The sequence below is a fragment of the Mesorhizobium hawassense genome (assembly GCF_003289945.1).
GTDB lineage: Bacteria > Pseudomonadota > Alphaproteobacteria > Rhizobiales > Rhizobiaceae > Mesorhizobium > Mesorhizobium hawassense.
This window is the reverse complement of sequence record NZ_QMBP01000009.1, coordinates 284,407-341,004: the sequence shown is the minus strand read 5'-3', so window position 1 is coordinate 341,004 and position 56,598 is coordinate 284,407. Positions and strand designations below refer to the sequence as shown.

The 56,598-nt window shown below is 63.9% G+C and carries 54 protein-coding genes (1 of these 54 only partly in view); 33 read left to right on the top strand and 21 right to left on the bottom strand.

Annotated elements, in window-relative coordinates; all coding sequences use genetic code 11:
* The 3 genes from DPM33_RS20385 to DPM33_RS20375 form a co-directional block, all read right to left on the bottom strand.
* Positions 1-219, bottom strand: a 219-nt coding sequence (locus tag DPM33_RS20385) for a helix-turn-helix domain-containing protein (protein WP_146770247.1), incomplete at its 3' end; no start/stop codon positions are given.
* A gap of 59 nt (positions 220-278) precedes the next feature.
* The gene (locus DPM33_RS20380; RefSeq protein WP_112099215.1) at positions 279-620 is read right to left on the bottom strand and encodes a methyltransferase family protein; all 342 of its coding nucleotides are present in this window, start codon (positions 618-620) and stop codon (positions 279-281) included.
* On the bottom strand, positions 617-1,621 hold the full coding sequence (locus DPM33_RS20375; protein WP_112099214.1) for an acetyltransferase domain-containing protein: 1,005 nt from the start codon (positions 1,619-1,621) through the stop codon (positions 617-619). The genes DPM33_RS20380 and DPM33_RS20375 overlap by 4 nt, the downstream gene beginning before the upstream one ends.
* Before the next feature lie 228 nt (positions 1,622-1,849).
* Between DPM33_RS20375 and DPM33_RS20370 the strand changes: the two genes are divergently transcribed.
* Positions 1,850-3,049, top strand: coding sequence for an MFS transporter (locus DPM33_RS20370; RefSeq protein WP_112099213.1), 1,200 nt, complete (start codon positions 1,850-1,852; stop codon positions 3,047-3,049).
* Here the strand turns inward: DPM33_RS20370 and DPM33_RS20365 are convergent.
* Positions 3,028-4,203 (bottom strand): aromatic ring-hydroxylating oxygenase subunit alpha, encoded by a 1,176-nt coding sequence (locus DPM33_RS20365; RefSeq protein WP_112099212.1) that lies wholly within the window; start codon positions 4,201-4,203, stop codon positions 3,028-3,030. The genes DPM33_RS20370 and DPM33_RS20365 overlap by 22 nt on opposite strands.
* Before the next feature lie 119 nt (positions 4,204-4,322).
* On the opposite strand from DPM33_RS20365, the gene DPM33_RS20360 reads away from it, so the two are divergent.
* The 3 genes from DPM33_RS20360 to cobO all read left to right on the top strand — a co-directional run bounded on the left by DPM33_RS20360 (position 4,323) and on the right by cobO (position 6,289).
* Positions 4,323-4,994 (top strand): gamma-glutamylcyclotransferase, encoded by a 672-nt coding sequence (locus DPM33_RS20360; protein WP_245442271.1) that lies wholly within the window; start codon positions 4,323-4,325, stop codon positions 4,992-4,994.
* Between the two features lie 133 nt (positions 4,995-5,127).
* Positions 5,128-5,673 (top strand): bifunctional adenosylcobinamide kinase/adenosylcobinamide-phosphate guanylyltransferase, encoded by a 546-nt coding sequence (gene cobU / locus DPM33_RS20355; RefSeq protein WP_112099211.1) that lies wholly within the window; start codon positions 5,128-5,130, stop codon positions 5,671-5,673.
* A 1-nt stretch (position 5,674) separates the two neighbouring features.
* Positions 5,675-6,289 carry a cob(I)yrinic acid a,c-diamide adenosyltransferase gene (cobO, locus tag DPM33_RS20350; RefSeq protein WP_112099210.1) on the top strand — a complete coding sequence of 205 codons (615 nt, stop codon included), beginning with the start codon at positions 5,675-5,677 and terminating at the stop codon, positions 6,287-6,289.
* A gap of 6 nt (positions 6,290-6,295) precedes the next feature.
* On the opposite strand, the gene cbiB is transcribed toward cobO, so the two are convergent.
* Positions 6,296-7,285: an adenosylcobinamide-phosphate synthase CbiB gene (gene cbiB, locus DPM33_RS20345; RefSeq protein ID WP_112099209.1), complete on the bottom strand. Its 990-nt coding sequence runs from the start codon at positions 7,283-7,285 to the stop codon at positions 6,296-6,298.
* Here cbiB and cobD point away from each other — a divergent pair.
* Both cobD and DPM33_RS20335 read left to right on the top strand, forming a co-directional pair.
* Positions 7,284-8,339, top strand: coding sequence for a threonine-phosphate decarboxylase CobD (gene cobD / locus DPM33_RS20340; protein ID WP_112099208.1), 1,056 nt, complete (start codon positions 7,284-7,286; stop codon positions 8,337-8,339). The genes cbiB and cobD overlap by 2 nt on opposite strands.
* On the top strand, positions 8,336-8,845 hold the full coding sequence (locus DPM33_RS20335; RefSeq protein ID WP_112099207.1) for a tyrosine phosphatase family protein: 510 nt from the start codon (positions 8,336-8,338) through the stop codon (positions 8,843-8,845). Before cobD ends, DPM33_RS20335 begins: the two co-directional genes overlap by 4 nt.
* 15 nt (positions 8,846-8,860) lie before the next feature.
* Here DPM33_RS20335 and DPM33_RS20330 read toward each other — a convergent pair whose 3' ends face one another.
* Both DPM33_RS20330 and DPM33_RS20325 read right to left on the bottom strand, forming a co-directional pair.
* On the bottom strand, positions 8,861-9,658 hold the full coding sequence (locus DPM33_RS20330) for a creatininase family protein (RefSeq protein WP_112099206.1): 798 nt from the start codon (positions 9,656-9,658) through the stop codon (positions 8,861-8,863).
* 66 nt (positions 9,659-9,724) lie between these two features.
* Positions 9,725-10,108 (bottom strand): RidA family protein, encoded by a 384-nt coding sequence (locus tag DPM33_RS20325; RefSeq protein WP_112099205.1) that lies wholly within the window; start codon positions 10,106-10,108, stop codon positions 9,725-9,727.
* Positions 10,109-10,362: 254 nt separating this feature from the next.
* On the opposite strand from DPM33_RS20325, the gene DPM33_RS20320 reads away from it, so the two are divergent.
* The 9 genes from DPM33_RS20320 to DPM33_RS20280 all read left to right on the top strand — a co-directional run bounded on the left by DPM33_RS20320 (position 10,363) and on the right by DPM33_RS20280 (position 17,553).
* A complete protein-coding gene (locus DPM33_RS20320; protein ID WP_112099243.1) occupies positions 10,363-11,367 on the top strand; it encodes an ABC transporter substrate-binding protein in 1,005 nt (334 codons plus the stop codon).
* Between the two features lie 15 nt (positions 11,368-11,382).
* Positions 11,383-12,207, top strand: coding sequence for an ABC transporter ATP-binding protein (locus DPM33_RS20315; protein WP_112099204.1), 825 nt, complete (start codon positions 11,383-11,385; stop codon positions 12,205-12,207).
* Entirely contained in the window at positions 12,194-13,045 is an 852-nt protein-coding gene (locus DPM33_RS20310; RefSeq protein ID WP_112099203.1) for an ABC transporter permease, read from the top strand. The genes DPM33_RS20315 and DPM33_RS20310 overlap by 14 nt, the downstream gene beginning before the upstream one ends.
* Before the next feature lie 42 nt (positions 13,046-13,087).
* Positions 13,088-14,389, top strand: coding sequence for a cytosine deaminase (locus DPM33_RS20305; RefSeq protein ID WP_112099202.1), 1,302 nt, complete (start codon positions 13,088-13,090; stop codon positions 14,387-14,389).
* The gene (locus tag DPM33_RS20300) at positions 14,389-15,786 is read left to right on the top strand and encodes an FAD-binding oxidoreductase (RefSeq protein WP_112099201.1); all 1,398 of its coding nucleotides are present in this window, start codon (positions 14,389-14,391) and stop codon (positions 15,784-15,786) included. Before DPM33_RS20305 ends, DPM33_RS20300 begins: the two co-directional genes overlap by 1 nt.
* The gene (locus DPM33_RS20295; protein WP_167449148.1) at positions 15,786-16,367 is read left to right on the top strand and encodes an NAD(P)H-dependent oxidoreductase; all 582 of its coding nucleotides are present in this window, start codon (positions 15,786-15,788) and stop codon (positions 16,365-16,367) included. Before DPM33_RS20300 ends, DPM33_RS20295 begins: the two co-directional genes overlap by 1 nt.
* Complete coding sequence (locus DPM33_RS20290) at positions 16,367-16,954, top strand: NAD(P)H-dependent oxidoreductase (protein WP_112099199.1); 588 nt, start codon at positions 16,367-16,369, stop codon at positions 16,952-16,954. The genes DPM33_RS20295 and DPM33_RS20290 overlap by 1 nt, the downstream gene beginning before the upstream one ends.
* Before the next feature lie 78 nt (positions 16,955-17,032).
* The gene (locus DPM33_RS20285; RefSeq protein WP_112099198.1) at positions 17,033-17,266 is read left to right on the top strand and encodes a hypothetical protein; all 234 of its coding nucleotides are present in this window, start codon (positions 17,033-17,035) and stop codon (positions 17,264-17,266) included.
* Positions 17,263-17,553: a type II toxin-antitoxin system RelE/ParE family toxin gene (locus tag DPM33_RS20280; RefSeq protein ID WP_095815491.1), complete on the top strand. Its 291-nt coding sequence runs from the start codon at positions 17,263-17,265 to the stop codon at positions 17,551-17,553. Before DPM33_RS20285 ends, DPM33_RS20280 begins: the two co-directional genes overlap by 4 nt.
* 57 nt (positions 17,554-17,610) lie before the next feature.
* Here the strand turns inward: DPM33_RS20280 and DPM33_RS20275 are convergent, their stop codons facing one another.
* The 5 genes from DPM33_RS20275 to DPM33_RS20255 all read right to left on the bottom strand — a co-directional run bounded on the left by DPM33_RS20275 (position 17,611) and on the right by DPM33_RS20255 (position 25,241).
* Positions 17,611-20,073, bottom strand: coding sequence for a GcvT family protein (locus DPM33_RS20275; protein WP_167449147.1), 2,463 nt, complete (start codon positions 20,071-20,073; stop codon positions 17,611-17,613).
* Positions 20,070-21,251: a pyridoxal phosphate-dependent aminotransferase gene (locus DPM33_RS20270; RefSeq protein ID WP_112099197.1), complete on the bottom strand. Its 1,182-nt coding sequence runs from the start codon at positions 21,249-21,251 to the stop codon at positions 20,070-20,072. Before DPM33_RS20270 ends, DPM33_RS20275 begins: the two co-directional genes overlap by 4 nt.
* Positions 21,251-22,150: a homocysteine S-methyltransferase family protein gene (locus DPM33_RS20265; RefSeq protein ID WP_112099196.1), complete on the bottom strand. Its 900-nt coding sequence runs from the start codon at positions 22,148-22,150 to the stop codon at positions 21,251-21,253. Before DPM33_RS20265 ends, DPM33_RS20270 begins: the two co-directional genes overlap by 1 nt.
* The gene (locus DPM33_RS20260) at positions 22,147-24,600 is read right to left on the bottom strand and encodes a GcvT family protein (protein WP_112099195.1); all 2,454 of its coding nucleotides are present in this window, start codon (positions 24,598-24,600) and stop codon (positions 22,147-22,149) included. Before DPM33_RS20260 ends, DPM33_RS20265 begins: the two co-directional genes overlap by 4 nt.
* A 98-nt stretch (positions 24,601-24,698) precedes the next feature.
* The gene (locus DPM33_RS20255) at positions 24,699-25,241 is read right to left on the bottom strand and encodes a helix-turn-helix domain-containing protein (protein WP_167449153.1); all 543 of its coding nucleotides are present in this window, start codon (positions 25,239-25,241) and stop codon (positions 24,699-24,701) included.
* 280 nt (positions 25,242-25,521) lie between these two features.
* Between DPM33_RS20255 and DPM33_RS20250 the strand changes: the two genes are divergently transcribed.
* Entirely contained in the window at positions 25,522-26,226 is a 705-nt protein-coding gene (locus DPM33_RS20250; protein WP_112099193.1) for a nitroreductase, read from the top strand.
* Between the two features lie 25 nt (positions 26,227-26,251).
* Here the strand turns inward: DPM33_RS20250 and DPM33_RS20245 are convergent, their stop codons facing one another.
* From DPM33_RS20245 to DPM33_RS20225, 5 genes are all read right to left on the bottom strand, one after another.
* On the bottom strand, positions 26,252-27,694 hold the full coding sequence (locus DPM33_RS20245) for an MFS transporter (RefSeq protein ID WP_112099192.1): 1,443 nt from the start codon (positions 27,692-27,694) through the stop codon (positions 26,252-26,254).
* Positions 27,695-27,984: 290 nt separating this feature from the next.
* Positions 27,985-28,572: a sarcosine oxidase subunit gamma family protein gene (locus DPM33_RS20240; RefSeq protein WP_167449152.1), complete on the bottom strand. Its 588-nt coding sequence runs from the start codon at positions 28,570-28,572 to the stop codon at positions 27,985-27,987.
* Positions 28,573-28,579: 7 nt separating this feature from the next.
* Entirely contained in the window at positions 28,580-31,573 is a 2,994-nt protein-coding gene (locus DPM33_RS20235; RefSeq protein ID WP_112099190.1) for a sarcosine oxidase subunit alpha, read from the bottom strand.
* Positions 31,570-31,848, bottom strand: coding sequence for a sarcosine oxidase subunit delta (locus DPM33_RS20230; protein WP_112099189.1), 279 nt, complete (start codon positions 31,846-31,848; stop codon positions 31,570-31,572). The genes DPM33_RS20235 and DPM33_RS20230 overlap by 4 nt, the downstream gene beginning before the upstream one ends.
* 71 nt (positions 31,849-31,919) lie before the next feature.
* A complete protein-coding gene (locus DPM33_RS20225) occupies positions 31,920-33,179 on the bottom strand; it encodes a sarcosine oxidase subunit beta (RefSeq protein ID WP_112099188.1) in 1,260 nt (419 codons plus the stop codon).
* 194 nt (positions 33,180-33,373) lie between these two features.
* On the opposite strand from DPM33_RS20225, the gene DPM33_RS20220 reads away from it, so the two are divergent.
* The 16 genes from DPM33_RS20220 to DPM33_RS20140 all read left to right on the top strand — a co-directional run bounded on the left by DPM33_RS20220 (position 33,374) and on the right by DPM33_RS20140 (position 52,873).
* Positions 33,374-35,863, top strand: coding sequence for a mechanosensitive ion channel family protein (locus tag DPM33_RS20220; protein ID WP_112099187.1), 2,490 nt, complete (start codon positions 33,374-33,376; stop codon positions 35,861-35,863).
* A gap of 358 nt (positions 35,864-36,221) precedes the next feature.
* Positions 36,222-36,485, top strand: coding sequence for a hypothetical protein (locus tag DPM33_RS20215; RefSeq protein ID WP_112099186.1), 264 nt, complete (start codon positions 36,222-36,224; stop codon positions 36,483-36,485).
* 261 nt (positions 36,486-36,746) lie between these two features.
* Positions 36,747-38,180 (top strand): UbiA family prenyltransferase, encoded by a 1,434-nt coding sequence (locus DPM33_RS20210; RefSeq protein WP_112099185.1) that lies wholly within the window; start codon positions 36,747-36,749, stop codon positions 38,178-38,180.
* A complete protein-coding gene (locus DPM33_RS20205; protein ID WP_112099184.1) occupies positions 38,180-39,532 on the top strand; it encodes an FAD-binding oxidoreductase in 1,353 nt (450 codons plus the stop codon). The genes DPM33_RS20210 and DPM33_RS20205 overlap by 1 nt, the downstream gene beginning before the upstream one ends.
* Before the next feature lie 122 nt (positions 39,533-39,654).
* Complete coding sequence (locus DPM33_RS20200; RefSeq protein WP_112099183.1) at positions 39,655-40,089, top strand: EamA family transporter; 435 nt, start codon at positions 39,655-39,657, stop codon at positions 40,087-40,089.
* Positions 40,086-41,093, top strand: a complete 1,008-nt coding sequence (locus DPM33_RS20195; RefSeq protein ID WP_112099182.1) for an NAD-dependent epimerase/dehydratase family protein — start codon at positions 40,086-40,088, stop codon at positions 41,091-41,093. The genes DPM33_RS20200 and DPM33_RS20195 overlap by 4 nt, the downstream gene beginning before the upstream one ends.
* Before the next feature lie 24 nt (positions 41,094-41,117).
* Positions 41,118-42,593, top strand: a complete 1,476-nt coding sequence (locus DPM33_RS20190) for an aspartate aminotransferase family protein (protein WP_112099181.1) — start codon at positions 41,118-41,120, stop codon at positions 42,591-42,593.
* Between the two features lie 12 nt (positions 42,594-42,605).
* The gene (locus tag DPM33_RS20185; protein WP_112099180.1) at positions 42,606-43,838 is read left to right on the top strand and encodes a hypothetical protein; all 1,233 of its coding nucleotides are present in this window, start codon (positions 42,606-42,608) and stop codon (positions 43,836-43,838) included.
* Positions 43,835-44,587, top strand: a complete 753-nt coding sequence (locus tag DPM33_RS20180; RefSeq protein ID WP_112099179.1) for an FkbM family methyltransferase — start codon at positions 43,835-43,837, stop codon at positions 44,585-44,587. The genes DPM33_RS20185 and DPM33_RS20180 overlap by 4 nt, the downstream gene beginning before the upstream one ends.
* A gap of 135 nt (positions 44,588-44,722) precedes the next feature.
* Positions 44,723-47,284, top strand: coding sequence for a GcvT family protein (locus DPM33_RS20175; protein ID WP_112099178.1), 2,562 nt, complete (start codon positions 44,723-44,725; stop codon positions 47,282-47,284).
* Positions 47,285-47,391: 107 nt separating this feature from the next.
* The gene (locus tag DPM33_RS20165) at positions 47,392-48,210 is read left to right on the top strand and encodes a site-2 protease family protein (protein WP_146770293.1); all 819 of its coding nucleotides are present in this window, start codon (positions 47,392-47,394) and stop codon (positions 48,208-48,210) included.
* Between the two features lie 98 nt (positions 48,211-48,308).
* The gene (locus tag DPM33_RS20160) at positions 48,309-49,250 is read left to right on the top strand and encodes a phosphoribosylaminoimidazolesuccinocarboxamide synthase (RefSeq protein WP_112099175.1); all 942 of its coding nucleotides are present in this window, start codon (positions 48,309-48,311) and stop codon (positions 49,248-49,250) included.
* 76 nt (positions 49,251-49,326) lie between these two features.
* Positions 49,327-50,169, top strand: a complete 843-nt coding sequence (locus DPM33_RS20155) for a DUF1194 domain-containing protein (protein ID WP_112099174.1) — start codon at positions 49,327-49,329, stop codon at positions 50,167-50,169.
* A 127-nt stretch (positions 50,170-50,296) separates the two neighbouring features.
* Entirely contained in the window at positions 50,297-51,247 is a 951-nt protein-coding gene (locus DPM33_RS20150) for an ABC transporter substrate-binding protein (RefSeq protein WP_112099173.1), read from the top strand.
* A gap of 64 nt (positions 51,248-51,311) precedes the next feature.
* Entirely contained in the window at positions 51,312-52,085 is a 774-nt protein-coding gene (locus DPM33_RS20145; RefSeq protein WP_112099241.1) for an ABC transporter permease, read from the top strand.
* Positions 52,082-52,873 carry an ABC transporter ATP-binding protein gene (locus tag DPM33_RS20140; RefSeq protein ID WP_112099172.1) on the top strand — a complete coding sequence of 264 codons (792 nt, stop codon included), beginning with the start codon at positions 52,082-52,084 and terminating at the stop codon, positions 52,871-52,873. The genes DPM33_RS20145 and DPM33_RS20140 overlap by 4 nt, the downstream gene beginning before the upstream one ends.
* A gap of 22 nt (positions 52,874-52,895) precedes the next feature.
* Here DPM33_RS20140 and DPM33_RS20135 read toward each other — a convergent pair whose 3' ends face one another.
* From DPM33_RS20135 to DPM33_RS20125, 3 genes are all read right to left on the bottom strand, one after another.
* A complete protein-coding gene (locus DPM33_RS20135) occupies positions 52,896-53,834 on the bottom strand; it encodes a GlxA family transcriptional regulator (protein ID WP_425373546.1) in 939 nt (312 codons plus the stop codon).
* 305 nt (positions 53,835-54,139) lie between these two features.
* Positions 54,140-54,274 carry a hypothetical protein gene (locus tag DPM33_RS37460; protein WP_112099240.1) on the bottom strand — a complete coding sequence of 45 codons (135 nt, stop codon included), beginning with the start codon at positions 54,272-54,274 and terminating at the stop codon, positions 54,140-54,142.
* 351 nt (positions 54,275-54,625) lie between these two features.
* Positions 54,626-54,811 (bottom strand): hypothetical protein, encoded by a 186-nt coding sequence (locus tag DPM33_RS20125; protein ID WP_112099170.1) that lies wholly within the window; start codon positions 54,809-54,811, stop codon positions 54,626-54,628.
* Between the two features lie 220 nt (positions 54,812-55,031).
* On the opposite strand from DPM33_RS20125, the gene DPM33_RS20120 reads away from it, so the two are divergent.
* Positions 55,032-55,931, top strand: a complete 900-nt coding sequence (locus tag DPM33_RS20120) for a LysR substrate-binding domain-containing protein (protein ID WP_040981895.1) — start codon at positions 55,032-55,034, stop codon at positions 55,929-55,931.
* A gap of 1 nt (position 55,932) precedes the next feature.
* Here the strand turns inward: DPM33_RS20120 and DPM33_RS20115 are convergent, their stop codons facing one another.
* Positions 55,933-56,598, bottom strand: the 3' portion of a protein-coding gene (locus DPM33_RS20115; protein WP_112099169.1) for an alpha/beta hydrolase. 297 nt of this gene lie beyond the right edge of the window; the window shows 666 of its 963 coding nt (coding positions 298-963); its start codon lies beyond the right edge, outside the window; it ends in the stop codon at positions 55,933-55,935.

The window sequence follows — 56,598 nt, the reverse complement described above, 5'->3', positions numbered from 1 at the left end:
CAGGTCCGCTGCCGTTGCCCGGCCGTGGTCAAGCGGCGCCCGCGGCCGGTCGTGCAGACCCTGCGGGCCGAACTCGCGATAGCGTTCCAGCCATTTGTAGCCGGTCTTGCGCGAGATCTCGAAGGCCGCGCACAACTGCGTCATCGTCTCCTCGCCAGATAGGCATTCCACAACAAAACGAAGCCGCTCATCCATGAGCCCTGTCTCTCGCCAAACCATCGCCGGTCCTCCCGGCGGGCGAGAAAACTGTCACCCATCTAATCGGTCCATTCTGTTACCTATCTATCCGGTTCGGACACGCCGATCAACAGCAGTGTGTTGGCGAGATACATCGGGTTGCGGGTGATGCCGAAGGGGCCTGACGTCACCAGATGATCGGGCTCGGCGTTGGGATCGAGCGTCGTCCTGGCCTTGAACATGGCACGGATCGCCGTGATCCAGAGCATGGCGACCCCGAACAGCGCCACCCAACCGACACCGAACATCAAATCGCCGAAGATGTCGCCGATCCACGGCAGCGGGTAGAGCAGGCCGAGGGCGATGCCGAGCGCGATCGCCGCGACATAGATCACCGGCGGCCAGGGGATGATCCCATGCCTCGGCTTTGCGATGCCCGTCATTGCTGCTGCCCTCCCTCCGTCTCGTCCTCGGTCGCGGCGGTGCAGGTGCCGGCCAAATCCTCGAGATGCGATTTCCAGGTGCTGGACTGGTCGTTGCCGTAGAGCTTGTCGAGAGACCCTTCGCCTTTCAGCGTGTCCAGCATGCAGCCACAATAGCTGGAACAGAACTTGCTGTCCCGCTGCTGTTCGCACTGCGCCTGGCAGGCCGGCAGGAAGGCGGCTTCCCTGTCCTGAGGGGCGGCGGGCATGACCTGCGAGAACAGCCACACCGAGCCGAACAGAAGCGGCTGGTGGATGAGGTAGAAGGCGAGGCTGTGGCGGCCGATGAAGGTCAGCGGGTTCGACCAGCGGCCGGGTATCCACGCTCTCAGCCGGGCAAGCAGGCCTGACGCCGAAGCAAGTTTGACCGCCGCGATCCCGAGCAGAACAGGGCCGAACCAGGGGAAGAGCGGCACATAGTCGTTGGAGCGCGGGTTGGCGGCGGAAAGGCCGACCCACCACAGCGCCGGATGCTCGAAGAACTCCGACCGAAGATAGTAGGGTGCTGCAATGACGGCCGCGGCGACGATTGCCGTTAGCAGTACCGGCAGCCTGAGAAAGGCAAGGCCGAGCAGGCTGGCCAGCGCGATCTCGTGCAGGATGCCGAAGAAGATGAAACCGTCCGGGGTGACGAAATAGGTGACGGCGGAAATGGCTGCCGCCGCCACCGCAACCATGGCAAAGCGCTTCCAGAAGCCCGGCCAGCGGATTTTCCTGCCATGGGCGAGGAACAGGCTGACGCCGACCAGGAACAGGAAGGTCGAGGCGATGCAGCGCGCATAGAATTTCCACCAGCCGAAGGCGGTGAGGCCGGGCGCGGTATAGCCGAAGTTTTCGAGGTCCCAGGTGAAATGGTAACTCGCCATCGCGATCAGCGCGATGCCGCGCAGGATGTCGATGGCCTGGATGCGGCCGAGTTTTGGCACGTCCTGAACGGGTTCGCCGGTCGTTTGAAAGCTCATCGTCACGCAATCCGATTCAGTCGTGCCCAACGACTATCACGGTTCAAGCGGACGACAGAAGCGCGCGGCCATCAATGCGTTTCATAGCAGACATGAAATTCCGCCTTAGGCCAGCGGCGGAAAGCCTTTGACAGGCTTCGCTTTTCGGCCTTTCAGAGTCGGTTTCCTGCTACTGGCCGCAGGCTGGTCCGGCCAGATTCAAGAAACGATTCACGCCCCGGAGGGCCGATGTCCACCCATGTGCGCCATCCGATCTGGCTTCCGGCCCTGCGGCCGGCGGACGCGCGCACCTTCGCCTCGCTTTACGCGGTGGAATCCTTCGCCCGCGCCACGATCTCCAGCGTGATCCCGATCCAGGCTTACGAGATCCTGCACAATGAGCGGATCGTCTCGATCCTCTACACCATCGTGTCCCTGATGGGTCTTTCGGTCACGCTGTTCATGCCGATGCTCATCCGTCGCTTCGCGCGGCGCTGGGTCTACACGGCCGGTTGCGTGCTGCTGGCGATCGGCTCCGCCTTCTTCGTCACCCACACGCTGCCCGGACAGATTGCCGGCATGCTTTGCCGCGTCATGGGGGCGAGCGCGCTGTCGATCACGCTCAACCTCTACATCATGGACCACATCCGCAAGATCGACTTCATGCAGGCGGAATCGCTGCGCATGGCCTGGTCGATGTTTGCCTGGACGGGCGGGCCGACGCTCGGCATCTTCCTCTACACCCATTTCGGCATCTATGCCGCGCATGGCGCGGTCGTGGTGTTTGCCTTCGCGCTGCTTTGCCTGTTCTGGTTCTACCGGCTGACCGACAACCAGTCGATCCGGCCCGGCAAATCGCGCCCCGCCAACCCGCTGGCCAATATCGGCCGCTTCGTAAAGCAGCCGAGGTTGCGGCTCGCCTGGCTGATCGCCTTCGGCCGTTCCTGTTTCTGGACGACCTTCTTCGTCTACGGCCCGCTGTTCATGGTGATCACCGGCGAGGGTAAGCTTGCCGGCGGTTTGCTGGTTTCGGCCGGCAACGCGCTTTTGTTCATGGCGATCTTCTGGGGCAGAGCGGGCAGACGTTTCGGCGGACGGCGGGTCATGACCTTCGCCTATTTCGCCATGGCGGCCGTGCTGCTTGCCGCCGGCGGCGTCGGCGAGGCCGCGCCGCTCTTGACCGGCGCGCTGCTGCTTTGCGGCGCCCTGTTCACCATCGCGCTCGACGCGCTCGGCTCGACCGCCTTCATGCGCTCGGTGCGCTCCTTCGAGAAGGCGCAGATGGCGGCAGTCTACCGCACCTATCTCGATTTCTCCGAGCTGACGCCGCCGCTAGTCTATTCGGTGGTGCTGTCTTTCTTCGGGCTGGGCTCGGTGTTCGTCACGCTCGGCACTCTGGCCGCCTTCTGCGGCTTCGTCACCTGGCGCTATCTGCCGAAGTCATTTTGATTTGGGTTCATATGCGGCTGGCGTCCGCGCACCCAGTCGTGGAAGCGGTGCAGATCGTATTCCTCCGGCATCAGCACGCCGGCCTCATGGCGCATGGAGCGCAGGCCCTTCTGGTTGACCTCGCAGATCGCGGCGTCTTCTTCCAGCACCTGGGTGCCGAAGGCGACGATGTTGTCGATATCGGTCTTTCCCAGCGCGTCCGGCGCGAACAGCCATTCGGCGGTGAGCTCGGTCTGCTCCGGCCCGAGCGGGACCAGCCGCACGGTGCGCATGTAATCGACATGGCCGACGATGAACATCGAGGGCAGCGACGTGGCATAGGTCTGGCCGGCGGCGCGTTCGGTCGGGGTCAGGCCTGGAAAGACCGGGCCGTGGACGTGGCCGTCCCGCGACCAGGTCTCGGCGCCGGCGCGCAGGCGGCCGGAGAATTCCGGCGCGTCATTGTCGGCGTGGTGCGTCCATTCGGGATCGTCATGCCTTGCCATCAGGCCGCGGCCATAGATCGGCACCAGCCGCGACAGATCCTTGTGGACGCCCGGGCAATGCAGGCATTCGTTGAAGTTCTCCCAGAAGATCTTCCAGTTGCAGTTCATCACCTTGGTGAGTAGGTGGCCGGTGACGAGCGTCTCCAGCGGCCAGTTGGAAAGATCGCCGGAGGCCCGGTCGAAGGCGCTTTCCGCCGAGCCGCTGGCATCTTCCGCAAGGTTGACGAAGACGAAGCCGCGCCAGACCGAGAGCGCCACGCGGTAGAGCTGATAGTCGGCCTTGTCGAAGCCCTCGGGCAGCGATTTCGACGGCACGCGCACGAGGTCGCCGCGCAGCGAATAGGACCAAGCGTGGTAGGGGCAGGTCAGCAGCCCGGCGCTTTCCTGGCAGAGCTGCGAGCCGCGATGCCGGCAGGTGTTGTGGAAGGCGCGCAAGCTCCCGGTCTCGTCGCGTAGGACGACAACCTCCTGCGAGCCGATCCGGAACGTCCGGAAGGCGAGGGGTTCGGCCAGATCGGTCTCGCGGCAGACCATCAGCCAGCTTCGGTACCAAATGGCGCCCAGATCGTGACGGTAGGCGTCGGCATCCCAATAGGCGGTCGACGGAAGCGTCGGCTGGAGGGTGGTCAGACCGTTATAAGGGTCGCGCTCGCTCGGATTGGGCTGCATCGGCTTCTCCCTGGCTGGCGACAGCCGACACCCGGGCAAAGTCGTTGTCAATTGCCGGCCCGGGCGGATTGTGGCGGCTGCGCGAGGACCTTAAGGTCGCACGCATGTTGCCAAGAACCATGTCGCTTACCGAGGAACTGGTCGCCCGCTGCTTTCGCATCGTCGAGGACAGCGGACCAGATCCCGATGCGGCGCATCTGGATGACGCCGACTATGAGGCGATGGTGCGCATGCTGGACGCTCAGCTTCCCGCCAAGGAACCGCTCTGGCTGTTTGGCTACGGTTCCCTGATCTGGAAGCCCGAGATCGAGCATGTCGAGGAACGGGTGGCCCTGCTGCGCGGCTGGCACAGATCCTTCTGCATGAACATGACGCGTTGGCGCGGCACCAAGGAAAGTCCGGGCCTGATGATGGCGCTGGACCGCGGTGGACAGTGCAAGGGCGTCGCCTTTCGGCTCGGCGACGGCGACAGGCGCGAGCAACTCGACAAGATCCTGCGGCGAGAGGTGACGCTGAAGCCGACCAGCTACCATCCGCGCCTGCTCAATATGACGAGCGATGGCGACCCGCTGCGGGCGCTGGCCTTCGTCATCAACCGCCAAGGCACCACCTACGCCGGCCCGTTGAGCGAGGAGAAGGTTGTCGAGCGGCTGGCGACGTCCTGCGGTCACTGGGGGTCGGGCGCCGATTATCTCTACAATACGGTGAAGAATCTCGAGCTGCGCGGCATCCATGACGCGCATCTGTGGCGGCTGCAGCAGCTCGTCGCAGCCCGCATCGCGGCTTCGTAACACCGGAAGCCGTGCCGCAATCGCGCCTGGCGGTGGCGGAATTTGGTTTGCCGGTGGTTGTGCTTCTGCCTAAAGTCGCGACCCGTCGGCCAATTGGCTGCACCAAGATTTCATCCGAGGACGAAGGCAGGGAATGACCGGCGCGACCGCCGCGAGCGGCAACAAGACTTCCGACCGGACACTGACCTTCGTCCTGGGCGGCGCGCGCTCGGGCAAGAGTTCGCATGCCGAAAGCCTGACAGCCGCTTATGCATCGCCCTGGGCCTACATCGCCACGGCGCAAGCCTATGATGACGAGATGCGCGAGCGCATTGTGCTGCATCGATCACGGCGCGGCGAAGGCTGGGTCACCGTCGATGCGCCGCTTGACCTTGTCGGCGCAATCGAGGCCTTGCCGGATCACCAGTCGGTGCTGATCGATTGCCTGACGCTGTGGCTGACCAATCACATGCTGGCCGAACATGATGTCGAAGCCGAGTGCCGCCGGCTGGCGGACGTGCTGTCGCGGCCGCGCGGGCCATGGTTCGTGGTCTCGAACGAGGTCGGGCTCGGCATCGTGCCCGACAACGTGCTGGCGCGCCGGTTCCGCGACGGCGCGGGCCGGCTCAACCAGCAGGTCGCGGCGGTTGCCGACAATGTGCTGATGATGGTGGCGGGGCTGCCGCTCAAGGTGAAATGACATGGCCGAGATCGAAGACAAGGAAGCCGAGCGCCACCGCGCCAAGATGGCCAAGCGCAAGGCGATGCAGGATGCCGAGGTAGCCGGCAAGACGATCGAGAAGGGGCTGCTGATCGTCAACACCGGCCCGGGCAAGGGCAAGACCACGGCGGCCTTCGGTCTGGCGCTGAGGATGCTGGGTTATGGCAAGCGCGTCGGTGTCGTCCAGTTCATCAAGGGCAAGTGGCATACCGGCGAGAAGGACGCTTTCGCTGCTTTCGGCGACCGTGTCGTCTGGCATGCGATGGGGGAGGGGTTCACCTGGGAGACACAGGATTTGAAGCGCGACATCGCCGCCGCCGAAGCCGCCTGGGCCAAGGCGCTGGAACTGATGGCCGACCCGTCGATCAGCCTTGTCGTGCTTGACGAGCTCAACATTGCGCTGCGCTACGACTATCTCGACCTGGAAAAGGTGGTCGCGGCGCTGAAGGCGCGCCGCGACGATCTGCATGTGATCGTCACCGGCCGCAACGCCAAGCCGCTGCTGGTCGAGGCTGCCGATCTCGTCACCGAAATGGGACTGACCAAGCATCATTTTTCGGCTGGGGTGAAGGCGCAGCAGGGAATCGAGTTCTGACGCGCCTTAGCCGCGCATCAAAATGGTCAGGTAGATCACGATCGCCGAGAGGACCGCGAACAGGCCGATCAGCAGCCAGTCGGCGACGCGGTAGAGCTTCAGCGCCTGGCGGATGTCGGTGCTCTCGGCCTCGCGGCGGCCGCCTTCGCCCATGAAGGCGTCCTCCACGATCTCGCCGCCATAGCTGCGCGGTCCAGCGAGCGACAGCCCCAGCGCACCGGCCATGGCGGCTTCCGGCCAGCCGGCATTGGGCGAGCGGTGTTTCCTGGCGTCGCGCCGCATGACCTGCCAGGCGTCGCGCGGATCGGCGCCGGGGACCAGAAAGGCGGCGAGCACGATGAGCATGCCGGTAAGCCGCGACGCCGGCAGGTTGATCAGATCGTCGAAGCGGGCGGCCGCGCGGCCGAACGCCTCATATTGCGGCGTGCGGTGGCCGATCATCGAATCGGCGGTGTTGGCCGCCTTGTAGGCCACGCCGCCGGCGAGTCCGCCGATGCCGGTCCAGAAGGCCGGCGCGACGATGCCGTCGGAGAAATTTTCGGCCAGGCTTTCGATCGCCGCGCGGGCGACACCTGCCTTGTCCAATTTTTCGGGATCGCGGCCGACGATGCGCGAAACGGCGATGCGGCCGAGCGTCAGCCCGCCGGTCTCCAGCGCGTCGGCGACATCCTCGACATGCTCGGCGAGGCTTTTCTGCGACAGCAGAGACGAGCCGAGGATGGCTGCGATGACGAGACCCGTTGGGAACATCGTCCAGAGCAGGACATGCAGCGCCAGGCCGATGAGGCCGGGCGCCAGCAGGATGACCAGCAAAGCCTGAACGCCGCGGCGGCGACGCAATTCGTCGGAATCCGTCGCGCGGTTGAGCCGGCGATCGAGAAAGGATATCAGCCTGCCGATCCAGGTTACCGGATGGCCGATGGCGTTGAACAGCCAGTCCGGATAGCCGAGGGTACGTTCGACGGCGAGTGACAGGAAAGCGATCAGGATCGACATGAAGCTTCTAAGCGGAGCGATTGCAGCGGTGGATCATGGCGGCAGCCTTGGCCGCGCAAGCGCGCTTTTTCCTCATGCGCCAAAACCTTTCGTGGACCTCTCGACAGGTATCAATCCGCACTCCTATCCGCTTTTCGAGTTGCCCGCCACCGCCCTGTCCCGATTGCCGGAGGCAGCACAACTGCGGGAATTGGCCGAAATTGCGGCTACGGCCTACGGCGCGCCGTCGGCGGCGCATGTGGCGGCGGCGCCCGGCACGCAGATTCTGTTGCCTCGCGTGGCTTCGCTGGTGCGGCCCGGCAAGGCGCTGGTGCTCGGTCCGACCTACGCCGAACACGCCCGGGCCGCTGCCATCGCCGGCCATGCGGTCGCGGAAGTCGGCGGCTTCGACGCGCTGGTCGAGGCGGACCTCGCGGTGCTGGTCAACCCCAACAATCCGGACGGGCGGGTGATCGAAAAGGTCCGCCTGCTCGAGCTTGCCGCGCGGCTTCGCGCCAAGGGCGGGCTGCTGGTCGTCGACGAGGCTTTCATGGATGTCGGCCCGACCGAGCAAAGCCTGGCCGGCGATGTCGGGCAGGGCGGCATTGTCGTGCTGCGCTCGTTCGGCAAGTTTTTTGGCCTCGCTGGTGTTCGGCTCGGCTTTGCGTTGGCGGATCAGCTGACGGCCGAGCGGCTGGATGCGCAGCTCGGGCCCTGGGCGGTGGCCGGTCCGGCGCTCGAATACGGCATCCGCGCCTTATCCGATGCGGCGTGGCAGGCCGATATGAGGCAACGCCTGGCCCAGGATGCCGGGCGGCTCGACGCGTTGCTTGACCGGTTCGATGTTCCGGTCGCCGGCGGCACCAGCCTGTTCCGCTATCTGTCGTTTCCCGAGACCCCAAGCCTGTTTTCGGCGCTTGGCTCGAGGGGTGTTCTCGTGCGCCATTTCGCCGAGCGGCAGCAGGTCCTGCGCATCGGTCTGCCCGGCAGCGAGGCGGAATGGCAGCGCCTCGAGGGTGCCCTTGCTGCTTGGGCTGCGCGGCGCGAGGATGCGCCGAAGGAGTCTGGACGATGATCCATGTCTGTTCGCTGTCAAAGGTCGACGAAACCGTGGCAAGGACCGGGGCGCAGCGTTTGCTGTCTCTGCTTGCCGCCGGCACGGAAGTGATTCGCCCGGCTTCGATCCCGGCGGAAAACCATCTGCACCTCGTCATGCACGATATTGCCGTCGCGCAGGAAGGCATGACCATGCCGGGCGAGGAGCATGTCCGCGCCTTGCTCGATTTCGCCTACCGTTGGGACCGAGCAAAGCCGCTGGTGGTGCATTGCTATGCCGGCGTCAGCCGCTCGACCGCGTCGGCCTATATCATCGCGGCGGCGCTGGCGCCGAAACGCGACGAGATGGAACTCGCCAAGACGCTGCGCTTTCTGTCGCCGACGGCGACGCCCAATCCACGGCTGATCGCGGTTGCGGACATGCTGCTGCAGCGGGACGGCCGCATGATCGCGGCGATCGATGCGATCGGCCGCGGCGCCGACGCCTTCGAGGGAATACCTTTCGAACTGACTGTTGAAAGTTGAGCCGGCGCTTTTTGGCTACGATAGCCACTCCGCAAGCTTCGCCTTACGCACATCCTTGACCAGGCTGATGAAACCGTCGGCCTGCATCTCCGCCGTCAGGCGACCCTTCTCGGCCGTGGCGATCGAGGCATCGCCGACCACGCCGTTGGGATTGAGGTCGCTGGCGATCCAGGCGAAGGCATGCGTGCCGGTGTGGCGCAGCAGGGCGAATTCCTTTTCGGCGCGCCCGACATTGGAAACGAAATTGTCGGCCTTGCCCATGTCGACGAGGTCAGGCCGGAAATGCAGCATCAGCGAGGTCTCGACATCGCCGCCGTGGATGCCGTGACGGTCCTCGAGTTCGGTGTACATGCCGGCCGGGCGGCCGAAGCGCTGCCAGCTCGTCTTCACCGACAGCATTTTTGCGCGCACCCGCAATTCGCGCGAAACGATGCCCATGATCTCTTCATTGCCGCCATGCGAATTGACGATGATCAGCTTCCTGACCCCGGCGCGGGCGACCGACAGGCCAAGCTCGGTCCAGGCGTCGACCAAAATGGTGGCGGGCAAGGTGAGCGTTCCCGGTGCATGCAGGTGCTCGTTCGATTTGCCGACCGCCTGCACCGGCAGGATGCGGATGTCGAGATCGTCGGGCAGCCGCCCGATCGCCGTCTCCAGCATGCCCATCATGATCGAGGTGTCGGTCGAGACCGGCAGATGCGGGCCATGCTGCTCGATCGCCGCCACCGGCAGCACGGCGATGGTCGCCTCGGCGTCGATCGAGGCGTATTCCGTCGTCCGGTAATCACCCCACCACACTCGTCTTTTGGCCACTCTGGTCTCCGCTTGCTTTGCCGTTCGTACCGGTCGGTTTAATGCGCTTGTTGGCTATGAGCAACGCTACCCCGCGGCCAAAACCTCCACCTCGACCTTGAATTCCGGGCGGGCGAAGCCGGAAACGATCATCAGCGTCGAGGCCGGCGCCGGGTCGGAGAAGAGGCGGTTGCGGACATCCATATAGGATTGCAGATGTTCGCGACCGGTAACGAAGGCATTGATGCGCACGATGTCGTTCAAGGTCAGCCCGGCCTCGCTCAAGATCGCGGCGATGTTCCTGAAGCACAGCTCCGTCTGCGCGCCGGCATCTTCGGGAACGGCATCGTCCGGGCCGATGCCCAACTGGCCGGAGCACAGGACCAGGCGGTTCCCGGCGGGGATTTCGACGCCGTGGCTGTAGCGGGCGAAGGGAGGCTTGATCGACTTGGGCGTGAGGTATTTGAGCATTGCATTCTCCTGTTCGCCGGCAGACTAAGGCTCGATTCATGAAAGCTTCAAGATGCGGTGCATGCCGCCAGGGCGATTATGGACAGGCGTTCAAAAAATAGGCACGATGCCTCGCGCACAGCATGACCCCTTCCGGTCTTGGCAATGACTGCCGCGCAAGCAGGCGGCCCAGGCGGTGGCATGTGTCTTGCTTCTTGAATCAATGGTGTCGAGCCCAGCGCATAGCGCGCCCGGGCCAAGAGAGGGTGATGTTTATGGTCGGAAAAGGAAAGATCCTGGCGGGCGCCGTCGCCTTGCTTGTCGCGAGCACGCTGGGTGCGGCCGCGAACGAGAAAGTGACGTTCGGCACCAACTGGCTGGCCGAGCCGGAGCACGGCGGCTACTATCAGGCCGTTGCCGACGGCACCTACGCCGCCTGCGGCCTCGACGTCACGATCATGCAGGGCGGCCCGCAGGTCAGCGGCCGGCCGATGCTTCTGGCCGGCAAGATCGATTTCTATATGGGCGGCAACCTGCTTTCGGCCTTCGACGCCGTGCAGCAGGGCATTCCGATGCGTGTCGTCGCATCCGACTTCCAGAAGGACCCGCAGGTCATCATGTCCCAGCCGGGGCAGGGGCTGGACAAGTGGGAGGACCTGAAGAACGCCGATCAGTACATCATGGGCGACGAAGGCGCGCAGACCTTCTTCCAGTGGATGGTCACCGATCTCGGCTACGATGCAGCCAAGCGCGTGCCCTATACGTTCAATCCGGCGCCGTTTATCGCCAACAAGAAGTCGATCCAGCAGGGTTACGTCACCTCCGAGCCGTTCGCGGTGCAGAAGGCGGGCGGCTTCGTGCCGAACCAGTTCCTGCTCGCCGACTATGGCTGGGATACCTACGCGACCACCATCGAGGTGATGCAGGACACGATCGACAAGCGGCCGGAGGTGGTCCAGTGCTTCGTCGATGGCTCGGCCAAGGGCTGGTACAAATATCTCTACGGCGACAACAAGGCCGCCAACGACATGATCAAGAAGGACAATCCGGACATGACGGATGAGCAGATCGCCTTCTCGATCGAGCAACTGAAGAAGTTCGGCGTGGTCGATTCCGGCGATTCGGAGAAACTTGGTATCGGCGGCATGACCGACGCGCGCATCCAGAGCTTCTACGACAAGATGGTCAAGGCCAAGGTCGCGCAGCCGGGCATCGACATCAAGAAGGCCTACACGCTTGCCTTCGTCAACAAGGGCGTCGGGCTGGAGCTGAAGAAGTAAGGCGGCCGGCCTGAGATGATCCAGGAGAAACTGGCGCAGACGCCAACGACGGCATCGGGTGAAAACCCGATGCTGCTTTCTTTGCGCAATGTCGGCAAGATCTTTTCCAATGGCGTGACGGCGCTAAGTAAGGTCGACCTGGCGATCCGGGAAGGCGATTTCCTCAGCCTGCTCGGTCCCTCCGGCTGCGGCAAGTCGACGGCGCTCAGGCTGATCGCCGGCCTGTCGACGCCGACCTCCGGCCAGCTCGACTGGCGCGGCTCGATCGATCGCGCGAACATCGGCTTCGTCTTCCAGGAGCCGACGCTGCTGCCCTGGGCCAGCGTCTTCGACAATGTCTGGCTGCCGCTCAGGCTGAAGGGTGTGTCCCGCGCCAAGGCCGAACCAGCGGTGACGGAGATGCTGTCGCGCGTCCATCTCACCGGCTTCGAGAACGCCGTGCCGCGCGAGCTGTCCGGCGGCATGAAGATGCGCGTCTCGATCGCCCGTGCGATGGTGACGAAGCCGCGCATTCTCCTCATGGACGAGCCGTTCGCGGCGCTCGACGAGATCACCCGCTTCAAGCTCAACAACGATCTCCTGGAGCTTTGGCAGGACGAGCGCTTCACCGTTGTTTTCGTCACCCACAGCGTCTTCGAGAGCGTGTTTCTGTCCAGCCGCGTCGTCGTCATGGCCGCGCGCCCCGGACGCGTTTTTGGCGAGCTGCCCGTCGATGCGCCTTACCCGCGCGACGAGGCGTTCCGCACCTCGCCTGACTACGCCGCGCTTTGCCGGCAGGCTTCGGACGTTCTGGTCAACGCCATCAACTCAACCGCCGGATCCCATCATGACGGCCATTGAAGACACCGCGTTGAAGCTCGATCCCGAAGAATCGCGCCGCGCTCGCCAGGAGCGCTTGGAGCGCATCGGCAAATGGGCGCTGCCGCTGGCCATCATGGTGCTGGCGATCGTGCTGTGGGACCGTATCTGCGTCTGGAACGAGATCCCGCAATATATCCTTCCGCGGCCGGGCGTGGTGCTGCAGACGCTGCACAATGATGCAGGGCTGCTGTTCTCCTCGCTCCTGGTAACGCTCAGGATCACCTTCCTCAGCCTGCTGCTCGCCGTCATCGGCGGCGTCGGGCTTGCAGTGCTGTTCGCGCAGTCGAAATGGGTGGAGATGTCGTTCTTTCCCTTCGCCATCGTGCTGCAAGTGACGCCGATCGTCGCCATCTTCCCGCTGATCAACATCTATGTGAACAACCAGACCGTCAAACTGCTGCTCTGCGCCTGGATCGTCGCCTTCTTCCCGATCCTGTCCAACACCACGCTCGGGCTGAACTCGGTCGACCGCAATTTGCGCGACCTGTTCAAGCTCAATGGCGCGACGCGCTGGCAGCAATTGCGCTATCTGCGCCTGCCGGCGGCGATGCCGTATTTCCTCGGCGGACTGAAGATCGCCGGCGGCCTGTCGCTGATCGGCGCGGTGGTGGCGGAATTCGTCGCCGGCGCGCAGGGGCAGTCGTCGGGCCTTGCCTCGCGCATCATCGAGGCCGGCTACCGGCTCAACGCGCCACGCCTGTTCGCGGCGCTGATCCTGATCTCGCTCACCGGCATATTGATCTTCCTGGTGCTGTCGCTGGTGTCGCATCTGATCCTGCGCCGCTGGCACGAGAGCGCGCTCAAGCAGGAGCACTAGGGTGATTGGAGCCGCAGAGGAAATCGCGAAGAGGACCAGATCTTGATACCTGCCTCTGGTTCTTACCAGCTTAGCAACGCCCGTGTTCACCGCTCGCTGACGCCCGGGCTTGCCGCAAGTTACGACGCCGATGGTTTCGCGCTTGCCGATATCGCCGTTGCCGACGGCAAGATTTCCAGCATCGTCGCCCATGGCAAATCGAAGACGCCGGCCGATGCGATCGATCTTGGCGGCCGGATCGTGCTGCCATGCTTCGTCGACTGCCACACCCATATCGACAAGGGCCATATCTGGCCGCGAAAGCCCAATCCCGACGGCACCTTCATGGGCGCGCTCAATGCCACCGGCTCCGACCGCACCGCGCGCTGGGGCGCGGAGGATGTCGCGCGCCGCATGGATTTCTCGCTGCGCTCGGCCTATGTGCACGGCACCAAGGCCGTGCGCACGCATCTCGACAGCGTGCCGCCGCAGGAGGAAATCTCCTGGCCGGTGTTCGAGGCGATGCGGGAAAAATGGCGCGGGCGGATCGACTTGCAGGCCGCCTGCCTGCTCGGTATCGAAGGCGTGCGCGACAAGGCCTGGTTCGAACGGCTGGTGAAGCGCGTCGCCGCGGCCAAGGGCGTGCTCGGCGTCGTTACCTATATGTTGCCCGACCTCGAGGAACTGCTCGATCAGGTTTTCGCGCAGGCGATCAAGCACGGGCTCGATCTCGACTTCCATGCCGACGAGACTGAGGACGTCTCGGCCATCTCGTTGAAGAAGATCGCCGAAGCGTCGCTATGGAACGGCTTTGACGGCAACATCCTGGTCGGCCACTGTTGTTCGCTCTCGCGCCAGCCGGACCTCGAGGTGCTCGACACGCTGGACAAAGTGGCGAAGGCGCGGCTCGCCGTGGTGTCGCTGCCGATGTGCAACCTCTATCTGCAGGATCGGCGCAACAACGGCACGACGCCGCGCTGGCGCGGCGTGACTCTGCTGCACGAGATGAGGGCGCGCGGCATCAAGGTGGCGGTCGCGTCCGACAACACGCGCGATCCGTTTTACGCCTATGGCGATCTCGACATGCTGGAAGTCTACCGCATGGGGACGCGCATCCTGCATTTCGATCACCCTGTCGGGGATTGGCCCAAAGCTGTGGCGGCGACGCCGGCCGAGGTGATGCGGCTCGACGGCGTTGGCACGCTTGCCCCGGGCGGCAGCGCCGACTTCATCGTCTTCAAGGGACGGAGCTGGACCGAATTGCTGTCGCGGCCCGAATCGGATCGCATCGTGGTGCGCGACGGCAGGGCGATCGAACGCAAACTGCCCGACTATGCCGAACTCGACGAATTGATGGTGGGATGATGGATATCGCAGCGCTGAAGCGCGATCTCGACGGGATCAAGGTCGACGACCATCCGGCCATCGTCCAGCAGAAGAGCCGCGACTTCTACTGGTACAGCCCGGTGCTGAAGGCGCAGCTCGACCATGTCAAAGGCGACCTGATCGTCACGCCGAAGAACGAGGACGAGGTGATCCGCGTCCTCGCAGCTTGTCACCGGCACGGCGTCCCAGTGACGCCGCGCGGCAGCGGCACCGGCAATTACGGGCAGGCGATGCCCTTGTCCGGCGGCGTCGTGCTCAACCTCGCCGAGATGAACGCGGTCAAGACCATCGCGCCGGGACGCGTGACGACCGGACCGGGCGCGGTGCTGGCCGACATCGACAGGGCGACACGGGCGCATTCGGCGCAGGAACTGCGCATGTCGCCTTCCACCTACAACACCGCGTCGATAGGCGGCTTCGTTGCCGGCGGCTCGGGCGGCGTCGGCTCGATCCGCTGGGGTGGGTTGCGCGACCTCGGCAACGTCATTCGCCTGCGGACCGTGACCATGGAAGCCGAGCCACGCGTCATGGACCTCACCGGCGAGGACATGCTCAAGGTCATGCATGCCTACGGCACCAACGGCATCATCACCGAAGTCGAAATGCCGCTGACGGCTTCCTATGACTGGATCGACGTCATCGTCGGCTTCGACGATTTCATGGACGCGGCCGGCTTCGGCAACGACCTCGCCATCCAGGACGGCATCTTGGCCAAACTGATCACGCCGATCGCCGCGCCCATTCCTTATGACTATTTCAAGCGGCACCAGAAATTCTTCCGGCGCGAGCAGAGCATCGTGGTGTGCATGATCGCGCCGCATGCGATGGACGCCTTCGTCGCCTTCGTGCGCAGCACCAGGGGCGAGATCGTGTTCCGGGCTGACCAGGAAGCCGATCTGAAGGGCCTGCCGCCGGCCTATGAGCTGACCTGGAACCACACGACGCTGCGGGCGATCCGCGTCGATCCGACGATCACCTATCTGCAGACGCGCTATCCGTCGCCGGATCATCTTGCCCATGTCAAGGCGATGGTCGAGCGTTTCGGCGACGAGGTGCCGGCGCATCTCGAATTCATCCGCTTCGATGGCGCGATCGGCGCCGCTGGCCTGCCGCTGGTCCGCTTCACGACGGAAGAACGGCTGGACGAAATCATCCGCATCCACGAGGACAATGGCTGCTGGATCTTCAACCCGCACCGCTACACGCTGGAAGAGGGCGGCATGAAGCGGACCGACGATGTGCAGCTTGCCTTCAAGCGCGAGACCGATCCGCAAGGGCTGCTCAATCCCGGCAAGATGATAGCCTGGGAAAATCCCGCCTATGACTATCGCTCCGGCAAGTCGTTCCTGTTCAAGGGCTTGCAAAAGGCGAGTTGATGAAAGTCCTCGTGCTCTTCGCGCATCCGGTGGAGACCAGCTTCAACGCCGGCCTGCACAGGACGATCGTCGAGCGGTTGAGCGCGGCGGGCCATGCGGTCGACGATTGCGATCTCTACGCCGAGGATTTCGATCCGCGGCTGACGCGCGCCGAGCGGCTCGGTTACCACGACCAGCGTGGTCCTAACGATGCCGTGGCCGGCTACGTCGAACGGCTTCAAAGAGCCGAGGCGCTGGTGCTGTCGTTTCCGGTCTGGAACTACGGCTACCCGGCGATCCTGAAAGGCTTCTTCGACCGCGTCTTCCTGCCCGGCGTGTCGTTCAAGCTGGTCGACGGCAAGGTGCGGCCGACGCTGCACAACATCGGCAAAATGGCGGCCATCACCACCTATGGCGGCAGCCGTTTTCGCGCCATGCTGATGGGCGACCCGCCGCGAAAGATCGTGAAGCGCATGCTGCGGGCCACCATCAAACCCGGCGCTCCCGTCTCCTATCTCGCGCATTATTCGATGAATCTGTCGACCGACGAGACGCGCAGCGCCTTCATGGCGAAGGTCTCGGCGACGATGGGCGCCTTCTGATGCGCGTGCTGGTGGTCTATTGCCATCCGGTGCCGGAAAGCTACTGCGCGGCCATCCGCGACACCGCCGTCGAGGCGCTGAAGGCAAAGGGCTGGGACGTGCGGCTGCTCGACCTCTATGCCGAGAATTTCGATCCGGTGATGAGCTGCGAGGAGCGGCGTTTCTATAACGACCGCGCGCCTGAGGATCCGGCACTCGCAACGCATTTCGAGCATCTGCAATGGGCGCAGGCGATCCTGTTCATCTACCCGACCTGGTGGTACGGCCTGCCGGCGATGCTTAAGGGCTGGTTCGATCGGGTCTGGGCGACCGACATCGCCTTCAAGCTGCCGGCCGGCAAGGGGCGGATCACGTCGCTGATGCGGCATGTCACCAAGGTCGGCGTCATCACCACCTGCGGCGCGCCGACCTGGTGGAGCGTCGTCGTCGGCCAGCCGGGCCGGAAGACGATTCTGCGCGGCATGCGGGCGCTGTGCGCCACGCGCTGCAAGACGTTCTTCCTGGCGCATTATTTGATGGATTCGTCGACGCCGAAGACGAGGGCGGCGTTTTTGGTCAAAGTTCGACGGACGCTGGAGCGGTTTTAGGGGATTTCAGCTTCCCTGCGGGATCGCGCCGAATGGGTTTGCCTTTTTTTATGCGGAATTGAAGTGCATATTAAAGACATGACCAAGCTCTTCGAACATGCCGTCGAACGTGTCCGCACCTTGCCTCCTGAATTGCAGGACGAGTATGCGCGCGTCCTCTTGCGCCTCGCGGGTGATGAGGGGGACGAACCTGTTCATCAACTGGGCCGAGAGGAAAAAGCCTCGCTCGCAACGTCCCGGGCGCAGGCTGCGCGCGGTGAATTTGCAACCGACGAGGAAGTCCGTGCTGTTTGGGCGAAGCACGGCCTGTGAAGCTTCGTTATACGCTGGCGGCGTTAGCCGAGTTGGATGAGGTTCTCGGCGATATCGCACTGCAGTCACCCAAAGGAGCGAAGCGGATCCAAGCCAGGCTCCATGCGGTCATCAATTTATTGCTTGAACATCCCCTGAGCGGCGTCGCTACAGACGAAAGGCCGATGCGCCGGATCGTCGTGAGGCCTTATCCCTATCTGATCTACTACGAGCCTTCCGCCGATGAAATCGTGATTGTCGGTATTCGTCATGGTGCTCGCGATCCCTCAACCATGCCGGACAAGTAACAACGGTCCCAATGGTCACGCCTGCGGGCAATCCTGTCCGAAGCGACAGAAGAAAGGCTACATCTTCACCCTCTCCGCCTTGGGATCATACATCGGCTTCAGCGATGCCTCCGCCGCGAACCGCTCGCCGGCGATCTCCACCTCGTAGGATGAGCCAAGCACATCCGCTTCGCTCTCGCCCTCGCACGGCACGTAGCCAAGCCCGATCGCGCCGCCGAGATGGTGGCCGTAATTGCCGGAGGTGATCGGGCCGACGATCTTGCCGTCGCGCAGGATCGCCTCGTTGTGGAAGAGCAGCGGCTCGGGGACGTTCAGGCGGAACTGCAGCAGCCGGCGGCTGAGACCTGCTTCCTTCTTCCTGAGCACCGCCTCGCGGCCGATGAACCCGGCCTTGCTCGTCTTCACCGCGAAGCCCAGGCCTGCCTCCAGCACATTGTCCTCGTCGGTGATGTCGTGGCCGAAATGACGGAAAGCCTTTTCGATGCGGCAGGAATCCAGCGTGTGCAGGCCACATAGTTTCAGGCCGACATCGGCGCCTGCTTCAGTGATCGCCTCGAAGACATGGGCTGCCTGCTCGGTCGAGACGTAGAGCTCCCAGCCAAGCTCGCCGACATAGGTGACGCGATGCGCGCGGGCGAGGCCCATGCCGATCTCGATTTCCTGAAAAGTGCCGAACGGATTGGCCTCGTTGGAGAAATCGTTCGGGCTGACCTTCTGGATGAGTTTTCGCGAGTCCGGCCCCATCAGGCAGATGACGGCCTCGGCCGCGGTGACGTCGGTGATGACGACGAACTCGTCGGCGACATGCCTGCGCAGCCAGGCGAGATCCCGCTGCAGCGTGGCACCCGGCACGACCAGGAAATAGGCCGTTTCCGAAAGCCGCGTCACGGTTAGATCGCTTTCGATGCCGCCTTTGGCGTTGAGCATCTGGGAATAGACGATCTTGCCCGGCGCCACGTCCATGTCGTTGGCGCAGAGCCGTTGCAGGAACTGCTGAGCATCGCGGCCCTCGACGCGGATCTTGCCGAAGGAGGTCATATCGAACAGGCCGACGCCGTTGCGCACGGCGAGATGCTCCTCGCGCTGGTTGTCGAACCAGTTCTGCCGCTTCCAGGAATAGCGGTATTCGCGCTCCTGGCCGTCACGGGCGAACCAGTTGGCGCGCTCCCAGCCGGCCACTTCGCCGAAGACGGCGCCGCGCGCCTTCAGATGCTCATGCAAAGGCGAGCGGCGCACGCCGCGCGAGGTCGCCATCTGGCGGTAGGGGAAATGATCGGCATAGAGCAGGCCAAGCGTCTCGGAGACGCGCTCCTTGAGGTAGCGGCGGTTCTTCTGGAACGGCTGGGCGCGGCGGATATCGACCTCCCAAAGGTCGAAGGGCGCCTCGCCATCGTTGATCCACTGCGCCAGCGCCATGCCGGCGCCGCCGGAGGAAACGATGCCGATCGAATTGTAGCCGGTCGCCATCCAATAGCCGGGGAGTTCCGGCGCTTCGCCGAGATAGTAGCGGTCGTCGGGGGTAAAGCTTTCGGGGCCGTTGAAGAAGGTATGGATGCCGGCCGTGCCCAGCATCGGCATGCGGTTGACGCCCATTTCGAGGATCGGCTCGAAATGGTCCATGTCCTCGGGCAACTGGTCGAAGCAGAAATCCTCGCGGATGCCGTCCATGCCCCAGGGCTTGGCCACCGGCTCGAAGGCGCCGAGCATCATCTTGCCGGCGTCTTCCTTGTAGTAGGCGCACTCGTCCGGAACGCGCAGCACCGGCAGACGGGAGAGGCCGGGGATCGGCTCTGTGACGAGATAGAAATGCTCGCAGGCATGCAGCGGGATGGTGACGCCGTTCTGCCGGCCAAGCTCGCGCGCCCACATGCCGGCGCAGTTGACGACGATGTCGGTCTCGATCGTGCCTTGGTCTTCGCCCTGTGCCCATGACACGCCGGAGACGCGGCCGTTTTTGGTGTGAACCTTGGTGACCTTGACGTTCTCGATGACCGCCGCGCCGCGCTGGCGCGCGCCCTTGGCCAGGGCCATGGCGATGTTGGCCGGATCGCACTGGCCGTCGAGCGGCAGATGCACGGCGCCGACCACGTCGGACACATTGAGATGCGGATACATCTCCTTGACTTCGCTCGGCGAAATCTCGCGCACGTCGACGTCGAAAGCGCGGGCGAGCGAGGCCTGCCGGTAGATCTCGTGCTTGCGCTCCTCGGTCAGCGCGACGGTGATCGAGCCGACCTGGCGCATGCCGGTGCCGACCTCGGTCTCGGCTTCAAGCTTGACGTAGAGGTCGGCCGAGTATTTTGCCAGCCGCGTCATGTTCTGCGAGGCGCGCAACTGGCCGATCAGACCGGCCGCATGCCAGGTCGTGCCCGAGGTGAGCTGCTTGCGTTCGAGCAACACGATGTCGGTCCAGCCGAGCTTGGCCAGGTGGTAGGCGACCGAGCAGCCGGAGACGCCGCCGCCGATGATGACGGCCCTCGCCTTGTTGGGAATGGCCTTGCTGGGGATGGTCTTGGTCATGCGGCCTCGCGGCGATAGTTGGACGCGAAGCGCCGCAGGCGAAGCGCTGCTTCCTTCAGGATGGGTTCTGGCTGGCAGAGGCTGATGCGGATGTGGCCGGCGGCGGCCTCGCCGAAGCTCGACCCGGGCATGACGCCGACGTTTTCCTTGTCGAGCAGGCCCCAGGCGAATTTCTCGTCGTCGGGCTCGATGGACGAGATGTCGAGCATGACATACATGCCGCCTTCCGAGCCGTGCACGGTGACGTCGTTCATGCCGCGCACGGCCTCCAGCATCAGGGTGCGGCGGGCGGCGTATCGTTCGGCGATGTCCTTGACGCCGTAGTGGTTCTCCAGTGCCTCTGCGCAGGCGATGGAAATGAAGGCCGGCAGGCCGTAGGTCGTCACCAGGTTGAGGTCGGTGAACAGCCTGATCATCTTTTTAGGACCTGTCAGCCAGCCCATGCGCCAGCCGGTCATGCCATGGCTCTTCGACATGGAGTTGATGACCAGTGTGCGCTCGGCCATGCCGGGCAGCGAGCGCGGCGAGATGTGCTCGCCGCCGCCAAGCGTCCAATAAACCTCGTCCGACAGCAGCCAGAGATCGTGCTCCTTGCAGATGTCGGCCAGCTGTTCGAGCCGCTCGCGCGAATAGACAGCACCTGTCGGGTTGTTCGGCGTGTTGATCAGGATGGCGCGGGTGTTGGGCTTCAGCGCGGCGCGGATCATGTCCGCGCGGGGTTGAAATCCATCTTCGGCCGGCGTCTCGACCACGGTGAAGCTGGCGCCGGCGGCGCTGAAGGTGTTGGGGTAGGTGGCGTAGTAGGGTGCGACGACGATGGCGTGGTCGCCAGGATCGAGCACGGTCTGCACGGCGGCATAGAGAGCAGCCTGGCCGCCTTGCGTGGCGATGATCTCGTCTGGTTCCGTCTCCATGCCGGTGCAGGCGGTGGACGCCGCCGCCATCGCCTTGCGCAGGCGCGGCAGGCCGGGGAGAGGGGTATAATGGTGGTTGCTGCCACGGACGGCATTGACGCAAGCCTCAATCGTTTGCGAGGGCGTGTCGAAATCATGGTCGCCGACCGACAGCATGATGATGTCGTCGCCGGCCTGCTTGCGGGCCCAGGCGGCCGAATGGACCTCCCAGCCGTCCTTGCCGGAAGGCACGATGCCGGTAATGCGCTTTGATGGTTTTGGCATCAGATGACTCCCGAGATATTGTGGCCGGCTTGCACGAGCCGGTCGCGCAGGGCGGCGATGTGGGCGGGCCCGACCTCGCAGCAGCCGCCGACGATTTGCGCGCCGGCTTCGACCCAGCCGATGGCCTGGTCGGCATAGGCCTCCGGGTCGAGGTCGTGGCGGGCGTGCAGAACCTCGACCGTGCCGCCGTGCTTGAGCGCCTCGACCGAGGTGAAGCCATTGGCATAGGCGCCGACCGGTCCGCCAAGAGCGATGAGTTCGGGCAATGCGGCGGCGATGGCTTCGGGCCGGCAGCAATTGAGCAGCCGCGCCGCGACCGGCAGGTCGCCGAGGGCGCCGACCGCATCGGCAATTTTCTCGCCGCTGCGCAGGCGTGGCGCGCCGTGGTCGGCGAGCGTCCAGGACACCCAGACCGGCTTGCCGCTTTCCGAGGCCGCGGTGACGGCAGCGCGCGCCTCCTCGGCGGACGCCATGGTCTCGCACAGGAAAAGGTCGACGCCATCGGCCTGCTCGGCGACGATGCGGCGATAGATGTCGAGCGTCTCTTCGAACGAGATGGTCAGCGCCGGCGCGTAACTGCCGAACAGAGGCGACAGGCAGCCGGCGATGGCGGTGTCGCCGGCCTCATCGCGGGCTTGCTTCGCCAGTTCGATGCCACGCTTCTGCAAAGGCTTGAACAGGTCTTCCGCGCCCTCGCGCGCCAGGCGCTCGGGCGTTGCCGAATAGGTGTTGACGGTGATGACGCGTGCACCGGCCTGAATGAATTCAACATGCAGGTCGCGCACCAGGTCCGGCTCGTCGATCAGCACCCTGGCCGACCACAGCGGCGTCGGTTCGGACTTGCTGCGCCGGACCAGTTCCTGGCCCATGCCGCCATCGGTGAGGACAACGGAGGTCATGCGCGCAGCCTTTCGTTCTTTGGATCCCAAAGCGGCTCGTCGTTCTGCACGACGGCTTTGAAGCGATCGCCGAAGATCTCGACCTCGACCGTGGTACCGGGTTCGGTCAGGTCGGTGCGCAGCATGCCAAGCGCGATCGACTTGTCGACGCGGTGGCCCCAGCCGCCCGATGTTGTCTCGCCGACGATGCTGCCGCCGTGCCAGAGCGTCGACATATAGGGCGCGTCGCAATCGCCGGGGTTCTCAACGACCAAAGTGACAAAGCGCTTCTTCACGCCCTGCTGCTTTTCATTGAGCAAAGCCGCCTTGCCGCGGAATTCCGGCTTGTCCCATTTGACGAAGCGCTCCAAGCCCCCCTGCAGGATCGAATAGTCGGTCGACAGATCGCCCTTCCAGGCACGGTAGCCTTTCTCCAGCCGCAGCGAATCCAGCGCATACATGCCGAACGGCTTCAGACTGTGCTTCTGGCCGGCGGCCCAGACGGCATCGAAGACAGCCGGCGTGTCGGCGACCCTGGTGTGGATTTCCCAGCCGAGCTCGCCGGCGAAGGAGACGCGCACCAGCTTCGCCCAGCGTCCGGCGATGGTCGTTTCCTGATGCGTCAGCCAGGGCAGGGTCAAATCGGCATCGCACACCTCGGCCAGGATCTTGCGCGAGTTCGGACCGGCGAGGATCTGGGTTGAATATTCCTCCGTGCGGTCTTTCAGCGTGAAACCCGCATCGGCCGGCATGCGCGATTTCAGCCATTCGAAGTCGTGCCACTGCGCCACCGCGGCGGTGATCAGCGTCATGAGGTCCTCGCCATGGCGCACGACCGACATTTCAGTGACGATGCGGCCCTTGTCGTCGGCGAAATAGACGAGGCCGATGCGGCCGGGCTTCGGCACCAGGCCGGTAACTTGCGTTGCCAGCCACTCGGCGGCGCCCGGACCTTCGAGGTTGAAGCGCGAGAAGCCGGGCAGATCGAGGATGCCGGCCGTGTCGCGCACGGCGAGGCATTCTTCCCGCACTGCCCGGTGCCAAGGCCCTTCGCGGCGGAAGGTCAGCGTCGATTCCTCCGATGTATCGTCGCCGGGTCCAGCATACCAGGTGGCGCGCTCCCAGCCATTATAGGCATCGAACTGGCCACCGAGCGCCTTGATGCGATCGTGCAGCGGCGAATGCTTGCGGTCGCGCCCGGTCGGCCAGGCATGGCGCGGGAACTGGATGGCGTATTCGTTGCCGTAGATTTCCATGCCCTTGGCGACGCAATAGTCGGGTGCGGACGCGAAGCTCGTGAAGCGGCGCGGGTCGCAGGACCACATGTCCCAATCGGTCTGGCCCTCGGTCACCCATTCGGCCAGCACCTTGCCGGCGCCGCCGCCCTGGGCAATGCCGAAGGTGAAGACGCAGGCCTCGAAGGCATTCGGCACGCCGGGCATCGGCCCGATCAGCGGGTTGCCGTCCGGCGCGTAGGGGATCGGCCCGTTGATTACCTTGGACAGGCCGGCGGTGCCGAGGATCGGCACGCGCGCGACGGCATCGGCGAGATAGTGCTCGAGGCGGTCGAGATCGTCGGGGAAAAGCTGGAAGGAGAAATCATCCGGCATCGGATCGTTGTGGCCGACCCAGTGCGCACGGCAATTGCGCTCATAGGGGCCGAGATTCATGCCGCTCTTTTCCTGGCGCAGGTAATAGGACGTGTCGACGTCGCGCAGCAGCGGCAGCTTGCGGCCCTGTTCCTTCGACCAGGCGGCGAGCTCGGGAATTTCCTCGAACAGGATGTACTGATGGCTCATCACCATCATCGGCACTTCGCGACCGAACATTTTTCCGACCTCGGCGGCGCGGTAGCCGGCGGCATTGATGACGATCTCGCAGCGGATTTCGCCCTGTGGTGTCGCGACCACCCATTCGCCGTTGTCGCGGCGGACGCCGGTGACCGGGCAGAAGCGGATGATCTTGGCACCCATGTCGCGCGCGCCCTTGGCGAGCGCCTGCGTCAACTGTGCCGGATCGATGTCGCCGTCGCTCGGGTCAAAGAGCGCGCCTTTCAATTCATGCGTCTCGATGAAGGGATAGCGGCGCTTGATCTCGTCGAGGCCGACGACGTCGATATCCATGCCCTGGTAGCGGCCCATGCCCTTGGCGCGCTGGAATTCCTGCATGCGTTCCTTGGAATGGGCGAGCCGCAGCGAGCCGGTGACGTGGTAGTTCATCGGATAGTCGACGGCCTCTGCCAAGCCCCGGTAGAGCTCGGTCGAGTAGCGCTGCATGTTCATCAGCGACCACGACGAGGAGAAGGTCGGCACGTTGCCGGCGGCATGCCAGGTCGAGCCGGAGGTCAGCTCGTTTTTCTCCAAAAGCACGCAATCGGTCCAGCCCGCCTTGCAAAGGTGGTAGAGCGAGGAGGTCCCGACGACGCCGCCTCCGATGATCACCACGCGTGCCGTGGTCGGCAAACCGGCCATTTCTTCCTCCAAAGTCTTCGCGCTTCGCGCTTCGATTCTTTGTTTTGATGCCTGTCGTTATCCCAAAACCGCTTCACACTTTTGGGCGACATGCATTCTCAGTATACCGGCGGTGAAACCACCCAGATGACGACCGCCGGCTCGGTGCCCGGATTGCGCCAGCGATAAGGTTTGCCCTCGAAGCGGAACGAGTCGCCTTCGCCAAGCCGATGCCAGACGCCGGCTATTTCGATGTCGAACAGTCCCGAGGCGATATATCCGGCTTCCTCCGTCGGCCGCAGCGCCGCCGTCTTCATCTCGGCGCCGGGCGCGAACACCGAGCGCACCATCTCGAAACTACCGCCGAGGTCGGGTGACAGAAGCTCTTCCACCAGCCCGGATTCACTTGTGCCAAGCACACGGCGGCGGCCGGCGCGCACGATCACGCCGCGCTCCTCTTCGACAGGCACGTCATGGCTGAAGAACAGGCTGATCGAAACGCCGAAGAGGTTGGCGAAGGCCCTGAGATCGCCGACCGACGGGATAGAAAGACCGCGCTCGACCTGGCTGACCCAACCGACCGAACGGCCCAGCTTGAGCGCAATCTCAGCGAGTGTGAGACCGCGCGCCTTGCGAAGCGCACGGATGTCGCCGGCCAGCAGCCGGTCGCCATTGTCCTGCTCCGATTGAGTCGCGGTCGGGGTCAAAGGGTGCTCGTGAAAAAATCAGAACAAATTTCATGGAAGGGTAAAATCATGAAAAAATCAAGAGGATTTTCATAGGCCACAAGATTTGCTTGCGCGATTCCGGTGGTTGATGCAAAGGCTCGCGCACGAGCGGCGAGTGGGGCGCCCGGTCGGGACCAGTTTTAGCTTATAGTCTGCGGATGGTCGTTAAGGAAACCGGGTTGCGGGTTTCTGGCCATGCCGAAAGGGACGACCCATGCTTGAGAAGAACATCCGGATCGCGTCGGATGCGGAGATCGTCGATGAGGCGATCATGTCGCGCCGGTCGGTGCGCGCCTTCCTGCCCGATATGATCGACGACGATACGATCCGCGCGATCCTGGCGGTTGCCGCGCGCGCGCCGTCGGGCACCAACATGCAGCCCTGGCGTGTCTATGTCACCAAGGGCGAGGTCAAGCAGCGGATCAGCGACGCGATCCTCAATTCCGGCATCCGCGCTGAAAAGGTGGAATGGGACGAATATCGTTACTATCCCGACCAGTTCTTCGAACCTTACCTGACGCGCCGCCGCGCCAACGGCTTCGGTCTTTATGGCGCGCTGGGCATCGGCCGGCGCGAGGTCGACAAGATGCGCGCGCAGCACGACCGTAATTTCGTCTTCTTCGATGCGCCGGTCGGCATGATCTTCACGATCGACCGGCGACTGAACCAGGGGTCGTGGATCGACTACGGCATGTTCCTGCAAAACATCATGGTGGCGGCGCGGGGCAGGGGGCTGCATACCTGTCCGCAGGCGGCCTTCGCGCCCTATCACCGGCAGATCCGCCCGGTGCTCAACATTCCCGACGAGGAGATCGTCGTGTGCGGCATGGCGCTCGGCTACGAGGACACCTCGAAGCCCGAGAACGAGTTCCGCACCGACCGGGCGCCGATCGAGAACTGGGTAAGCTTTGCGGAATAGTGCCGCAGACCCTGGCTGATGAGGCCTAGTCGGTGCTCATTTGCGCGCCATGTCCGCTGACATGGGCGCCGTCCCTAGGCGTCAGCCGCAAATAAGCCGACAACGCGCAAAGCGTGATAAGCCCTTCGATGACGAACAGGATGCGGTAGTCGTCGACGCTGGCCTTGCCGCCGCCGGCAAGCAGCGACAACAGGGCCGCCGCGAGGCCGACGCTGATCGCCACCGCAAGCTGCCACAGGATGTAATAGAGCGCACTGAAGCGCGCGAGCTGCTCCGGCGCGATGTCCGAATAGGAAAGGTTGCCGGTAGAGGCCCATTGCACTGACCTGAAGACGCCGAAGATGAAGATGTAGGCGAGAACGATCCAGGCCGGCAGGTTTTCATTCATCAGCGCGAAGCCCGCGACCAGCAGTGCCACGATCGGGGTGTTGGCGATCAGCACGCGCTTGAAGCCGAAGCGGTTCAACAGGCGCGGCATGAAGAAGCGCATGATCAAGGATCCGATCGCGGCGACGAAGGTCAGCGATCCGGCCTGAACGGCACTCATGCCGAAGCCGAGCTGGAACATCAGCGGCAGCAGAAAGACCACCGAACTCAGGCCGATCGTATCCAAGCCGCCGCCGGTCAGGAAGGCAATGCGGAAGGTGCGGATGCGCAGCAGATTGAGATCGAGCAGCGGGTTGCGGGCGCGCAGGCAATAGAAGGCGGCAACCGCCAGGATGACGATCGCCAGGCCAAGCTCGAGGCCGATAAGGCTGCTCGCGGCGTCCTTGGCGGCGACCGAGTCCATGCCGAAGACCAGCAGCGCCATGCCGCTGCCGACGAGCAGGAAGCCCGGGAAATCGAACGGCGTGCGCACCGGCTTGGTGGTCGTCGGAAACAGCGAGGCGGCGAGCAGGGCCGCGGTCAGCGCGATCGGGATGTTGATATAGAAGATCCAGCGCCACGAGACATAAGTCGTGAGCGCGCCGCCGACGAGCGGTCCGACCAGCGGTCCCGATTGCCCGGCGAGCGAGATATACATGTTGATCTTGAGCGTGCGGTCGCGCGGAAAGCTCGACAGGATGACGACCTGGCCGAGCGTGCCCATCAGCGCGCCGCCGCAGCCCTGCAAGGCGCGCGAGCCGACCAGCATCCAGATGTTTTCCGAAAGGCCGCACAGCGCGGAGGCACTGGCGAAGACGAGCAGCGCGAAGCAATAGACGTTGCGCAGGCCGAAGCGGTCGGCCAGCCAGCCGCCGAGCGGCATGGTGACGATGAGGCTCGCGACATAGACGGTGATCAGCAGACCAAGCTGGCCTGGCGGACGATCGAGGCTCTCGCCGATGCCGGGCAGCGCGGTGACCACGACGTTCTGGTCGAGGCTGGTCATGAACACGCCGCAAGCGACGGTTGCCGGCAGCAGCATCGACGGACCTTCCGCCGGAGCAAAGCGGGTCGTGGCCGTCGCCGAAGTCTCTACAGTCATGGAAGGGTATGGTCGAACTGGTTGCCTGGACAGGCGTCTGCCTTGGCAAGCGCCCGTGATTCCTTACCTATCGCCCCTGCTGGCCCAACGCTCAAGCAGCAGTTGTGGTCGTTCATAGTGCCAGATGCCGGCTGGACCAAAGGGTGTGTTGATATTCAGGTGAGACCGGCCTGCAAATGACGAGTTCCTGCGCTTCCGGTGCTCACGTACTTAAGTACGCTCCGCTCCGGTTCTCGGAACCCGCCATTTTCGGCTCGGCCTGACCTGAATCTCAACACACCTTAAGTGCTCTACTGCACTTCGTAGCCGACTTCTTCGCTGGCGTGGCACAAAGCCTTCCAGAACGAGCGCGCGAAGGAGCGGAAGACGTAGATGTCGAACTGGTCGGCACCGCTACGCTGGATCTGGGCGAAGATGTCGTGATGGTTGGTCGAACGGCCGGCGCCGAGCGGGAAGGCCGGCAGGGCGAAGTCGATGGCAAAGAACTTCGCCATCACCCACTCGGCCTTCGGGCCGGCGATGCGCATCGCGGTGCGGCCATGCGAAAGATCCGTCAGCGTGCCGATGGCCGGCGTGATGACGCCGGCGAAGGCCGCGGCCAGCCCCTCGGCTTCGTCCACAACGGTGAATTTCCCAGGCGCGAAGCCGAAGACGGCACGGGCGCTGCTGCTTACACCGCCGCCGGCGCCATCGGGCAGGGCAAGACCGGTTACCTTGCGGATCACTTCGATCAGCCGCTTCTCTTCGCCCGGCCATGCGGCGAGCTGCAGGATCGACCCTGGCCGCGTTTCGGACAGGATGACGTCGACGCCATGTTCGAAATTGCCATGCGAACCCAGATGATAGTCCGGCTCCAGCGGCGAGAGGCGTTCGGGCAACTGGTGCTCAGCCATGCATGCGGCTCCCGTCCGGATCATAGAAGTGATTGGAGACGATCTCGATCGGCCCGAACCGGTTTCGCAGCGGATCGGAGACGAAGGCGCGCGTGCCGTGGCGCGCCTTGCCGCCCTCGACCAGCGCCAGCGCGATGTATTTGCCGAGCGCCGGCGAGTAGCAGCAGGCGGTGATGTGGCCGAGCGAATCGTGCGGATTGGCCTCGTCCAGTTTCTCGACGACGTGTCCGCCACCGTTGAGCGGACGGTTGTCGAGCGCGATCAGGCCGACGAGCTGCAGCCGGTCATTTGCGACAAGTCCCTCGCGGTCCATCATGGCCGAGCCGATGAAGGGCTTCTTCTTCGACAGCATCCAGTCGAGATGCAGATCGCGCGCGGTGGTGCGGCCGTCGATCTCGGCGCCGGTGACGTGCCCCTTCTCGATGCGCATCGTGCCCAGGGCCTCCAGCCCGTAGGTCACAAGACCGAAAGGCGTGCCGGCCTCGATCAAAGCTTCCCAGACGCGGGTGCCGTAGCCGGCGCCGGAATACACCTCGAAAGCCATCTCGCCGGAGAAGGACAGCCGGCAGATCATCACTGGAACGCCGGCTATCTGGCCATGCACGATGCCCATGAAGGGCAAGGTTGCGTTGTCGACGGCGGTGCCGGTGACGCAGGCGGCTAGGATGGCGCGCGCCTTGGGGCCACCGATCGCAGCACCTGCCCATTCGTCGGTGACGGAGGTCACCGTGACCTTCAGCTCAGGCCAGATGACGTCGAGGAAATACTCCAGATGCTGCATCACCTTGCCGGCATTGGCGGTGGTGGTGGTCATCAGGAATTCCTGGTCGCCCAGCCGCCAGGTGGTGCCGTCGTCGAAGGCAAGCCCGTCTTCGCGCAGCATCAGGCCGTAACGGGCCTTGCCGACCGCGAGCGTGGAAAACATGTTGGTGTAGACGCGGTCGAGGAACTCGGCCGCGTCCAGCCCCTGAACCGCTATCTTGCCCAGCGTCGAGACATCGACGATGCCAGCGCTTTCGCGTGTCGCCTTGGCCTCGCGGACATAGGCCTGCTCGACCGTTTCGCCGGCCAGGCCGTAGATCATCGGGCGGTACCACAGGCCGGCCGAATACATGGTCGCGCCATTGGCGATGTGCCAATCGTGCATCGGCGTCAGCCGCTCGGGCTTCAGATCGCCGAAGCGCTCTGCCGCCAGCGAGCCAATCGACACCGCTGTGTAAGGCGGGCGGAAGCGCGTCGTGCCGACTTCGGGGATCGACTTGCCGAGCGCCTCGGCCATGATGGCGAGACCCGGCAGGTTGGAATTCTTGCCCTGGTCGGTCGCCATGCCGAGCGTGGTGTAGCGCTTCAGGTGCTCGACCGAGACGAAGCCTTCGCGATGCGCGAGCCGCACGTCCTCGGCGGTCACATCGTGCTGGAAATCGACGAAACTCTTGCCCTTGGCCTTGATCTCGAAGACCGGCGCCGGATCGGGATCGCCGGGGGCGGCTTCGACGATGGGCAGGGGTGCTGATGACGCCGTCCCGCCAGCCGCTTGAAGGCCGGCGGCGCGGCCTTCGGCAATGGCTTCGGCGGTCGAAAAACTGCCGGTGAACGCACCGGCGCCGATCCAGCGCTGCGTCGGCTTTGGCGGCAGGAAGGCTTGCCGGGCCGGATCCCACTCGGCTTTGGCGCCGGCCTGGCTGGCGAGGTGGATGGTCGGCGACCAGCCGCCCGACATCAAAAGACTGTCGGCGTGGATGCTGCGCTCGTCGCCGCTGAGCGCACCGCTCCTGGCGTCGAAGCGTTGCACCTTGAGGCCGGTGAGCGCCTTGCCGCCCTCGGTCGCAACCACGGCATGACCGGCAAGCAGCTCGGCTTCGGCTTCGCTCGCCAGCCTGCGCATTTCGTTCGAGACGTCGCTTCGGACATCGACGATGGCGACAATTGCGGCGCCGGCCTTCTTCAAGGCGAATGCCGAGCGGTAGGCGCTGTCGTTGTTGGTGAACAGCGCGATGCGCTGTCCAGGCAGCACGCCATATTCGTTGACGTAGCGCTCGGCAGCGTGCGCCAGCATGACGCCGGGGCGGTCGTTGCCCGGGAACACAAGCGGTCGCTCGAAGGAGCCGGTCGCAAGCACCACCGTCCCGGCGCGGATCGCCCAATAGCGCTGGCGCGGCTCGCCCTTGGCGGGCGCTTCCTTGTGATCGGTCACCCGTTCCAGCGCGGCCAGCGTGTTGCCGTCGTAATAGCCCCACACGGTCGTGCGCGGCAAAAGCCGTACATTGTCATTGCCTTCGAGCTGCCCGACCATGCGCTGCGTCCAGTCGGCGGCTGGCATGCCGTCGATGGTTTCGCCCGACCAGTTGGCGGAGCCGCCGAAGTTTGCTTCCAGATCGGCGAGGATGACGCGCGCGCCCTGGTCGGCGGCGGCCTTTGCCGCCATCAGGCCGGCCGGACCGGAGCCGACCACCAGCACGTCGCAAAAAGCGTTCATGCGCTCGTAGCGCGCCGGGTCGGGCGCGGTGCCCGCCTTGCCGAGACCGGCGGCGCGGCGGATGAAATGCTCGCAGAACATCCAGAAGCGCGTGCCCTTCAACGGGCCGATCACCGGCCCCATGAAGGTCTTGTAGTAGAAGCCGGCCGACAGGATCTTGCCGCCGAGCTGGTTCATCGCGCCGATGTCCCAGGCGAGCGAGGGCGTGCGGTTCTGACTGTCGGCGACCAGCCCGTCATAGATTTCGACCATGGTGGCGGCGATGTTCGGCTCGCGCACTTCGCCGCGCAGCACCGTCACCAGCGCATTGGGCTCCTCGACGCCGGCGGCGAGCAGGCCGCGCGGGCGATGGTATTTGAACGAACGGCCGAACAGCGTCACGCCATTGGCCAGCAGCGCCGAAGCCAGCGTGTCGCCGGCATGGCCGGTATACGGCGCGCCGTCGAAGGTGAAGCGGATGGTGCGCAGCCGGTCGATCCGGCCGCCGGTCTCGGCACGGCGCGGGCTCACGAGCGGCCCTCCGCCTTGTGGCCGCCTCTGGCGAAAGTGGTGCTCCGGATTTCATGCGTGAGCGTGTTGCGCACGACCCTCAGATGCGCGCGGCAGCCGCCGGAATGCTGCCAGATCTCATTGTGGTCGCCGGCCGGGTTCAGCCGGTCGTAGACATAGGCGTTCCAGGCGTCGAGATTCTGCGAGGCCGGCTGCGGCCGCTCGCGGTTGCCGTCGCCCTGGTAGGTGAATTCGATGACGTCGCGCGGGCCGCAATAGGGACAAGTGATCAGCATTTTCGAGTATCTTCTTGTTCAACCATGATCTTTTCCAAAAACCGGTTCCCACTTTTTGGGATCATGGTTCCCTAATGCAATCTGGGCGTCGCGCCCTGGCCTTTGTCGTCGATGACGAGGCCGCGGTAGAAACGGTCGAGCGTGAAGGGCGCGTTGAACTCGTGCGGCTCGTCCTTGGCGATGGTGTGCGCAAAGCACCAGCCAGAGGCGGGCGTCGCCTTGAAGCCGCCATAGCACCAGCCGCAGTTGAGATACATGCCGGGCAGCGGACCGGTGGTGATGATCGGCGAGCCGTCCATCGTCATGTCGCAGAGCCCGCCCCAGGAGCGCAGCATGCGCACCCGCGCCAGCCCCGGGAACAGCGCCAGCATCTCGCTCATCACCTCGTCGACGATCGGCAGGCTGCCGCGCTGGGCATAGCTGTTGTAGCCGTCGAGATCGCCGCCATAGACGAGACCGCCCTTGTCGGACTGGGAAATGTAGAAGTGGCCCATGCCGAAGGTCAGGATGGTGTCGATGATCGGCTTCAGCGATTCCGAGACGAAGGCCTGCAGCACGTGGCTTTCGATCGGCATATGCGAGATGCCGGCGAGCTGCATGACGCGACCGGTGCTGCCGGCAACCGCGAGCGCAACCTTCTTGGCGCGGATTTCGCCGCGCGTCGTCGAAACGCCGGTGATGCGGCCGCCGTCGCGCAGGAAGCCGGTGACCTCGCAATTCTCGATGATGTCGACGCCGCGCCGGTCGGCGCCACGCGCATAGCCCCAGGCGACGGCGTCGTGGCGGGCGCTGCCGGCGCGCCGCTGCATCAACCCGCCAAGGATGGGGAAGCGCGCCGAACCAGAAATGTCCAGTGCCGGCACGAGCCGCTTGATCTGGTCGACGCTCATCAGGTCGGCATCAACGCCGAGATGGCGCATGGCGTTGCCGCGCCTTGCATAATCATCGAGCTGGCCAGGCGTGTGCGCGAGGTTCAGGCAGCCGCGCTGCGAGAACATGACGTTATAGTTGAGGTCGTGCGAGAGGTTCTCCCACAGCTTCATCGAATGTTCGTAGAAGCGGGTGTTCTGCGGCAGGAGATAGTTGGAGCGCACCGCCGTGGTGTTGCGGCCGACATTGCCGGAGCCCAGCCAGCCCTTTTCCAGCACCGCGACGTTGGTGATGCCGTGTTCCTTGGCAAGGTAGTAGGCGGTCGAAAGGCCGTGGCCGCCGCCACCGATGACGATCACGTCATAGGAAGCCTTGGGATCCGGCTTGCGCCAGGCGGGCTTCCAATCCTTGTTGCCCGTCAGCGCGTTCTTGAGCAGCGAAAAGGCTGAATATTCCGCCATTCTTACTATCGTCCTTATGATGCGAGGCGGCAGACTATAGAGCAGGCGGGAGGCGCAAAGCCAAGATTGCGCCATCGCTTTTCGACAGGCCGACTCTCGCCGGCACGATCGGGACGACTTGCCGCCCGATATGCCGGTCTTTATCAAGGGCGGGAATTTCGAGGATTTTTCGGCCGCGAGTCGCCAACAAACTCATGTTCTTCCGTCTGCTGCGCCTGATCCTGGTCGTCATCGTCGCTGTCCTCGGGCAGCCGGCGTTCGACGCGTCGGCGCAGGCGATCGGCCATGGTTCGTCGCAACTCATCGCTGACCAGACCAAGGTCATCCAGGACCTGACGACCAAGACCGACGGCCTGGAGAAGAAACTGAGCGACCCCGACCAGGACGATGCGGGGCTGGTCGACATCCGATTGCAGCTCGAGGATATTTCGCGTGCGGCGCTGACCAGCGCGCTGGCATTCCGGCAACGCCTCAACGACATCAACAACCGCATCGAAGTGCTCGGCGCGCCGCCGGCGCAGGGGCAGCCACCCGAGCCGATTATCGTCAGCAACGAGCGCAGCGCGCTTGCCTCGGAGAAGGCCGAGATCAACGCGGTCGTCGCCAGCGCGCAGAATCTGTCGATCCGCGTCAACGGGCTGGTCGACAAGATCGCGGTCATGCGCAGCGAGCTTTTCCGCAATGTTCTGACCAAACGCTACGAACTGACCGACGCGCTGAGTCCGCAGGCATTTTCCGACGCGCATGACCAGTTCAGCGGTCTCTACAAGGCGGTGGCGTCCTGGCTGACCTTCGCGCTCAAGTTCAAATTCCAGGCCATGCTTGCCGCCACCTTCATGGCATTGATGTTGGCGGCTGTGCTGCTGGTTGGAGGACGGCGCCTGTTCGGGCGCATCTTCGAACCCGATCCCTCCGTCGAGGAGCCGTCCTATCTAAGCCGGCTTTCCGTGGCATTCTGGTCGACGCTGCTGCCGACCTTGGCGCTTGTCGTCTTTCTCATTTCGACGGTATTTTTCTTCAATTATTACAACGTGCTGCGCGGCGATATCGGCGTATTCCTCAATGCGCTTCTGGCCGTGGTCGCGGTGGTATTCTGCGTCAACCGGCTGACCAATGCCGCCCTCGAGCCGCGCCTGCCTAACTGGCGCCTCATTCCGGTTGCGACTGGCCCGGCTCGTTGGCTGGTGCGGCTGACGACGGCGATGGCGTTGGTCCTTGGCTTCAACAATTTCCTCTCGGTCGTCAACGACAAGATGGGCTCGCCGCTCTCGCTGACCATCGCGAGAAGCTTCGTTGCCACCATCATCGTCGGCGTCATCCTGATCCTGATGGGGATGCTCAAGCCGTTCAGGGCTGGCGATGGCTCCTGGCGGCCATGGCCGGCATGGCTTCGCTTTCTTGCGATCGGGCTCGGCCTGTTCACCATCGCCGCGGCGCTGCTCGGCTATATCGGCCTTGCCATCTTCGTTTCGCTGCAGGTGGTGGTCACCGGCACGGTGCTGGTGACGGCCTATATCGGCTTCCTGTCGGCGCGCGCGATCGGCGAGGAGGGTGGCTTCGCAGACACGTCGGTCGGACGCTGGCTTTCGACCAATTCCAGCTATGAGGATACGGCCCTCGACCAACTCGGCCTGGTGGTGAGCATCGCCATCAACCTGATGATCGTGCTGGTATTCCTGCCGCTGATCCTTTTGATGTGGGGTTTTCAGCCGGGCGATATCGAGGCTTGGGCCTATAAGCTCGCGACCGGCGTCACGATCGGTTCGGTGACCATCTCTTTCCTCGGCATCCTCAGCGGCATCGTCGTCTTTATCATCGGCTATTTCCTGACGCGCTGGTTCCAGGGCTGGCTGGACGGTTCGGTGATGGCGCGCGGCAAGGTCGATGCCGGCGTGCGCAACTCGATCCGCCTGGGTGTCGGTTATGCCGGCGTGGCGATTGCCGGCCTTGTCGGCATCTCGGCGGCGGGCATCGATCTTTCCAACCTGGCGCTGGTTGCCGGCGCGCTTTCGCTGGGTATCGGCTTCGGCCTGCAGAACGTCGTCTCGAATTTTGTTTCGGGCCTCATCCTGCTTGCCGAGCGGCCGTTCAAGGTCGGCGACTGGATCGTCGCCGGCGACGTCAGCGGCACGGTCAGGAAGATCAGCGTGCGCGCCACCGAGATCGAAACCTTCCAGAGGCAGTCGGTGATCCTGCCCAACTCGAATCTCATCAACAATGCGGTCGGCAACTGGACGCATCGCAACAAGCTCGGCCGCGTCGATATCAAGGTCGGCGTCGCCTATGGCAGCGACGTCAAGCGCGTCCATGTCCTGTTGACCAACATTGCGCGCGCCCATCCGATGGTGCTGAAGAATCCCGAGCCATTCGTTCTCTTCGCCAATTTCGGGCTTGCCGCCCTCGAATTCGAAGTCCGGGTGTTCGTGGCCGACATCATGAACGGCAGCATCGTGCAGAATGATATCCGCTTCGCCATCTTCGATATTTTCGAGGAGGAGCAGATCGAGATCCCATCGACACCGCGCGCCGTGGTCGAAACCAAGAAGCACGAAGCCTGGCCGATCGACGACGACAAGATCGAGGCCGAATTCGCCGAGCGCCAGAGGCTGGAGGAGGAAGCCGCGGCCGAGCGGGAGCGGCTGGCCAAGATGAAGCGCAAGGGTCGTAAGCCAGACCCCAGCTGAAGTGTACCGACATTCGGGTGAGGCCGGCCTGCAAATGGCGGCTTCCTGCGCTTCCGGTGCTCACGTACGAAAAGTACGCTCCGCTCCGGCCTTCGCCGGCCGAAGCCCTCATAAATGTATCCGCTCCATGAAGGCTACGGCCGGCGTAGGCCGGTTCTCGGAACCCACCATTTTCGGCTCGGCCTGACCCGAATTTCGATACACTTTCGGCGGCGTTGTCGCGCAGTTCGAAACCGATTGTGGCATGAATGCGGCATTCAGTTGCGGTTCAGGTAACATCTCATATAAGCTTCGATGCAAAGGGCGAGAATGCCTTGCGAATTTGAACAGAGGCGGTGTTTCAAACACCGGAAATGCAATGTGGAAGTCTGTCGTTGCCGCCATCGCTTTGCTGGCACTGGGCGGTTCGGCTTTCGCCGCCAGCGCGATCAACAAGGACGCTCAGACGCGGACGCTGGTCGTGACCGAAGGCGGCGCCAAGAGCGAGCTGACGCTCGGTGCCGGCGAGACGGTGGAGTTCTGCCCGAACGGCTGCTTCGTCACCCTGCCCAATGGTGACCTCGAAGCCCTGACCGGCTCGGAAACGGTCGAAATTTCGGGCGGTGCGGCCCGTATCAAGTAACCTCGCCACGCATTGGCGCCCGCAGGATTGGCAAAGGCCGGACCGATGTCCGGCCTTTTATCGTTTCCGGTAGAAGTCGCTTAACGATGACCCCCGAAATACCGGTATGACAATGCGCTGCAACCGGACGTTTTAACGTTCGCTGCGTCATCTCCCGCTATATCGAACCTGAGGACGCCGGCACATGGCGTGGGTTGAATTGGCGCGTGATCCTTTCCGAGATCGGATTTTCGGGATTCTGCGCCCGATCGGGGCAGGACAATGGACGCGAGGTCGGACAGGAACGCAATTGCGCTTGCGGTCGATCTCGACGGCACGCTGATTGCAACCGACCTTCTGTGGGAAGGCCTGTTCATCCTCCTCAAGAAGAATCCGCTCTATCTCTTTCTGCTGCCGCTCTGGCTGACCGGCGGCGCGGCGCGGCTGAAGCAGGAGATCGCCAGACGCGTCGACATCGATCCGACCTCGCTGCCTTACCGTCAAGACCTGCTAGAGCGGTTGCGGACCGAGCACCGGGAGGGCCGCAAGATCGTGCTGGCGACGGGAACGCCGCGCAAATTCGCCGAAGCGATCGCGGCGTATCTCGGCATTTTCGATCACGTTCTGGCAACCGACGGCCCGCACAACATGACCGCGGGCAGGAAGTGCGCCGCGCTGGTCGCCGCCTATGGCGATGCCGGCTTCGACTATGCCGGCAACAGCCGCCACGACCTCAAAGTGTTCGACGCCGCGCGCAACGCGCTGGTCGTGGCGCCCGACCGAAGCGCCCGGCGCTGGCAGGCGGCGCATCAAGCCGAGGCCATGCCGGCGCCGAAGCCGACGCTTCGGACCTACGTCAAGATGCTGCGCATGCATCAGTGGCTGAAGAACTCGCTGATCGCGGTGCCGATGGTGCTGTCGCACGAATACTTCAACCCGAACATGATCTGGGAATGCCTGCTGGCATTCGCCTCCTTCAGCGCCGTGGCGTCCGCCATCTACATTCTCAACGATTTCTTCGACCTCGCGCTCGACCGCAAGCATCCGACAAAGCGCAACCGGCCCTTCGCCAGCGGCGCGTTGTCGATCCCGTTCGGCCTTGGCGCGATCGCCGTGCTGCTCGCGATTGGCATCGCCGCGAGCCTCTTCCTTCCGATCGAATTCCTGGGCGTGCTTGCCGGCTACATGGCGGTCACCACCGCCTATTCGCTGTCGTTCAAGCGCATGCTTCTGGTCGACGTGCTGACGCTTGCCGGCCTCTACACGATCCGCGTGCTGGCGGGTGCCGCCGCCACCGGCGTCGACGTGTCGTTCTGGCTGCTCGCCTTCTCGATCTTCTTCTTCCTGTCCTTGGCGCTGGTGAAGCGCTTCGTCGAGCTGCGCACAACGGCCATTCCGCCGGGCGAGCGCATTGCCGGCCGCGGCTACCGCACCGAGGACCAGGAGATCGTCGCCCAGGCCGGCATGGCTTCGGCCTTCTCCTCGGCGCTGGTGCTGGCGCTCTATATGGACAGTCCGGCGGTGCGGGTGCTCTATCCACATCCGTGGCTGATATGGCCGCTGGCACCGATCGTGCTCTATCTGACGATGCGGGTCTGGATTCTCGCGCGCCGCGACGAGATGCATGACGATCCGGTCGTCTTCATCATCCGCGACTGGCGCAGCCAGATCGTCGTCGCCATCGGCGCCGTCTTCCTCGTCGCCGGGGGCTGGTGATGGGAGACAGGCGCTTCGGCAGCTTCGGACGGGCGACCCCGCCGGCGCGCAAGGCGATCGCGGCGGATGAGGCGATCGCCTTGCTGAAGCGTGGCGAGGCGAAAGCCGGATCGCTGCTCGGCTACGGCAATGGCCGCTCCTATGGCGACAGCTGCCAGAACGATGCCGGCATGGTGGTCGACATGCGGCCGCTCAACCGCATCCGTTCCTTCAATCCCGAGACCGGCGTGGTCGAGGCCGACGCCGGCGTGATGCTTTGCGACATCATCGCGCACGCCGCGCCCTACGGCTTCTTTCCGGCCGTGGTTCCGGGCACGCAGTTCGTGACGCTGGGCGGCGCGATCGCCAATGACGTGCACGGCAAGAGCCACCATCGGCGCGGCACCTTCGGCTGCCATGTCGAGTCTTTTACGCTGCTTCGGTCGGACGGTCGAACCTATCGCTGCTCCGAGACCGACAATGTCCGGCTGTTCAAGGCGACGATCGGCGGCATGGGGCTGACCGGGCTGATCCTGTCGGCGTCGATCAAGCTGATGCGCGTGCCGTCGCTCGACATAATGGAGAGGGCGACGCCGTTTCGCGACCTCGGCGAATTCTTCGATCTTGCCGAGGCGGCCGACCAGGCCAATGAATATGCCGTCGCCTGGATCGACCAGCTTGCCGGCGGCCATGGCCGTGGGCGTGGTCTTTTGTTCACCGGCAATCATGCCGAGCACGGCTCGCACGCCGCCGCGAACGCCGGCAGCCGGCTTTCGGTACCGGTGCAGCCGCCATTCAATGTGCTGAACCGGCCGTTCCTCACCGTCTTCAACGCGGCCTACCGCTGGAAAAAGGGCAAGTCTTCGGTCCCGCGCCAGGTGGGTTATCAGGGTTTCTTCTTTCCGCTCGACGGCGTCCGCGACTGGAATCGGCTCTACGGGCCGCGCGGGCTTTTCCAGCACCAGAGCGTGGTGCCGGAACAGAATGCCCGCCACACCGTGCCTGCATTGCTCGAGGCGGCGCGACAAGCGGGGCAGGGATCGTTCCTGACTGTGCTCAAGCGCTTCGGCGATGTCGGCTCGCCGGCGCTGCTGTCGTTCCCTCGGCCCGGCTACACGCTGACTCTCGATTTCGCCAACCGGGGCGAAAGGACGCTGCGGCTGCTCGCCGAACTCGACCGCATCACGGTCGAGGCGGGCGGGGCGGTCAACCCCTACAAGGACGCCAGAATGAGCCCCGAGACGTTCGCCGCGTCGTTCCCGCAATGGCAGCGGCTGGAGGCGCTTCGCGACCCGGCTTTCCAGTCGGGCTTCTGGGCGCGGACGGCCAAGAGAATGGATATCGGACAAGGGAGTACTGAGGCCGCCGAATAGATAAGAATTGAGTAAATCACGGTAAGCGAAGCGTTAAATTCCGATCTGCTCAAAAGACTATCGCGGCTTCACGAAATATTTGCAGGTTTGTAATAGGACCGCTCAAGGGGCGGGTGGCAACAATGAAATACATAATCTTCATTCTCTTCACGGTCATGACCAATGCGGCGGCGCAGCTGATGCTGAAGCAGGGGATGATGTCGATGGGACCGATCTCTTTCGAAGGCGTCAATCCGCTCGTCAGGCTGTTGCAGATCGTGTTCAGCCCTTGGGTTTTCCTCGGCTTGTGCACCTTCGTCATCTCGATGGCGTCGCACCTCTATGTGCTGTCCAAGGTCGAGCTCAGCTTCGCCTATCCGTTCCTCAGCCTCGCCTATGTCGCCGTGGCGATCTTTGCCTATTTCGTCTTTCGCGAGGACCTCAATGGCTGGCGCATCGCCGGCATCGCCTGCATCTGCGTCGGCACCATCCTGATCGCGCAAAGTGGACGCGGGCACGAGGACCAGACCGCCTCCATCAGGCCCGACAAGATCGGCACAAGCGAGATCGTTCGATGAGACATGTGATTTTCGGCGGCGACGGTTTCGTCGGCCGTCACCTTGCCCCCAAGCTCGTGGCCGACGGCGAGAACGTCGTCGTCGCCGATATCGTAAAGAGCGACTTGCCGCATTACCGTTCGGTGCGCTTCATCACATGCGACGTGACCGATCCCGCCTCGGTCGCGAAGGTCGGGTTCAAGGCCGACGACGTGGTCTACAATTTGTCGGCCAAGATGCTGTCGCCGATCCAGGTGCGCGCCAAGCGGCATGATTTCTTCTTCCCGGTGAATTTTCACGGTACCGAGAACATCATCCAGTCAATGGACAAGGCAGGCGCGCAGAGGCTCGTCCACTACACGACCGACATGATCTACGGCCACACGGTAGTGCTGCCGATGACCGAGGACCATCCGGTCTCGCCGCTTGGCGAGTATGGGTTGTCGAAGCTGAAGACCGAGGAGCTCGCCGCCGAATGGCGCAAGCGCGGCATGTCGATCTCGCTGTTCAGGCCGCGCCTGATCATCGGACCCGGCCGGCTCGGCATCCTGGAGAAACTGTTCAAGCTGATCGACTGGAACCTGCCGGTGCCGATGATCGGCTCGGGCCGGAATCCCTATCAGTTCATCTCGGTGTTCGACTGCGCGGAAGCCGCCCGCGCGGCCTGGAAGGCCGGCGTGCCGAACGAGGCCTACAATCTCGGCTCGCTCAATCCGCCGCCGGTGAAAAAACTGCTCGGCGACCTGATCCGCCATGCCGGGTCGAAGTCGATCCTGCTGCCGACGCCGGGTTGGGCGGTCAAGCGCACACTCGATCTGCTCGACCGGTTGAACATGCCGATCATGGATCCGGAGCAGTATTTGATCGCCGACGAGGAATGCGTCCTCGACGTGTCCAAGGCCGAGCGCCAGCTCGGCTGGGTGCCGCAATATCGCGACGAGGACATGCTGATCGCCGCCTACAGCGAATACCGCGCCAAGAAGGACGGCCACGCCGTCGCCACCGAACACGTGCCTGCCGAATAGGGCGACGAAGGGGAGATTTTTCAGATGACCGTCATGGCCAAGCCGGAACATACGGGCGCGCGCACGCTGGTCGACGCGCCGGCGCTTTCGCCCGCTTCCATCGCCAAGCCCGACCTGATCAGCGTCGAGCAAGCCAAGGCGATGGACGTCGCCCGCATCACCGACCTGTTCAAGGCGCATCTCAATCCTGGACAGCTGCATTTCATGAAGCTGCTCGGCTTCCACAAGGTCAAGATCGAGCGCGCCGAGGGCATGTTCTATGTCGACCAGAACGGCCGCAAGATCCTCGACTTCTTCGGCGGTTTTGGTTCGCTGGCCTTCGGTCACAACCATCCGCGCATCCTGGAAGCCCGCCGGAAATTCCAGGAGGAGAAGCGCCAGGAGATCGCCATCGCCTTCATGTCGCAATATGCGGCGGCGCTCGCCCACAACATCGCCAAGTGCTCGCCCGGCGACCTCGACATGGTGTTCCTCGGCTCGTCCGGTTCGGAAGCGATGGAAGCGGCGGTGAAGCTCGCCGAGCGCGCCGCAGGCCCGAAGCGGCCGAAAATCGTCTATGCCGAGAATTCCTTCCACGGCAAGACCAAGGGCGTGCTGGCGATCACCGACGGCCAGCTCTACCGAGCCGACTTCAAGGTGGCCGACAATGTCGTGCGCGTTCCCTTCGCCGACATCGACGCCGTCGAGCGCCTGTTCAAGAGCGATCCGGAGATCGGCGTCATCGTGCTCGAAACCATCCAGGGCGGCGGCGGCATCATCCAGGCGCCGACTGAGTACTGGCAGAAGCTGCGCGCGCTTTGCGACCGGCATGGCGTGCTGTGGGTGGCTGACGAGGTGCAGTGCGGCTATGGCCGCTCGGGCCGCTTCTATGCCTTCGAGCATTATGGCGTGGTGCCGGATGTGACGGCGCTGGCGAAGTCGCTGGGCGCCGGCAAGGCGGCGGTCGGCGCGATGATCGCCAGGCGCGACGTCTATATGAAGGCCTATGGCACGCCGAAGACGGCGATGATCCATGCCATGGCCACCTTCGGCGGCATGGGCGAGGCCTGCGTCACCGCGATCGAGGGCATCAACGTGCTCTATGACGAAGGGCTGATCGACAACGCCGCCTCGACCGGCGAATACCTTTTGCAGCGTCTGCAGGCGCTGAAGGAAAAATACCCGAAGATCATAAAGGACGTGCGCGGCAAAGGCTTCATGATCGGGCTCGAGTTCCACGATTTCTCGCAGACCCTGCCGATGGTGCTGCGGCCGGTGGTGAGCGTGCTCGACGACAAGCTCAAGGGCTCGCTGTCGGGCTTCGTCGGTTCGCTGCTTCTGCGCGACTACGACGTGCTCGTCGCGTTCACCGAATACAACCGCAACGTCATCCGGCTCGAGCCGCCGCTGATCTGCCAGCGCGAGCATGTCGACCGCTTCGTCGACGCCTTCGATAGCCTTCTGTCGCGCGGCATCGTGGCGATCGTGAAGGATTTCGTGAAAAGCCAGGTTGGTAAATAGAGGCCGCTGAGGATGCTGACCAGGCCGTCCGCTCCGACCAATCCGCTGGAACGGTTGACCGGCGCCGGCCTGGCGTGGGGCGAGGGGGCTTACGCGAAATGGGCCGCATCGATCGGGGCGATTGCGTTCTCGCTCTACATCCTGCTCACCGCGGCGACCGCCTGGTTCATGCCCGACGCCAATTGGGACATGCTGGCCTACCTGGCGATCGCCGAGGAAGGCACCCATCCCGATCCGCAGGCGCTGCATGACTATGCCTACGGCACGGTCAAGGCCGGCGTGTCGGCTGCCGATTACCAGACGCTGACCGACGACGGCGGCGGCTTCCGCAGCCATATGGCGGAGAATGCCGCCGACTTCCATTCGCTGCTCGGCATGTACCGGATCAAGTTCCTCTATGCGGAAGTCCTGTCGAGCCTCAGCCACGTCGTCTCGCCGGTCGAGGCGATGCGGCTGGTGCAAGTGGTCTCCGTGCTCCTGTTTGGGGTTATCACGCTCTCCTGGCTGCGCGCGGAAGGCGCGTTGGCGCTGGCGCCCGTCGTCGGCGCCATTCTGATCATGGCCGATTTCGGCGGCGCGGCGCGCGCCTCGACGCCTGACCTGCTGTGCTCAGCGCTGTTCCTTGGCGGCGCCTTCGCCTATGTGCGCAAGCGCGAGGTGTCGACGGCGGTCCTGCTCTTCCTCGCCTTCATGGCTAGGCCCGACAACATCGTCTTCCTCGCTATCTTCGCGGTGCTGCTTGTTGCTTTCCGAGAGAGGGCATGGGGTGCGCTGGCCGGCTTCGCGGCGTCCTTCGTCGCCTATTTCGCCATCTCGCATTGGGCGCAGCATCCCGGCTGGTGGCCGCATCTGTGGTTTTCCAGCATCGAGCAGCATTACAACATGGACGGGTTCGAACCGGTCTTCTCGGTGGCGGCCTATCTGAAGGCCTTCGCCGCTTCGGTGGTGCGCGCGATCAGCGTCAACAGCTGGGTCGGCGTCTCGGTTTTGGCGCTGGCCGGATGGTATGGCTTAAGCCGCGCCGGCTTCCGGCTGGATCGCCGCGCCGGCATCCTGCTTGCGGCGCTGGTGCTCGGCGTGCTGGCGAAGTTCACCGTCTTCCCGATCCACGACACCCGCATCTACTTCCCCAACCTTCTGCCGCCCTTCCTGTTGCTCGCCGCGCCACTGATGGCATTGTGGGCAGCGGCAAGCCAGGGCGGTCGCCGCGCCGCGCCGCAGGCCGTTCCCGGAGACAAGTCATGAGCTCGCTGTCCAGCCTCACGCGCATTCTCCTGTCGCTCGGCCTGCCTGCGGGCTTGCTCGATCGCGGGCCAGCGCTGCACGGCACGAAATTCCTTGCCAAGGCGGCGCTCAAGGCGCGCTTCGGCGGCCGGCCGTTCCAGATGGTCAATGTCGGCGCCTGCGACGGCGCGCTGTTCGACGACGTGACGCCGTGGCTGCACAGCATCCGCGGCGCGCGCGCCATGCTGGTCGAGCCGATCCCCTACAATCAGAGGCGACTGCGGGCCAATTACCCGGATGCCAACCGCTTCATCATCGAACCGGTGGCGGTGACCAGGACTAAAGGCACGATCACCGTCCACACTTTCGACGCCGCCGCGCTCGAATCCGGTACGCTGCCGATCGAGTTTATCGGCTGCTCATCGGTCACCGACACCAATCTGATGTCGGGCAAGAATGCCTGGGGCGAGGCGGACGCCAATTTCAACAAGTTCGCGCCACATCTGAAGGACATCGAGGTGCCGTCGGAGGCCTTGCAGACACTGCTCGACCGCAACGGCATCAACCATATCGACGCTTTCCTGGTCGACTGCGAAGGCGCCGACTGGATGGTGTTCGAGCAGCTCGATCTCCAGCGCTATCGGCCGGGCATGATCAAGATCGAGGTCGGCGCGCTGCCGGCCGCCGAGATCGGCCAGGTCGTGGTCAAGCTAAAGACCGCCGGCTACCAGGTCGGCTTCCAGGCCGAGGACATCTGGGCCTTCGCCTGAGGACGAAATCGTCGGGTCGCGCCGCACCTGTGGCGTGTCGCAAACAGGCGGTAGCCCGATCCGCGTCCTCTGCATATTGTGCGCCATTCGAAGGGCGCGCAAACGCGCCCGTCTATCCCTTTGGAGTCGCGGGCAATGGCAGAGTTTCCGAAAAAGGCGAAGGTCGTCATCGTCGGTCTGGGCGGTATCGTTGGCGCGTCGGTCGCCCATCACCTGATCGAACGCGGCTGGGACGACATCGTCGGCATCGACAAGTCGGGCATCCCGACCGATATCGGCTCGACGGCGCATGCCTCGGACTTCTGCTATACGACCAGCCACGATTTCCTGTCGTGCTGGACGACGCTCTATTCCATCGATTTCTATGAGAAGATGGGCCACTACGCCCGCGTCGGCGGCCTGGAAGTGGCCCGCGTCGGCGACGATGCCCGCATGGACGAGATCAGGCGCAAGATCGCCTCGGCCAAGTCTTTCGGCACCCGCGCGCGGCTGATCGAGCCGGCCGAGATCAAGGAAAAGTTCCCGTTGATCGAGGAGCATCTGGTGCAGGGCGGCCTGTGGGACCCGGATGCCGGTCTCGTCATCCCGCGTTCGCAGACGGTGGCCGGCAAGCTGGTGGACCAGGGTGTCGCCGCCGGTAAGCTCCAGGCATTCGCCAACACCTCGGCCAAGTCGCTGATCGTCGAGAACGGCCGCATCAAGGGCGTGGTGACCGAGCGCGGCACGATCGAGGCCGACTATGTGGTTGTCTGCACCGGCATCTGGGGTCGGCTCACCGCGGCTCTGGTCGGCGAGGACCTCCCGGTCATGCCGATCGACCATCCGCTCACCTTCTTCGGCCCGTACAACGAGTTTGCCGGCACCGGCAAGGAAATCGGCTGGCCGCTGCTGCGCGACCAGGGCAACTCGGCCTATATGCGCGACACCGGCGATCCGAAGACCGCCGAGGGCGGGCAGATCGAATGGGGCTATTACGAGGAAAACAACCCGCGTCTGTGCCATCCGCGCGATCTGCTCCAAAAGGACCAGGCGCGGCTGTCGCCGTCGCAGCGCGACGTCGACATGGAGCAGATCATGGCGCCGCTGGAGCGCGCCATGGAGTTGACGCCGATCCTCGGCGAACTCGGCTACAATGAAGGCCATTCCTTCAACGGGCTGCTGCAGGTGACCACCGACGGCGGCCCGTCGATGGGCGAAAGCCAAAGGGTGAGGGGCCTGTGGTACGCCGTCGCCATCTGGGTCAAGGACGGCCCGGGCATGGGCAAGCTGATCGCCGACTGGATGACCGACGGCCGCACCGAGATCGACCATCACGCCATCGACTATTCGCGTTTCTATCCGCACCAGACGCAGGAGCAGTTCATCTGGGATCGCTGCACCGAGACGGCGATGAAGGTCTACAACCCGGCCGTCCATCCGCGCGAGCCGTTCTCGAAAGGCCGCAACATCCGCCGTTCGCCGTTCTGGGAGCGAGAGAAGGAACTCGGCGGCTACTTCATGGAACTGGGCGGCTGGGAGCGCGCCCACGGCTATGCCGCCAACGAGCATCTGCTGGAGAAGTATGGCAACCGGGTTCCCGTGCGCGAGAACGAGTGGGACAACCGCCATTTCTGGCGTGTCTCCAATGCCGAGCACCTTGCGATGAGCGAGGATTGCGGCATCGTCAACCTGTCGCATTTCTCGATGTACGACGTCGAAGGGCCCGACCATGTCGAGCTTTTGGAATGGCTGTGCGCGGCCAAGATCGGCGGCGACAACAATATCGGCAAGGGCATCTACACCCACTTCCTCGACGAGGAAGGCATGGTGCGGGCCGACTTCACCGTCATCCGCATGGCCGACCGCTGCCGCGTGATCGACGGCGCCGATGCCGGCCCGCGCGACTTCCGCTACATGCAGCGCACCGCGCAGGACAAGGGCTTCGACGCCACCGTCACCGATGTGACCGAGAAATACGTCACCATCGGAATCTGGGGGCCGAACGCCCGCGCGACCCTGCAGAAGGTCGTCGAGAATCCGGATGGCCTTTCAGTCGAGAATTTCCCGTTTGCCGCGATCAAGCCGATCAAGATCGGCGGCAAGGACGTGACCGCCTTCCGCATCTCCTATGTCGGCGAGCAGGGCTGGGAACTGCATATGCGCTACGAGGACGGGCTCGCCGTCTGGGACGCGCTGCGCTCGACCGGCATCATGCCTTTCGGCGTCGAGACCTATGCCAACACGCGCCGCATGGAAAAGAGCCTGCGGCTGCAGAACGCCGATCTCTTGACCGAATACAATCTGCTCGAGGCCGATCTCGCCCGCCCGAAGGTCAAGGAGAACGACTTCTGCGGCAAGGCCAAGCACGTGGAATATCGCGCCCGCGAGCACCAGCCGGCGATGCTGTGCACGCTGGTGATAACCGAGAACAAGGACGCCAAGGGTGTCGCGCGCTATCCGGTCGGCATCATGCCGGTGCAGGATCCCGCGACCGGCGAGACGCTGGTCGACGAGCTCGGCCGCCGCTCCTTCACCACCTCGGTCGCCTACGGTCCGACCATCGGCAAGAACATCGCGCTCGCCTATCTGCCCTGGGCCTATGCCCAGGAGGGCCGCAAGCTCAATGTGGAATATTTCGGCGAGACCTATCCGGTCGAGGTTGCCGGCGTCGGCTACAAGCCGCTCTACGATCCGGAGAACCTCAAGCCGAGAGGCTGAGGACCGCGAGGCGAAGCGCCATGTGAAAGCCCGGCTTCGGTCGGGCTTTTTGCTTTTGCGTGCGCTGAGATTCTCGAATAGCGTTGCGCCGGGCGGAGTGGGCACGTTTGCAACGGTTCGGCTGGGACAGGAAGAGCGACGCGTTCGTCTTCAGGATGAAGGGGGACATTCCCGTTCATGTCAGCTGGACCTTTGCCATTCCAGCCATCCTCCCGTTCCTGCATGAATGGTCGAGGCGCCCCCAGCAGGCCCTGATCCACACCGTCATATTCGCCGTGCTTTTGTTCGTGTCGGTGTTCCTGCATGAGCTTGGCCATGTCCGGGCCGCGCGGCGGCAAGGCATCGGCACCGCACGGATAGAGCTCTATTTCTTCGGCGGAATTGCCTGGTTCAAGCCCGGCCTGGCCACGCCGCATGGTTGGGCATGGATCTCCTTCGCCGGACCGCTGGTAAACATTGTCCTGGCGGCGGGTTTTGCCGCTTCGTATTGCCTTTTTTCCGGGCCCTTGTTGCCGGTCGAGCCGGATGGCCTTTTCAGTTCACCGTTGCCAAGACCGGACACACTTCTGGAGTGGACGCTTTGGCTTGGCGCGCTGGTGAATGCGGTTCTGGCCATTCTCAACCTTTTGCCGGCCTATCCGCTCGATGGCGGAGCGATCGCCAGGCATCTGCTGGCGCCGCGCTTGGGCGCGGACACAGCCGCACGGATCGTCGGCTTCTGCGGCGTCGTCCTTTCGATCCTGCGTTTCGCCGTCATCCTGCCCGCCGCGATAGCCGGATTCCTGATCTGGATTCCGCCGTCCTTCGGGCCAAACTGGCGGGTGTTTCGCGCCAGCGGCCGCAAGAAGCCCGTCCCGCAGCCTCCACCGGCCGCTCCCGCCGATGTGGAATGGCGCGGCAAAGGCGGATGGCCCGTCAAGAAGTGATCCGCGGTCAAAGAGCCTGAACAACCGAAGCTTAGGCTTGATGCGCGCGAGGCCAATGGCTTATGTGGCCCTCATCACCAGATCGCGAAAGCAGCACCATGCGCATCCTGTCCGACGCCTTCATTCCCGAACTGCCCAATCGCTACAATGGCAAGGTGCGCGAGAACTACGATCTGCCGGACGGGCGGCGCATCATCATCGCCACCGACCGCCTAAGCGCATTCGACATCATCCTGGCCTCGATCCCGTTCAAGGGAGAGGTCCTCACCCAGACCGCTCGCTACTGGTTCGAGGAAACCGCCGACATCTGCCCCAACCATGTGCTGGAATATCCCGATCCGAATGTCGTCGTCGGCAAGCGGCTCGACATGCTGCCGGTCGAGATGGTCGTGCGCGGCTATCTGGCGGGGACCACCAGCACCTCAATCCTGACCAAGTACCGGAAAGGCGAGCGGAGCTTTTACGGCCACACTTTTCCCGATGGGCTGAGCGACAATGAAAAACTGCCGGAAGCGATCATCACGCCGACGAGCAAGGCTGCAAGCGGGGGCCATGACGAGCCGCTGTCGGAAGCCGAGATCATCGACCAGGGGCTGCTCACGCAGGCGCAGTGGGACACCGTATCGCGCTATGCGCTGCAATTGTTCGCCCGCGGCCAGCAGCGCGCCGCCGAGCGCTGCCTGATCCTGGCCGACACCAAGTATGAATTCGGCACCGCGCCGGACGGCACAATCGTGCTCGCGGACGAGATTCACACGCCCGACAGCAGCCGCTACTGGATCGCGGCGAGTTACGACGAGGCGTTCGCAAGCGGCGGGCGGCCGCGGAGTTTCGACAAGGATTTTATCCGCTCCTGGGTGTCGGCGCGGTGCGATCCCTACAAGGACCCGATCCCGCAAATTCCCGACGAGATCGTCAACCAGACCTCGGCGGTCTATATCCAGGCCTATGAAGAGATCACCGGCGCAAAATTCGTGCCCGACCTTTCCGGAGACACGGTGCTGGATCGTATCCGCTCAAATCTGGCGCGGTATTTTTGAGGTCCTGCGCCGGCGGACATCCGGCGCCAGGGAATTCCGGCTTTTGCGCGCGGCGATTTTCGCTTAACCTTCGCCCATGTCTGCTTATGCCCGCGCCAGGCATATCGTCCCAGGCAGCGCCGCTTTGGCGCTGGCGCTTTGGTTGACACCGGCAGCTTTTCCCGCCGAACCCGTCGATGTCGAACTGGTGCTGGCGGTCGATGTTTCGCTATCCATGTCGCCGACCGAACTGGAGATCCAGCGTCACGGTTACGCTGCGGCGCTGACGCATGACAACGTGCTGAAGGCCATCGCCGACGGCGCTTACGGCAAGATCGCCGTTACCTATGTCGAATGGGCCGGCACGACCTGGCAGCGCGTCATCGTGCCGTGGACGGTGATCGCCAACCGCGCCGACGCCGAAGGGTTCGTCGCGCAGCTCGATGCGCGCCCGCCGGACAGCGCCCGTCGCACCTCGATCTCCGGCGCGCTGGCCTTCGGCAGCGATCTCTTCGCCGAGAGCGGTTTTCAGGGCACCAAGCGCGTCATCGACGTTTCCGGCGACGGGCCCAACAACCAGGGCGTGCCCGTCAATCTCACGCGCGACGAGGTGGTCAGGCAGGGCATCACCATCAACGGGTTGCCGCTGATGACGCGAGGCGGGATCGGCGGCGCTTTCGACGTCGACAATCTCGACCGCTATTACAGCGACTGCGTCATCGGCGGTCCAGGCGCCTTCATGATCCCGGTCAATGACTGGACGCAGTTTCCCGAAGCGATTCGCCGCAAGCTTGTGCTCGAGCTTGCCGGTTCCGCTTCGCCGCAATGGGCGGCGGAAGAAGCTGCGCATCCGCCGGTGGTGCTGGCTGACGACAAGCCGGCCACCGACTGCCAGGCCGGCGAGAAGATGTGGCGCAACCGCGGCTGGGGCACGCCTTGAGGGTTGGAGAAGCTGGCTTGAGCTTACATCCGATCAGGATGACGTTTCGTTGAAACGTCGGTTCATTGACAAGCCTTGGGGCCTCTGTGAGACAATTGTACTCCACCAAAAAAACAGGGGAACCACGATGAAAAGAACCACCATTTTCGCGGCCGCGATGATGGCCGCCGCCGCATTGTCGGCGCCGGCGATGGCCGCCACGTCGCTCACCATCGGCATCAGCGGCTGGACAGGCTTCGCGCCGCTGACCTTGGCCAAGCAGGCCGGGCTTTTCGAAAAGCACGGGCTCGACGTCACGCTGAAGAAAGTGCCGCAGGCGAGCCGCCCGCTGGCGATTGCCAGCGGCGACCTGCAATGCGCGGCGACCACGGTTGAGACCTGGATGGTGTGGAACGCCAGCGGCGTCACCACCAAGCAGATCTTCCAGCTCGACAAATCCTACGGCGCCGATGGCATCGTCGTGCGCAACGACATCAAGTCCGTCGCCGACCTCAAGGGCAAGAATGTCGCCTCGTCGGCGCCTGGAACGTCACCCTATTTCCTGCTCGCCTGGGTGCTCAACAAGAACGGCATGTCGACCAAGGACGTCACAGTCGTCAATCTGGAGCCGGATGCGGCGGCGCAGGCCTTCCTGGCCGGCCAGAACGATGCCGCCGTAACCTACGAGCCGTTCATTTCGGCGGTGCGCGACAAGGCCGACCAGGGCCATATCCTGGCGACGACCCTCGACTACCCGATGGTGCTGGATACCGTCGGCTGCACGCCGGACTTCCTCAAGGCCAATCCCGATGCCGCCAAGGCGCTCGCCGACAGCTATTTCGACGCGCTCGACCTGATCAAGAAGGATCCGCAGAAATCCTACGAGATTATGGGCGCCGACGTGAAGCAGTCGGCCAAGGAGTTCGAGGATTCGGCCAAGTACCTGAAATGGGCCGACAAGGCGGAGAACAAGCAGTTCTTCACCAAGGAATTCCAGGATTTCTCCAAGACGGCGGCGGACCTTTTGCTGCAGATGGGGCTGATCAAGGAAGTCCCGGATGTGACGACGCTTGCCGACACCAGCGCGGTGGCCAACTGATCGCGCATCATGCGATCGGCGGCGCAAGGCCGCCGATCCGTTCTCTCAAGGACAGGGCCTGATGCTGCGTCCCTTGCACCCCGTTGCGCCGGGCACGCGAACCGTGCTCGGCATCGCTTTCTTCGTGTTGTTCGTGGCCTTCTGGGCGTGGATCACACTAGGCGGCCATGTCAACCGGATCTTCCTCGCCGATCCGCTGTCGATGCTGAAGGACGGCTGGCGGCTGCTGGTCGAAGATCGATTCTGGCTCGACATATCGATCACCATCTGGCGGGTCTTCGGCGGCTTCGCGCTGGCTTCGATCGTGGCGGTGCCGATCGGCATCGCCATGGGCGCCTGGAAGCCGGTCGAAGCCTTCCTCGAACCGTTCGTATCCTTCGCGCGCTACCTGCCGGCATCGGCCTTCATTCCGCTGCTCATCCTGTGGGCTGGCATCGGTGAATTCGAAAAGCTGCTCGTGATCTTCGTCGGCTCGGTGTTCCAGATCATCCTGATCGTCGCCGTCAAGGTCGGCGCTACGCGCCGCGACCTGGTCGAAGCCGCCTATACGCTGGGCGCCACCGACAACGGCATCGTCAAGCGCGTCATCATGCCGGCCAATGCGCCTGAGATCGCCGAAACGCTGCGGCTGGTGCTCGGCTGGGCCTGGACCTATGTCATCGTCGCCGAACTGATCGGCTCGTCGTCGGGCATCGGCTATATGATCATCAACAGCCAGTCGCGGCTGGCGACCGGGCAGATCATCTTCGGCATCATCGTCATCGGGCTGATCGGGCTGTTGTCGGATTTCGCCTTCAAGGCGCTCAACCGCTGGCTCTATCCGTGGAGCCTGGCATGAGCAAGCTTCTGATCGAGGGCGTCTCGCGGACCTTTGCGGGGGTAGGGGGCGGGCAGCCGGTGCGGGCGCTGCAGCCGGTCGACCTTGCAGTGGCGGCTAACGACTTCATCACCATCCTTGGCCCGTCCGGCTGCGGCAAGTCGACATTGCTCAGGATCGTCGCCGGACTGGAAGCGCCGAGCACGGGCCGCGTGCTGCTCGACGGCAAGGCGGTCACGAGGCCGGGACCGGATCGCGGCATGGTGTTCCAGTCCTACACTCTGTTTCCCTGGCTGACGGTCGCGCAAAACATCGGTTTCGGCCTGCGCGAGCAAGGCAGGGCCGAGCGCGAGCGCAACGAGATCGTCGCCTCCTATGTCGATCTCGTCGGCCTGAAAGGCTTCGAGAACCATTGGCCGAAACAGCTGTCGGGCGGCATGCAGCAGCGCACGGCGATCGCCCGGGCGCTGGCCAACGACCCGGAAATCCTTCTGCTCGACGAGCCGTTCGGGGCGCTTGACAACCAGACGCGCGGTCTGATGCAGGAATTGCTGCTCGGCATCTGGGAGCGGCGCAAGAAGACGGTGCTGTTCGTCACCCACGACATCGAGGAGGCGATCTTCATGGCGTCGCGGGTGATCGTGATGAGCGCCCGGCCCGGCCGCATCAAATCGGATGTCCCGGTCGACCTGCCGCATCCGCGCCACTACACGCTGAAGACCAGTCCTGAATTTTCCGCTCTCAAGGCGCAACTCACCGAGGACATCCGCATCGAGGCGGTGCGGACGGCGCAGACGCAGTCCGCCTAGACGGCTGCGTTCTCTGCCTTGTTCAAGCCGCCAAGAGTTGCTTGCGGTCGACGCGCTCCTGCTGCGGCGAGCGAGCGTAGAGCTCGCGGTAGCATTTGGAGAAGTGCGATGCGGAGACGAAGCCGCAGGCCACCGCCACCTCGACCACCGGCATCGACGACTGGATGAGCAGGTGCCTGGCGCGGTCGAGCCGGATCTCCAGATAATAGCGGGCGGGCGAGCGGCCCATCTCGGTGCGGAACAGGCGCTCGATCTGCCGGCGGGAAAGGTCGACATGGTCGGCGATCTCGATCAGCGACAGCGGCTCGGAAAGATTGGCCTCCATCAGCTCGATGATGGTGAGCACCTTGGAATTCTGGACACCGAGACGGGCGCGCAACGGCAGGCGCTGGCGATCGGTCGGGCTGCGCACGCGGTCGGTCAGCACCTGCTCGCAGACGCGGTTGACGAGGCTCTCGTCGAAATCGTCACCGATCAGCTTCAGCATCATGTCGAGCGCGGCGGTGCCGCCGGCGCAGGTATAGACGTTCTGATCGACCTCGAAGAGATCGGCAAAGACATTGGCTTTCGGGAAGGCCTCGGAGAAGCCCGGCAGGTTCTCCCAATGGATGGCGCAGCGCTTGTTGGACAACAGGCCGGCGGCCGCCAGGATATGCGCGCCGGTGCACAGGCCGCCCACCGCGACGCCGCGGTTGTATTCCTCGCGCAGCCAGGCGAAGGCCGACTTGTTGTGGTAGCGCTCGACGTTGACGCCGCTGCAGACGATCGCCATGTTCGGTCTGTCCGGCCCGGCCATCTTCTTGCGCTCTTCCTCGAGCGAAGTGTTGACGGCGCATTCGACGCCGTTCGAGGCGCGCACCGGCTTGCCGTCGATGCTGGCGAGGCGCCACCGGTAGGCCTCGTAGCCCAGCATCCGGTTGGCCGAACGCAGCGGGTCGAGCGCCGTCGCGAAGGCGATCATGGTGAAATCGGGGACGAGGAAGAACACAAACGATCTCTTGATCGGATGTTTTACGGCATTCACGGTGAAACCTCACGCAGCCATGACGCGAACAGGATGTCGCGAACAGCATAGCGACATCAGGAAAAACCATTCCTGTCAATCGGGTAGGCGGCCAAGTGAAGATTTTATTTGCGACACGGGTCGCAAATGGGCAATGCGTGCAACCGCAGGGCGTCGTCGTACCGACGACAAGTGGCAATACCCAAATGAAAACGCCGCCTCGGCAAGCCGGGCGGCGTCGAATTCAGTAATGCCGGATCGTCTCAGGCAATGAAGCCGAGGCGGGCAGCGGCGACGGCGCCGGTCTGGCCGGGCATGGTCTTGGCGAGACGCTGACGCTCCAAAGCGGTCGTCAGGTTCATTTCACGGCGGGCAAACAGGCGGGCAAAGAGCTTCATCATCATCTCCATTTGGTTGCTCAGACGGGTCGCCTTCGCTTAAGGAGTGGGGCAGCTCGTTTTTGCTGACGCTCATATAGGCTCGCTTCAGCAAAAACTAAATCGCAAAAACGAAGCGCTTGATATGAAAAGCGACATGGTTTGCGACGTTTTTGGGCAGGTTGCCTAAAATTTCCTATTATTTACAGTGCTTTAATTTGAAAATTAACCCGCTATGCGGGTGGTTCATATGCGTCATGCAGCGGCCGCATGGCTGGAAAAGTCGTTTGAGTGCAAATAAAAAAGGCGCAAAACAAACAAAAGGCCTGCCGAGCTGACGCGGCAGGCCTTCAGAACTCCATACACACTTGGCTACTTTGCTCCAGCCCAGCTTCCGACGCCGAGGCGCGTGCCGCTCTTGGCATCGGCGGCTTCCGGCCAGCCGATATCCTTCTGCAGTTCGATCGGCAGCGCATGGATGGCGCGTTCGGTCTGGTAGCGGGCACGGGCCGCGCTGAATTCGGTCGCAAGCCGACCGATGGACGACAGGATAGACATTTTCTTTCTCCTCTATGCGGACAGGGAGGCGCCCGGCATTGCGTTAAGTCAGGTCTGTTTCAGCTTCACTTCATGTCGATTGCAGGACTGTGTCAGGGTCGTTTCGTGGCTGCCTTTGGCAGCAGCCTGCATCGATCGAGTTGACTATGCGCCTGGAGTGATGTTCAATCAAACGAAATGGAATGATCGATTGCATCAGAAAAATTGAAGGCAGGCTCCCATGAATGCCCCGCTCAATCATCCCCTACCACTGCTTGATCTCGATGTGCTGCGCACCTTTGTGGCGATTGCCGAGACCGGCAGCTTCACCACCGCCGCCAACGCCGTGTTCCGCACGCCGTCGGCCGTCTCCATGCAGATCAAGAAGTTGGAAGACATCCTCGGCCGTTCCGTCTTCGCGCGCGACGCGCGTTCGGTGACGCTGACCACGGATGGCGAGATGCTGCTCGGCTATGCCCGCAGGCTGCTGTCGATCAACCGCGAGGTGGTGTCGAAGTTCATTATTCCCGACATTGTCGGCGTGGTGCGGCTGGGTTCCCCGGACGACTATGGCGAGCGCGTGCTGCCGCATGTGCTGAAGCGTTTTGCCCAGTCGCATCCGTCGATCGCCGTCGACGTCACCATCGACCAGAGTATCAATCTGCGCCGCCGCATGGACGACCGCGCGCTCGACATCACGCTGCTGACCAATTCCTACAAGACCAGCGCGATCGGCGCCGAGGTGCTGTTGACCGAACCGATCGTCTGGGCGGGTGCCAAGGGCGGCTGCGCGCATCTGCGCGAACCGCTGCCGGTATCGCTTTGGGAAGAAGGCTGCGCCTGGCGGGCAGGGGCGTTGGAGGCGCTGGGGCGCGAGGGCCGCAACTACCGCATCGCCTATATGAGCGCCCATACGGCAGGGCAGCGCGCCGCCATCATGGCCGATCTTGCGGTGGCGCCGCTGCCAAAGTCCTTCCTCGGCGACGAGATGGTCTCGCTGGGCGCCAAGGACGGCATGCCGGAGATCGGCACCTACAATCTCGCCATGGTGGTGGCGCCCGACGCCAGCGCGCCGGTGAAGGCCGTCGCCGATCACATCCGCGCGACGTTCGAACTGTTCCGCGAAACCGGCAAGTTCTGAGCTATTCGGCCACCGGCGCGGGGCGGGCTGCGAAGGCAGCCCTTCGCCTGGGCCGCGCGCGGGCGCCACGTGGTGCCGGAACGCTCAGGAAGCCGACGATGCTGTCGCGCGCGCGGCGCGCTTCCGGCATTTCGATCAGCGGCCAGACATGAAACATGCCTTCCTCGTAGACCACGTCGACCTCGACGCCGGCGGCGCGCGCCCTTTCGGCGAAGATCAGGCTGTCGGGGCTGAGCAGATCGCGCGAGCCGGTCAGCAGCAATGTCTTCGGCAGCACCGAGAGATCGCCGTAGAGCGGGCTGATGTGCCAGTCGGAGCGCTCGAAGCCGGCGCTGTAGAGCCGGATCGCTTCCAGTCCGCCCGGAATGCCGAGCCAGGGATCGTTGCGCTCCGCCTCGAACACTTCCGGATTGGACAGCGACATGTCGAGGCCGGGCGAGATCAGCACATGACGCGACGGCGAGGGCAGGCCCTCCTCGGCGGCTATCATGGTTAGCACGACGGCCATATTTCCGCCGGCGGAATCGCCCATGAAGACGATGTCCTCGGCGTCGGTGTCCTCGAGCATGCGCCGGTAGACGTCGCCCACCATGCCGAACATGTCATGGAAATCGTGCTCCGGCGCGATCGGATAGACCGGCACTGTGACGCCGAAGCCGAGGCGTTC

Bases quoted from the DNA above. Each gene is read 5' to 3' on its own strand.
- DPM33_RS20365 (WP_112099212.1), bottom strand. From the start codon at position 4,203: ATGCAGCCCAATCCGAGCGAGCGCGACCCTTATAACGGTCTGACCACC.
- DPM33_RS20160 (WP_112099175.1), top strand. From the start codon at position 48,309: ATGCGCATCCTGTCCGACGCCTTCATTCCCGAACTGCCCAATCGCTAC.
- DPM33_RS20360 (WP_245442271.1), top strand. From the start codon at position 4,323: ATGTCGCTTACCGAGGAACTGGTCGCCCGCTGCTTTCGCATCGTCGAG.
- DPM33_RS20335 (WP_112099207.1), top strand. From the start codon at position 8,336: ATGATCCATGTCTGTTCGCTGTCAAAGGTCGACGAAACCGTGGCAAGG.
- DPM33_RS20210 (WP_112099185.1), top strand. From the start codon at position 36,747: ATGGACGCGAGGTCGGACAGGAACGCAATTGCGCTTGCGGTCGATCTC.
- DPM33_RS20265 (WP_112099196.1), bottom strand. From the start codon at position 22,150: ATGACCTCCGTTGTCCTCACCGATGGCGGCATGGGCCAGGAACTGGTC.
- DPM33_RS20245 (WP_112099192.1), bottom strand. From the start codon at position 27,694: ATGACTGTAGAGACTTCGGCGACGGCCACGACCCGCTTTGCTCCGGCG.
- DPM33_RS20120 (WP_040981895.1), top strand. From the start codon at position 55,032: ATGAATGCCCCGCTCAATCATCCCCTACCACTGCTTGATCTCGATGTG.
- DPM33_RS20215 (WP_112099186.1), top strand. From the start codon at position 36,222: ATGTGGAAGTCTGTCGTTGCCGCCATCGCTTTGCTGGCACTGGGCGGT.
- DPM33_RS20320 (WP_112099243.1), top strand. From the start codon at position 10,363: ATGGTCGGAAAAGGAAAGATCCTGGCGGGCGCCGTCGCCTTGCTTGTC.
- cobD (WP_112099208.1), top strand. From the start codon at position 7,284: ATGAAGCTTCTAAGCGGAGCGATTGCAGCGGTGGATCATGGCGGCAGC.
- DPM33_RS20220 (WP_112099187.1), top strand. From the start codon at position 33,374: ATGTTCTTCCGTCTGCTGCGCCTGATCCTGGTCGTCATCGTCGCTGTC.
- DPM33_RS20175 (WP_112099178.1), top strand. From the start codon at position 44,723: ATGGCAGAGTTTCCGAAAAAGGCGAAGGTCGTCATCGTCGGTCTGGGC.
- DPM33_RS20135 (WP_425373546.1), bottom strand. From the start codon at position 53,834: ATGATCGCCTTCGCGACGGCGCTCGACCCGCTGCGTTCGGCCAACCGG.
- DPM33_RS20275 (WP_167449147.1), bottom strand. From the start codon at position 20,073: ATGACCAAGACCATCCCCAGCAAGGCCATTCCCAACAAGGCGAGGGCC.
- DPM33_RS20150 (WP_112099173.1), top strand. From the start codon at position 50,297: ATGAAAAGAACCACCATTTTCGCGGCCGCGATGATGGCCGCCGCCGCA.
- DPM33_RS20155 (WP_112099174.1), top strand. From the start codon at position 49,327: ATGTCTGCTTATGCCCGCGCCAGGCATATCGTCCCAGGCAGCGCCGCT.
- DPM33_RS20250 (WP_112099193.1), top strand. From the start codon at position 25,522: ATGCTTGAGAAGAACATCCGGATCGCGTCGGATGCGGAGATCGTCGAT.
- DPM33_RS20270 (WP_112099197.1), bottom strand. From the start codon at position 21,251: ATGCCAAAACCATCAAAGCGCATTACCGGCATCGTGCCTTCCGGCAAG.
- DPM33_RS20325 (WP_112099205.1), bottom strand. From the start codon at position 10,108: ATGCTCAAATACCTCACGCCCAAGTCGATCAAGCCTCCCTTCGCCCGC.
- DPM33_RS20230 (WP_112099189.1), bottom strand. From the start codon at position 31,848: ATGCTGATCACTTGTCCCTATTGCGGCCCGCGCGACGTCATCGAATTC.
- DPM33_RS20285 (WP_112099198.1), top strand. From the start codon at position 17,033: ATGACCAAGCTCTTCGAACATGCCGTCGAACGTGTCCGCACCTTGCCT.
- DPM33_RS20290 (WP_112099199.1), top strand. From the start codon at position 16,367: ATGCGCGTGCTGGTGGTCTATTGCCATCCGGTGCCGGAAAGCTACTGC.
- DPM33_RS20190 (WP_112099181.1), top strand. From the start codon at position 41,118: ATGACCGTCATGGCCAAGCCGGAACATACGGGCGCGCGCACGCTGGTC.
- DPM33_RS20185 (WP_112099180.1), top strand. From the start codon at position 42,606: ATGCTGACCAGGCCGTCCGCTCCGACCAATCCGCTGGAACGGTTGACC.
- DPM33_RS20200 (WP_112099183.1), top strand. From the start codon at position 39,655: ATGAAATACATAATCTTCATTCTCTTCACGGTCATGACCAATGCGGCG.
- DPM33_RS20370 (WP_112099213.1), top strand. From the start codon at position 1,850: ATGTCCACCCATGTGCGCCATCCGATCTGGCTTCCGGCCCTGCGGCCG.
- DPM33_RS20380 (WP_112099215.1), bottom strand. From the start codon at position 620: ATGACGGGCATCGCAAAGCCGAGGCATGGGATCATCCCCTGGCCGCCG.
- DPM33_RS20300 (WP_112099201.1), top strand. From the start codon at position 14,389: ATGGATATCGCAGCGCTGAAGCGCGATCTCGACGGGATCAAGGTCGAC.
- cbiB (WP_112099209.1), bottom strand. From the start codon at position 7,285: ATGTCGATCCTGATCGCTTTCCTGTCACTCGCCGTCGAACGTACCCTC.
- DPM33_RS20225 (WP_112099188.1), bottom strand. From the start codon at position 33,179: ATGGCGGAATATTCAGCCTTTTCGCTGCTCAAGAACGCGCTGACGGGC.
- DPM33_RS37460 (WP_112099240.1), bottom strand. From the start codon at position 54,274: ATGAAGCTCTTTGCCCGCCTGTTTGCCCGCCGTGAAATGAACCTGACG.
- DPM33_RS20180 (WP_112099179.1), top strand. From the start codon at position 43,835: ATGAGCTCGCTGTCCAGCCTCACGCGCATTCTCCTGTCGCTCGGCCTG.
- DPM33_RS20310 (WP_112099203.1), top strand. From the start codon at position 12,194: ATGACGGCCATTGAAGACACCGCGTTGAAGCTCGATCCCGAAGAATCG.
- DPM33_RS20140 (WP_112099172.1), top strand. From the start codon at position 52,082: ATGAGCAAGCTTCTGATCGAGGGCGTCTCGCGGACCTTTGCGGGGGTA.
- DPM33_RS20125 (WP_112099170.1), bottom strand. From the start codon at position 54,811: ATGTCTATCCTGTCGTCCATCGGTCGGCTTGCGACCGAATTCAGCGCG.
- DPM33_RS20195 (WP_112099182.1), top strand. From the start codon at position 40,086: ATGAGACATGTGATTTTCGGCGGCGACGGTTTCGTCGGCCGTCACCTT.
- DPM33_RS20375 (WP_112099214.1), bottom strand. From the start codon at position 1,621: ATGAGCTTTCAAACGACCGGCGAACCCGTTCAGGACGTGCCAAAACTC.
- DPM33_RS20260 (WP_112099195.1), bottom strand. From the start codon at position 24,600: ATGGCCGGTTTGCCGACCACGGCACGCGTGGTGATCATCGGAGGCGGC.
- DPM33_RS20295 (WP_167449148.1), top strand. From the start codon at position 15,786: ATGAAAGTCCTCGTGCTCTTCGCGCATCCGGTGGAGACCAGCTTCAAC.
- DPM33_RS20315 (WP_112099204.1), top strand. From the start codon at position 11,383: ATGATCCAGGAGAAACTGGCGCAGACGCCAACGACGGCATCGGGTGAA.
- cobO (WP_112099210.1), top strand. From the start codon at position 5,675: ATGGCCGAGATCGAAGACAAGGAAGCCGAGCGCCACCGCGCCAAGATG.
- cobU (WP_112099211.1), top strand. From the start codon at position 5,128: ATGACCGGCGCGACCGCCGCGAGCGGCAACAAGACTTCCGACCGGACA.
- DPM33_RS20205 (WP_112099184.1), top strand. From the start codon at position 38,180: ATGGGAGACAGGCGCTTCGGCAGCTTCGGACGGGCGACCCCGCCGGCG.